This window comes from Methylobacterium sp. CB376, from assembly GCF_029714205.1.
In the GTDB taxonomy this organism is placed as follows: Bacteria; Pseudomonadota; Alphaproteobacteria; order Rhizobiales; family Beijerinckiaceae; genus Methylobacterium.
Genome location: NZ_CP121648.1, coordinates 5892501 through 5948146 on the forward strand (window position 1 = coordinate 5892501; position 55646 = coordinate 5948146).

The 55646-nt window shown below is 73.0% G+C and carries 50 protein-coding genes and 6 pseudogenes (1 of these 56 only partly in view); 22 read left to right on the plus strand and 34 right to left on the minus strand.

Annotated features, from left to right (window positions below; all coding sequences use genetic code 11):
* From QA634_RS27115 to QA634_RS27130, 4 genes and pseudogenes are all read right to left on the minus strand, one after another.
* Positions 1-570: the 5' portion of a hypothetical protein gene (locus tag QA634_RS27115; RefSeq protein ID WP_012335084.1), read on the minus strand. It extends 333 nt beyond the left edge of the window; 570 of the gene's 903 nt are visible here — the first part of the coding sequence; it begins with the start codon at positions 568-570; its stop codon lies beyond the left edge, outside the window.
* 55 nt (positions 571-625) lie between these two features.
* Entirely contained in the window at positions 626-970 is a 345-nt protein-coding gene (locus QA634_RS27120; protein ID WP_012335085.1) for a CsbD family protein, read from the minus strand.
* Positions 971-1163: 193 nt separating this feature from the next.
* Positions 1164-2635: pseudogene (locus tag QA634_RS27125) on the minus strand (helix-turn-helix transcriptional regulator).
* Positions 2636-3050: 415 nt separating this feature from the next.
* A complete protein-coding gene (locus QA634_RS27130; protein WP_012335086.1) occupies positions 3051-3572 on the minus strand; it encodes a Fur family transcriptional regulator in 522 nt (173 codons plus the stop codon).
* A 148-nt stretch (positions 3573-3720) separates the two neighbouring features.
* On the opposite strand from QA634_RS27130, the gene QA634_RS27135 reads away from it, so the two are divergent.
* Genes QA634_RS27135 through QA634_RS27145 form a run of 3 tightly spaced genes read left to right on the plus strand, consistent with a single transcriptional unit; the run spans position 3721 to position 5626 of the window.
* Complete coding sequence (locus QA634_RS27135) at positions 3721-3873, plus strand: hypothetical protein (RefSeq protein ID WP_012335087.1); 153 nt, start codon at positions 3721-3723, stop codon at positions 3871-3873.
* Complete coding sequence (locus tag QA634_RS27140) at positions 3870-4763, plus strand: metal ABC transporter ATP-binding protein (protein WP_012335088.1); 894 nt, start codon at positions 3870-3872, stop codon at positions 4761-4763. The genes QA634_RS27135 and QA634_RS27140 overlap by 4 nt, the downstream gene beginning before the upstream one ends.
* Positions 4760-5626, plus strand: a complete 867-nt coding sequence (locus QA634_RS27145; RefSeq protein ID WP_012335089.1) for a metal ABC transporter permease — start codon at positions 4760-4762, stop codon at positions 5624-5626. The genes QA634_RS27140 and QA634_RS27145 overlap by 4 nt, the downstream gene beginning before the upstream one ends.
* 112 nt (positions 5627-5738) lie before the next feature.
* Here the strand turns inward: QA634_RS27145 and QA634_RS27150 are convergent.
* Together QA634_RS27150 and QA634_RS27155 are read right to left on the minus strand one after the other, a co-directional pair.
* Positions 5739-9533, minus strand: a pseudogene (locus QA634_RS27150) (glycosyltransferase).
* Positions 9534-9672: 139 nt separating this feature from the next.
* The gene (locus tag QA634_RS27155; RefSeq protein WP_012335091.1) at positions 9673-10218 is read right to left on the minus strand and encodes a sigma-70 family RNA polymerase sigma factor; all 546 of its coding nucleotides are present in this window, start codon (positions 10216-10218) and stop codon (positions 9673-9675) included.
* Between the two features lie 423 nt (positions 10219-10641).
* On the opposite strand from QA634_RS27155, the gene QA634_RS27160 reads away from it, so the two are divergent.
* Entirely contained in the window at positions 10642-10905 is a 264-nt protein-coding gene (locus tag QA634_RS27160) for a hypothetical protein (RefSeq protein WP_012335092.1), read from the plus strand.
* A gap of 34 nt (positions 10906-10939) precedes the next feature.
* Here QA634_RS27160 and QA634_RS27165 read toward each other — a convergent pair whose 3' ends face one another.
* The 8 genes from QA634_RS27165 to QA634_RS27200 form a co-directional block, all read right to left on the minus strand.
* The gene (locus tag QA634_RS27165; RefSeq protein WP_012335093.1) at positions 10940-12163 is read right to left on the minus strand and encodes a molybdopterin molybdotransferase MoeA; all 1224 of its coding nucleotides are present in this window, start codon (positions 12161-12163) and stop codon (positions 10940-10942) included.
* Entirely contained in the window at positions 12160-12642 is a 483-nt protein-coding gene (gene moaC, locus QA634_RS27170; protein WP_012335094.1) for a cyclic pyranopterin monophosphate synthase MoaC, read from the minus strand. Before moaC ends, QA634_RS27165 begins: the two co-directional genes overlap by 4 nt.
* Before the next feature lie 100 nt (positions 12643-12742).
* Positions 12743-13600 carry an indole-3-glycerol phosphate synthase TrpC gene (gene trpC / locus QA634_RS27175; protein ID WP_012335095.1) on the minus strand — a complete coding sequence of 286 codons (858 nt, stop codon included), beginning with the start codon at positions 13598-13600 and terminating at the stop codon, positions 12743-12745.
* A gap of 21 nt (positions 13601-13621) precedes the next feature.
* Entirely contained in the window at positions 13622-14635 is a 1014-nt protein-coding gene (trpD, locus tag QA634_RS27180; RefSeq protein ID WP_012335096.1) for an anthranilate phosphoribosyltransferase, read from the minus strand.
* A gap of 41 nt (positions 14636-14676) precedes the next feature.
* Entirely contained in the window at positions 14677-15297 is a 621-nt protein-coding gene (locus QA634_RS27185) for an anthranilate synthase component II (RefSeq protein ID WP_012335097.1), read from the minus strand.
* A gap of 112 nt (positions 15298-15409) precedes the next feature.
* The gene (locus QA634_RS27190) at positions 15410-15634 is read right to left on the minus strand and encodes a type II toxin-antitoxin system HigB family toxin (RefSeq protein WP_012335098.1); all 225 of its coding nucleotides are present in this window, start codon (positions 15632-15634) and stop codon (positions 15410-15412) included.
* Between the two features lie 39 nt (positions 15635-15673).
* Positions 15674-17188: an anthranilate synthase component I gene (trpE, locus tag QA634_RS27195; RefSeq protein ID WP_012335099.1), complete on the minus strand. Its 1515-nt coding sequence runs from the start codon at positions 17186-17188 to the stop codon at positions 15674-15676.
* 70 nt (positions 17189-17258) lie between these two features.
* Positions 17259-19157: a peptidyl-prolyl cis-trans isomerase gene (locus QA634_RS27200; RefSeq protein ID WP_012335100.1), complete on the minus strand. Its 1899-nt coding sequence runs from the start codon at positions 19155-19157 to the stop codon at positions 17259-17261.
* Positions 19158-19318: 161 nt separating this feature from the next.
* On the opposite strand from QA634_RS27200, the gene tpiA reads away from it, so the two are divergent.
* The 11 genes and pseudogenes from tpiA to QA634_RS27255 all read left to right on the plus strand — a co-directional run bounded on the left by tpiA (position 19319) and on the right by QA634_RS27255 (position 29398).
* Entirely contained in the window at positions 19319-20080 is a 762-nt protein-coding gene (gene tpiA / locus QA634_RS27205; protein ID WP_012335101.1) for a triose-phosphate isomerase, read from the plus strand.
* 173 nt (positions 20081-20253) lie between these two features.
* Complete coding sequence (secG, locus tag QA634_RS27210; RefSeq protein ID WP_012335102.1) at positions 20254-20682, plus strand: preprotein translocase subunit SecG; 429 nt, start codon at positions 20254-20256, stop codon at positions 20680-20682.
* 155 nt (positions 20683-20837) lie between these two features.
* Positions 20838-22466, plus strand: coding sequence for a CTP synthase (locus tag QA634_RS27215; RefSeq protein WP_012335103.1), 1629 nt, complete (start codon positions 20838-20840; stop codon positions 22464-22466).
* A gap of 164 nt (positions 22467-22630) precedes the next feature.
* Positions 22631-23032, plus strand: a complete 402-nt coding sequence (locus tag QA634_RS27220; RefSeq protein ID WP_012335104.1) for a DUF350 domain-containing protein — start codon at positions 22631-22633, stop codon at positions 23030-23032.
* 1 nt (position 23033) lies between these two features.
* Positions 23034-23519 (plus strand): annotated as a pseudogene (locus tag QA634_RS27225) (DUF1190 domain-containing protein); the annotation flags it as partial.
* A gap of 126 nt (positions 23520-23645) precedes the next feature.
* A complete protein-coding gene (locus tag QA634_RS27230; RefSeq protein ID WP_012335106.1) occupies positions 23646-24800 on the plus strand; it encodes a glutathionylspermidine synthase family protein in 1155 nt (384 codons plus the stop codon).
* Positions 24801-24831: 31 nt separating this feature from the next.
* Positions 24832-25284: a DNA polymerase III subunit chi gene (locus QA634_RS27235; RefSeq protein WP_012335107.1), complete on the plus strand. Its 453-nt coding sequence runs from the start codon at positions 24832-24834 to the stop codon at positions 25282-25284.
* Between the two features lie 127 nt (positions 25285-25411).
* Positions 25412-26991, plus strand: a pseudogene (locus tag QA634_RS27240) (S10 family peptidase).
* On the plus strand, positions 26988-27371 hold the full coding sequence (locus QA634_RS27245) for a hypothetical protein (protein ID WP_012335109.1): 384 nt from the start codon (positions 26988-26990) through the stop codon (positions 27369-27371). Before QA634_RS27240 ends, QA634_RS27245 begins: the two are co-directional and overlap by 4 nt.
* Positions 27372-27470: 99 nt before the next feature.
* A complete protein-coding gene (locus QA634_RS27250) occupies positions 27471-28571 on the plus strand; it encodes an OpgC family protein (RefSeq protein ID WP_012335110.1) in 1101 nt (366 codons plus the stop codon).
* Positions 28532-29398 (plus strand): SGNH/GDSL hydrolase family protein, encoded by an 867-nt coding sequence (locus tag QA634_RS27255; protein ID WP_012335111.1) that lies wholly within the window; start codon positions 28532-28534, stop codon positions 29396-29398. Before QA634_RS27250 ends, QA634_RS27255 begins: the two co-directional genes overlap by 40 nt.
* Before the next feature lie 28 nt (positions 29399-29426).
* Here the strand turns inward: QA634_RS27255 and bioB are convergent, their stop codons facing one another.
* Positions 29427-30425, minus strand: a complete 999-nt coding sequence (gene bioB / locus QA634_RS27260) for a biotin synthase BioB (RefSeq protein ID WP_012335112.1) — start codon at positions 30423-30425, stop codon at positions 29427-29429.
* A gap of 208 nt (positions 30426-30633) precedes the next feature.
* Between bioB and QA634_RS27265 the strand changes: the two genes are divergently transcribed.
* Together QA634_RS27265 and QA634_RS27270 are read left to right on the plus strand one after the other, a co-directional pair.
* Complete coding sequence (locus tag QA634_RS27265; RefSeq protein ID WP_012335113.1) at positions 30634-31533, plus strand: LysR substrate-binding domain-containing protein; 900 nt, start codon at positions 30634-30636, stop codon at positions 31531-31533.
* A gap of 423 nt (positions 31534-31956) precedes the next feature.
* Positions 31957-32445: a hypothetical protein gene (locus tag QA634_RS27270; RefSeq protein ID WP_236728718.1), complete on the plus strand. Its 489-nt coding sequence runs from the start codon at positions 31957-31959 to the stop codon at positions 32443-32445.
* Positions 32446-32875: 430 nt separating this feature from the next.
* Here the strand turns inward: QA634_RS27270 and QA634_RS27275 are convergent, their stop codons facing one another.
* From QA634_RS27275 to QA634_RS27285, 3 genes and pseudogenes are all read right to left on the minus strand, one after another.
* A complete protein-coding gene (locus QA634_RS27275) occupies positions 32876-33451 on the minus strand; it encodes a helix-turn-helix transcriptional regulator (RefSeq protein ID WP_012335115.1) in 576 nt (191 codons plus the stop codon).
* A gap of 108 nt (positions 33452-33559) precedes the next feature.
* Positions 33560-33802, minus strand: coding sequence for a hypothetical protein (locus QA634_RS27280; protein WP_265576426.1), 243 nt, complete (start codon positions 33800-33802; stop codon positions 33560-33562).
* Positions 33803-33975: 173 nt separating this feature from the next.
* Positions 33976-35180: pseudogene (locus QA634_RS27285) on the minus strand (PA0069 family radical SAM protein).
* A gap of 41 nt (positions 35181-35221) precedes the next feature.
* Between QA634_RS27285 and QA634_RS27290 the strand changes: the two are divergent.
* Positions 35222-35740: a hypothetical protein gene (locus QA634_RS27290; RefSeq protein WP_012335118.1), complete on the plus strand. Its 519-nt coding sequence runs from the start codon at positions 35222-35224 to the stop codon at positions 35738-35740.
* A 190-nt stretch (positions 35741-35930) separates the two neighbouring features.
* On the opposite strand, the gene moaB is transcribed toward QA634_RS27290, so the two are convergent.
* The 3 genes and pseudogenes from moaB to QA634_RS27305 all read right to left on the minus strand — a co-directional run bounded on the left by moaB (position 35931) and on the right by QA634_RS27305 (position 38444).
* Positions 35931-36476 (minus strand): molybdenum cofactor biosynthesis protein B, encoded by a 546-nt coding sequence (gene moaB, locus QA634_RS27295; protein ID WP_012335119.1) that lies wholly within the window; start codon positions 36474-36476, stop codon positions 35931-35933.
* Positions 36477-36560: 84 nt separating this feature from the next.
* Positions 36561-37453, minus strand: a pseudogene (gene ypfJ, locus QA634_RS27300) (KPN_02809 family neutral zinc metallopeptidase).
* A gap of 88 nt (positions 37454-37541) precedes the next feature.
* Complete coding sequence (locus QA634_RS27305; protein ID WP_012335121.1) at positions 37542-38444, minus strand: uracil-DNA glycosylase; 903 nt, start codon at positions 38442-38444, stop codon at positions 37542-37544.
* Positions 38445-38655: 211 nt separating this feature from the next.
* On the opposite strand from QA634_RS27305, the gene QA634_RS27310 reads away from it, so the two are divergent.
* From QA634_RS27310 to QA634_RS27320, 3 genes are all read left to right on the plus strand, one after another.
* Entirely contained in the window at positions 38656-40320 is a 1665-nt protein-coding gene (locus QA634_RS27310; RefSeq protein ID WP_012335122.1) for an electron transfer flavoprotein-ubiquinone oxidoreductase, read from the plus strand.
* 226 nt (positions 40321-40546) lie between these two features.
* Positions 40547-41830 (plus strand): dicarboxylate/amino acid:cation symporter, encoded by a 1284-nt coding sequence (locus QA634_RS27315; protein WP_012335123.1) that lies wholly within the window; start codon positions 40547-40549, stop codon positions 41828-41830.
* A gap of 2 nt (positions 41831-41832) precedes the next feature.
* Positions 41833-42744, plus strand: a complete 912-nt coding sequence (locus QA634_RS27320; protein WP_198293015.1) for an amino acid ABC transporter substrate-binding protein — start codon at positions 41833-41835, stop codon at positions 42742-42744.
* 177 nt (positions 42745-42921) lie between these two features.
* Here QA634_RS27320 and aat read toward each other — a convergent pair whose 3' ends face one another.
* From aat to QA634_RS27340, 4 genes are all read right to left on the minus strand, one after another.
* Entirely contained in the window at positions 42922-43608 is a 687-nt protein-coding gene (aat, locus tag QA634_RS27325) for a leucyl/phenylalanyl-tRNA--protein transferase (protein WP_012335125.1), read from the minus strand.
* 139 nt (positions 43609-43747) lie between these two features.
* Positions 43748-45103 (minus strand): acetyl-CoA carboxylase biotin carboxylase subunit, encoded by a 1356-nt coding sequence (accC, locus tag QA634_RS27330; protein ID WP_012335126.1) that lies wholly within the window; start codon positions 45101-45103, stop codon positions 43748-43750.
* Positions 45104-45113: 10 nt separating this feature from the next.
* Positions 45114-45593, minus strand: a complete 480-nt coding sequence (accB, locus tag QA634_RS27335; RefSeq protein ID WP_012335127.1) for an acetyl-CoA carboxylase biotin carboxyl carrier protein — start codon at positions 45591-45593, stop codon at positions 45114-45116.
* A 140-nt stretch (positions 45594-45733) separates the two neighbouring features.
* Positions 45734-46507, minus strand: a complete 774-nt coding sequence (locus tag QA634_RS27340) for a DsbA family protein (RefSeq protein WP_012335128.1) — start codon at positions 46505-46507, stop codon at positions 45734-45736.
* A gap of 239 nt (positions 46508-46746) precedes the next feature.
* On the opposite strand from QA634_RS27340, the gene QA634_RS27345 reads away from it, so the two are divergent.
* Complete coding sequence (locus QA634_RS27345; protein WP_012335129.1) at positions 46747-47910, plus strand: pyridoxal phosphate-dependent aminotransferase; 1164 nt, start codon at positions 46747-46749, stop codon at positions 47908-47910.
* Positions 47911-47943: 33 nt separating this feature from the next.
* Here the strand turns inward: QA634_RS27345 and rpe are convergent, their stop codons facing one another.
* The 9 genes from rpe to QA634_RS27390 all read right to left on the minus strand — a co-directional run bounded on the left by rpe (position 47944) and on the right by QA634_RS27390 (position 55587).
* Positions 47944-48627, minus strand: coding sequence for a ribulose-phosphate 3-epimerase (rpe, locus tag QA634_RS27350; protein WP_012335130.1), 684 nt, complete (start codon positions 48625-48627; stop codon positions 47944-47946).
* 99 nt (positions 48628-48726) lie between these two features.
* Positions 48727-49005, minus strand: coding sequence for a translation initiation factor IF-1 (infA, locus tag QA634_RS27355; RefSeq protein WP_012335131.1), 279 nt, complete (start codon positions 49003-49005; stop codon positions 48727-48729).
* 256 nt (positions 49006-49261) lie between these two features.
* Entirely contained in the window at positions 49262-50389 is a 1128-nt protein-coding gene (locus tag QA634_RS27360) for a branched-chain amino acid ABC transporter substrate-binding protein (RefSeq protein ID WP_210161166.1), read from the minus strand.
* Positions 50390-50531: 142 nt separating this feature from the next.
* A complete protein-coding gene (locus tag QA634_RS27365; protein ID WP_012335133.1) occupies positions 50532-50891 on the minus strand; it encodes a DUF6867 family protein in 360 nt (119 codons plus the stop codon).
* Positions 50891-51667 carry an ABC transporter ATP-binding protein gene (locus QA634_RS27370; protein ID WP_012335134.1) on the minus strand — a complete coding sequence of 259 codons (777 nt, stop codon included), beginning with the start codon at positions 51665-51667 and terminating at the stop codon, positions 50891-50893. The genes QA634_RS27365 and QA634_RS27370 overlap by 1 nt, the downstream gene beginning before the upstream one ends.
* Positions 51664-52386, minus strand: a complete 723-nt coding sequence (locus QA634_RS27375) for a LysE family translocator (RefSeq protein WP_012335135.1) — start codon at positions 52384-52386, stop codon at positions 51664-51666. The genes QA634_RS27370 and QA634_RS27375 overlap by 4 nt, the downstream gene beginning before the upstream one ends.
* Positions 52383-53240 (minus strand): ABC transporter ATP-binding protein, encoded by an 858-nt coding sequence (locus tag QA634_RS27380; protein ID WP_012335136.1) that lies wholly within the window; start codon positions 53238-53240, stop codon positions 52383-52385. The genes QA634_RS27375 and QA634_RS27380 overlap by 4 nt, the downstream gene beginning before the upstream one ends.
* Positions 53240-54667: a high-affinity branched-chain amino acid ABC transporter permease LivM gene (gene livM / locus QA634_RS27385; RefSeq protein ID WP_012335137.1), complete on the minus strand. Its 1428-nt coding sequence runs from the start codon at positions 54665-54667 to the stop codon at positions 53240-53242. The genes QA634_RS27380 and livM overlap by 1 nt, the downstream gene beginning before the upstream one ends.
* On the minus strand, positions 54667-55587 hold the full coding sequence (locus QA634_RS27390) for a branched-chain amino acid ABC transporter permease (RefSeq protein ID WP_012335138.1): 921 nt from the start codon (positions 55585-55587) through the stop codon (positions 54667-54669). The genes livM and QA634_RS27390 overlap by 1 nt, the downstream gene beginning before the upstream one ends.
* Between the last annotated feature and the right edge of the window lie 59 nt (positions 55588-55646).

Here is a 55646-nt window from a genome sequence, read left to right on the forward strand (position 1 = left end):
GTCGCGCAGGGCCTGCGGGTCCTGCCCGTTCGCCTGCTGGCGCACCTTCTCCTCGATGCCCTCGAGGGGGTTCGCGGCCCGGGCGAGCGACGGCGCGGCGGCCTGGGCGGCCGTCTGCACGGTGCCGCCCACGAGGGTGCCGGCCCCGCCCAGCGTGGTCGCCACGCCCGTTAGGGCGCCGCCCACCAGGCTGCCGGCCGCGGAGGTCAGGAGGTAGAGCACCACGAGGGTCGTCACCGCCCAGGAGACGAGGCCGTGCAGCCCCGCCGCCCCGGCGAGCGGCTTGCCCGACAGGCGCCCGGCGATGAAGCCGCCCGCCAGCGAGGCGACGATCCCCGAGCCCACGAACCACAGCCCCGCCCCGAGGGAGAAGGTCGAGGCGGCCGGATTGTCGGCGGCGCTCGGTCCGAGGCTGGCGAGCCCGATGCCGAGGCCGACCATGTTGAGGATGATCTGCGCCACCAGCGCCGTCACGGCGCCCGCGATCACGGCGCCCCAGGACACTTGGTTGAGGGCGACGGCCCGCGTGTCGCTCGCGGCGAGGGACGGGAGGGTGGAGGAGGAAGCCACGATGATGCTCCGAGTCGTGGGGCGAGATTTGGGGGGCGAGATTTGGGGGGCGCCGTCAGCGGCGCCCGTGCACCAGGAGGGCGAGGCCGTAGCCGACCAGCCCGGCGATCAGCAGCGCGGCGACCGGGTACTCGGCGACCTGGGCTGCGACCTCGCGCCGGCCGTGGCGCAGGGCGCGGCTGCCCTGCGCGTAGGCGTCCTCGGCGTAATCCGCCGCCTCCTGGGCGACGTGGCGCACCGCGTCCTTGGCTTGGCCGTAGAGGTTCTCCGCCTGGCCCTGCGCCTCGCGGAAGCGGCCCTCGGCCGAGTCGCGGTGCGACCCGACGAGGTCGCCGACCGCGCCCTGCACCTTGCCGCCGAGCTCCCGGGCGGCCCCGGTGATGCGATCCGTATCGACCATGTCTCTCTCCTTCGCTTGCTGCAGGCGTCGCGCCGCGATCGGCGACACGCCGCGACCGACCGTGTCCAGGTCACTCCGCGACCTTGACCGGATGTCTTGATGGTCTGCCCAACAGTTATTCCGGATCACCGGCAAGAACTGCGCGCACTCATCATGTAGAAACGCCGCATCGATCTTCAATAGTAGAAATGTACTAGTATGAAGACGACTGCGTAGCGGTGCTTCCGAGCGGGAATCCGTTGTCGCGGCCCCACAGGATGACTTCCGTGCACTTGTGGACGCCGAGCTTGCGGTAGAGCGCGGCGGCGTGGTTGCGCACGGTGTTGCGGGAGCGGCCGAGCCGGCGGGCGATGGTCCCGTCGTCGAGGCCCGCGCAGATCAGCGACAGCATCTGGCGCTCGCGGGCGGTGAGCTTGGGCGCGCCGTCCTGCTGGCCGTCGCGCCCGGGCCGGCGCAGGCTGGCGAGCTTCTCGATCAGGCCGCGGCTGAACCAGGACGTGTCGGCCATCACGGTCTCGATCGCCTCGAACAGCTCGCGCTCGGTCGCCTTGCGCTCGGTATTGTCCTGCAGGACGAGGAGCGCGCAAGCTTCCTCGCCGATCTCGATCCGCTCCGCCGAGACGAGGCAGTCGAGCGCGGCGCCGGATTCGTGGCGCAGGCAGGCGTCGAGCCCCTGCACGAAGCCGGAGCGGCGGATCGCCTCCTCGACCCGGAGGCGGTCCGCCTCGGAGGCGAAGAGCCCGATCTCCGCCGGGGAGCGCCCGATCACCCGATCCTCGCCGAGACCGAAGACCCGCGTGAACGCCTCGTTGATCGCCGTGACGGCGAGGTCCGACGCCCGGGCCAGCACGGTCGGGACCGGCGTGAGCCGGAAGGCCTTCGCGAAGCGCTCCTCGCTCTGGCGCAGGGCCGTCTCGGCCTTGCGGCGCAGGTCGAGATCCGCGAACGAGAACAGCATGCAGGGCTCGTCCCCGAGTTCGATCGGCTGGCCCGCCACGATCACGAACCGCGTCGAGCCGTCCGGCAGGTCGAGGCAGGCCTCCATCTGCGGGATCGTCGCCCCCTCGTTGAGGCGCTGGATCGCGAGGTCGCGGTTCTGGGCACCCGCCAGCACGTCGACCTCGTAGACGCTGCGCCCGATCACCGCCTCGCGGGCGTAGCCGGTCATTTCCAGGAAGCCCGCATTCACCTTGACGTGGCGCAGGTCCGAGAGGCGGCAGATCACGGCGGCGGGTTGGCGTTGAAGGTCTTCTCGAAGCGCTCCTCGGCCTCGACCTCGCCGGACACGTCCTTGAGGATCAGGGCGAGGCAGCTCGGCCGGCCGGCCCGGTCGGTGGCGACGAGGCTGCGCAGGCTTTGCACGAAGCCGGTCTCGGGATCGTCGGCGCGCCGCACCTCCACCACGACGTCGCGGATGGTCTCGCCCGCCACCACCCGCTCGATCGGGTCGCGCTCGGGGGCGCGGTGGTTCCGGTCGCGGAGCGTGTAGCGCGCCCGGTAATCGGCGACGCTGCGCCCGAGCTCGTCGAGGCTCCCGGCCCCGTGCATGGCCAGGGCGGCCGCGTTCGCCCAGGTGATCCGCTCATCCGGCTCGACCAGGATCACGCCCTCGCTCAGTCCGGCGATGATCTGCCGCAAATCCGATCGCTCCACGCCCTCGGTCACGTTCCGCCTTCCGCCTCTTCCGCTGCGTTGGTCCGGCCCTCAACAGGAAGAAATCGCTTCGGTTCCGCGTCCTTCGGGCCCGGCGCTCTGGTATACCGTGATCATCGCGGCCGGCCGTGAGATCCGGGCGGCGGAAAGAAGGGCGAAAAGCGCCCACTCGGGAGACGGGCCGGACTCAACCCCAAGCCGTTGTCTTGCAACGCGTCTCGGGAGGCCGCGCGGGATCTCGCGGGGAGGGTGGAAGGCCCGTGACACTACTGGTGAGGAGTATTTCTGCGCTAGGAAACCGGGCCCGCGGGATTGCCGGGGCCGGGCGCGCATGCGCCCATCCGCCGCAGGTCTGCCGGGCGCGAAAGTTTGGCGTCCTCACGGTTGCGGGCTGGGCGGCCGGACCGGGCGGGCGCCCCGCGCGGGATCAGGCCTTGCCCGGCTCCGCCCCGGGCTCCGCGCCGCGCTCAGCGCCGCGTTCCTGGCAGGCGCCGCACTCGCCCTCGATCTCGACGATGCGGCTTGCCGGGCGGAAGCCCGCCTGGGCGAGGGTGCGGTCGAGGCCGCGCTCGATCTCCTCGGAACTGGTCTCGTCCACGGCCCCGCAGGCGCGGCAGATCAGGAACACCACCCCCTCGCCCTCGTGATGCGCGTGCTCGCAGGGCACGAAGGCGTTGCGGCTCGCGATCCGGTGCACGAGGCCGTTCTCGGTGAGGAAGTCGAGGGCGCGGTAGACTGAGACGGCCGCCACCCGCCGTCCGGGGGCGCTCAGGCGCTCGGCGATGTCGTAGGCCCCGAGCGGGCGCGCCTCGCCGGCGATCACCTCCAGCGTCCGCTGGCGCAGCGGCGTGAATTGCAGCCCACGCTCGCGGCAGAGGCGCTCGGCCCGCGCGCGCAGACCCGCCCGGCCCTCGCCGCAGCCATGGTCCGTCCCCGCAGGCTCGCTCATCTCCGCTCTCCGGTTGACACGCCCGATATGTTACAGTGTAACAGGTTCCGGCCGTCAAGGGCGCCCCGCCCGTCTAGCAGATGGGGGCCGGGACGGCACCTGCCCGGGCGACGAGCCCTCCGCCCCGATCGCACGAGGAGAGGCCGCGATGGAAGCCCTGCCGCACGGGTCACCCCACCGCAATCCGGGATCCGCCCCGCCCCGCTCCCTGCTCGGGGTCGCGCTCGCGCCGCGGCTCGCCCTGGCCGGGCTGCTCGCGGCGGGGGTCTGGGGGGTGATTGCCTGGGCGATCGGCGCATGACGGCATCCCTCGCCGCGGGCGCGCTGGCGTTCCGGAGCCTCACCCTCGGCTACGATCGGCACCCGGCCGTGCACCATCTCGACGGGGTGGTGCCGGCCGGGGCGGCGCTCGCCGTGATCGGCCCGAACGGGGCCGGCAAATCGACCCTGCTCAAGGGCATCATCGGCGAGGTCGCGCCCCTCGAAGGGCGCATCGAGCATCCGGGCCTGCGGCGGCGCGACATCGCCTACCTGCCCCAGGCGGCGGAGATCGATCGCGGCTTCCCCATCAGCGTGGACGATTTCGTGGCCATGGGGCTGTGGCGCCGCGTCGGGCCCTGGCGGAGCCTGCGGCCCTACCGCGCCGCGCGGGACGAGGCGCTGGCCGCGGTCGGCCTGACCGGCTTCGAGCGGCGGCCGATCGGCACCCTCTCGGGGGGCCAGCTGCGCCGGGCCATGTTCGCCCGCGTGCTGCTGCAGGATGCGCGCGCGGTCCTCCTCGACGAGCCCTTCGCGGCCGTCGACGGCCGGACCACCGCCGACCTCCTCGGGCTGGTGGAGCGCTGGCGGGCGGAGGGGCGCACGGTGATCGCGGTGCTGCACGACATGGAGCAGGTGCAGCGCCACTTCCCCTCTTCCCTGCTGCTCGCCCGCGAGGTCGTGGCCTGGGGCGCGACCGAGGCGGTGCTGACGGCGGCGAACCTGCGCCGGGCGCGCCAGCTCTGCGAGGCCTGGGACGAGGCCGCCCCTGTCTGCCGCGGCGGCGCCCCGCACGGCCCGCCCGCCCCGGGCCACGCACATGCCCACGGCGCGCACGACCATGCCCCTCCCGCGGCGGCCTCGCACGGGCAGGGAGCGCTAGCAAGCGGGCCGCAGGCAAGCGGGCCGCAGGACCGCGAGCACGCCGCGTGATCGACCTCCTCACCGCCCCCTTCACCGACTTCGCCTTCATGCGCCGGGCGCTCGCGGGCTGCGTGGCGCTGTCGGTGAGCGCGGCCCCGGTCGGCGTCTTCCTCACCCTACGCCGCATGAGCCTGATGAGCGAGGCGATGAGCCACGCCATCCTGCCCGGCGCCGCGGCGGGCTTCCTGCTGGCCGGGCTGTCGCTGCCGGCGATGACGCTCGGCGGCCTCGCGGCAGGGCTCGCGGTGGCGTTCCTGGCCGGCGCCGTCTCGCGGGCGACCGAGCTGCGCGAGGATGCCAGCCTGGGTGCCCTCTACCTGCTGGCGCTCGCCGCCGGCGTGCTGATGATCTCGCTGCGCGGCACCTCGGTCGATCTCCTGCACATCCTGTTCGGCACGGTGCTGGCCCTCGACGACGCGGCGCTGCTGCTCCTCGGCACGATCGCGGCGGTCACGCTGCTCGGGCTCGCCGCCGCCTACCGGCCCCTCGTGCTCGAATGCGTCGATCCGCTCTTCCTGCGCTCGGTGAGCCGGGCGAGCGCGCCGGTCCACTACGCCTTCCTGGGCCTCGTCGTGCTCAACCTCGTCGGCGGGTTCGCGGCGCTCGGCACGCTGCTCGCCGTCGGGCTGATGCTGCTGCCGGCCGTGAGCGCGCGGTTCTGGGCCGCCGATCTCTCCGGGCTGATCCCGGTCGCCATGAGCATCGGCCTCGCGGCGAGCTTCGCCGGCCTCCTGGTCTCCTATTACGGCGACCTGCCGAGCGGGCCCGCGATCGTGCTCACGGCGGGGGGCTTCTACGTCGCCTCGATGCTGCTCGGCCTCAGGGGCGGACTGCTCTGGCGGCTCCTGCCCGGCCGCCACCTCGAGGCCTGACGCCGACGGCGAAGGACGCTGACGCTTCGGGCCGTCGGTCCGAAATCCGACGGAGCGCGGAACCCGCGGTCATGAGCCGTGACCGTCGGCATGACGCGGCCGGTCCGGCGGCCTATTCGGCCGCCGGGCGCCCCGCGGCCGGCCGCTTCGTACCCAGGATCTCGTCGTAGAGCCGCAGCAGGTCGTCGCCCTGGTCGGCCGCACGGCGCAGCGGCGGGCCGGGCGGCGGCGGCGCCTGGAACCGCGCCGGATCCGCGTCGATCGCCCCCAGCACCTCCCGCAGCGGGCCCGGCGTCGAGACGTCGATCACGAACCCGTCCACCCCCGGCCGCACCTCCTCCCCCACCGCGCCCCGGTCGCTCGCCACGACCCACAGACCGAACGCCCGCGCCTCCCGCGACACGAGACCGAAGCTCTCCGGCCACAGCGACGGCACCAGCAGCACGTCAAGCTCCCCGTACAACCCCCGATCTCCTCCTGCGCCACGGGGCCCACGATCCGCACCGGCGTCGTCCCCCACACCTCCTCGCTCGCGGAGCCCGGCTCCCGCGACAGGTCGACCAGCGTCAGGCCCAGGCACCGGAACGGCGTCGTGCGCAGCACCACCTCAAGCAGCGGCGCCCCTTGTGCGCCTCCAGACCCCCCACGTGGCCCAGCCGCACCCGCGGACCCCGCCCCGCCCGCCGCGCCGGTACCCGCCCCAGCGACAGACCGTTCGGCACGCTCCGCACCTCCGGGAACCCCGCCGCCCGGTACAGGCCCGCGAAGCTCTCCGACACCGCCAGCACCCGGTCCGCCCCACACAGAAGCCGCCCCAGCCGCCGCCGCCGCAGGAGCTGCGCCCCCGCCCCGTGCGGCGCGTCCGAGGCCGCCTCCAGCAGGTCCGGCGAGGGACGCACCACCTGCCCGTCCCGGTCGAGCAGGAACTGGTGGTCCGAGATCCACCAGCCGTCGTGCACCGTCACCACGTGCCGCAGGCCCCGCGCCTGCGCCGCCTCCACCACCGACCCGCTCAGCCGCTGCACGCAGTGGAAGTGCACCAGGTCCGGGCACAGCCGGTCCAGGAACTCCCCGAACAGCGCCCCCAGCGCCGGGTTGAACGGGCGCCAGTCCATCCCGGGCTCCAGCGGCGTCGACAGCCGCAGCACCGGAACCCCCCGGTAGCCGTCCAGCCGCGCCCGGCCCGCCGGCTGCACCCCCTCGTCGCTCGCCGCCACCGCGAAGGCGTAGCGCTCCCCCGCCGCCGCCAGGAAGTGGTCGAGGTTGTCGCGCACCACCCGCGTCGCCCCGCCGATCGTCTGGGGCGGGAAGAACACGTTCACCAGCAGGATCCGCGGCCGCGCCGCCGCCACGGCGGGCGCCGCCGGCCGCGCCAGCACGGACGCCACCCGCCCCGCCCCCGCCGCCAGCCCGTAATCCCGCCGCGCCTTGCGCCGCGCCGCCAGGCCGATCCGCCGCCGCAGCCCGGCATCCCCACCAGCCGCTCCAGCGCCGAGGCCCACTCCTCGGGCGTGTCGGCAAACAGCACGTCCTCGCCCTCGACCAGGATCTCCCGGTAGGTGCGCGTCCCGCTCACCACCGAGGGCACCCCGGCCACCGCCGCCTCCAGCCACTTGATCTCGCTCTTGGCGTCCGCCGCCGCGCCGGGGGCGAGCACCGCCAGGTTCACGTCGACCCCCGACAGGATCTCCCAGTAATCCTCCACCTGCGCGGTGAAGCCGAGGCGGCGGATCCGGTCCCGGTGGGCCGCGAAGGCGGGATCGAGGGTGAGGTGGCCGGCGATCAGCAGGCGCAGCTGCGGGTGGCGCTCCAGCAGGCGCAGCAGGGCCGGGCCGGCCAGGGCGTTGAAGTCGCGGTTATGCGCCTTGGTGCCCGAGCCGTAGAACAGCGTCACGGGCGCCTCCGGGCGGGCGGGGGCGGGGTCCGGCCGGTCGAGGAAGGGGGCGTTGCGCTGGTCGAGGCCGTTGCGCAGGACGTGGCAGCGGCCCGTGCGCAGGAGCGGGCGCATGGCCTCGGCGAGAGCCGGGGTGGAGGCGAGGCCCTCGTCGCACTGGGCGAGGGCGAAGCGGAACAGGGGCACGCCGAACTGCAGCCCGACGTAGTCCTCGGGGGAGATCTGGCCCTCGAAGCTGTCGAAGGGGTCGGGGTAGCAGCGCGCGTCGAAGATGAGGTCGTCGACGTCGTAGAAGGTGGGCAGGCCGAGGGCGCGGGCGTAGAGGATGCTGTGGAGGATGTCGGGGAAGGCGGGGAGGCGGTAGAAGAGGGCGGCGCGGGCGGTGTGCAGGGCCTGGCGGAAGGCCCGGGCCTGGTCGGGGGGGAAGACGCGGACGGTCCATCCGGCGTGCTCGAGCTGGCGGCGGCGCTGCTCGACGCGGTAGTGGACGCACTGGGGCAGGTCGAGGTTGGCCAGGATGGCGACGGTCGGCCGCGGCGAGGGGACGGGCGAGGGGACGGGCAAGGGGACGGGCAAGGGAGCGGCGAGGGGGAGGTCGGCGGCGAGCCGGTTCAGGGCCTCGTCCAGGAGGGCGTCGGCCTCGGCGCGGCGGCCCTGGCGGTACTCCGCGCGGGCGGCCTCGCAGGCGGCGTCGAAGGCCCGGCCGAGGATGCCGAGCCCCGCCTCGCGCCAGCGCGCATCCTTGATCCAGCGCGGCGACGACGCCCGGACCTGCGCGCAGGCGGCCGGCAGATCTCCGGTGGCGGCCAGGCACTCGGCGGCGTGGATGTGGCTCCAGAGGCTCGACCGCGGGTCGGCCGCGGCGGCCGCGTAATCGGCGGCCGCGGAAGCGAGGTCGCCCAGGGCCCGCGCGGCCTCGCCGCGGCCGTGCAGCCGGCGGGCGGTCGGGCCGCCGCGCGCGATCGCCTCGTCGTAGGCCCGGCGGGCGAGCGCGAAGCGCTGGCGCAGCAGGCAGCGCAGGCCCACCAGGGTGAGGAAGGCCGCGGCCTCCGGCCCCGTCACCACGTCCAGGCGGCCCTCCGGGAAGCCGTGGTCGAGCCAGTGCTCCAAGAGGTCGGTGCGGCTCATCGCGCCGCGGGGCAGGGACGCCCGATAGGTCTCCACCGCGAAGGCGGCCGGGAAGGCGCTCTCGCCGATCAGCAGGGCGATGCGGGCCGCCTCGTTCGGCGCGAAGTCCTGCTCGATGCCCTGCCGCAGCCAGTGCCGGTAGAGCGCCGCGTCGTCGGCCGCTCCCTCCGCCCGGTAGGTCGCCCGGTAGAAGGCCGGATCGAAGATCGCGTCGGTGCGGATCGGGGCGAGGCGGTCGATGCCCTGCTCGACGAAGAGGCGGATGCCCTCCGCCCGGGTCCGCGGCGGCGCGGGGAGCCAGTCGGCGTTCAGGTGGATGAACTGGGCAAGGTCGAAGCGCCGCAGCCAGCGGCCCGGCGCCAGGCCGTGCGCGGCGAGGAAGCCCGTGAACAGCGCCAAGCCCTCGCGCGGCTCGGCCCCGGCGAGCCGCGCGAAGGTCTCGGCCTCCGCCGCGATGTCGAGGGCGTAGAGCCGCTTCTCCTCACGCCCGTGCTTGAGGAAATGCGCGGTGAACTGCCAGTCCCGCGTGAAGCGCCGGGCGAGGTCGGGATTCAGGTCGCCGTAGAGGCCGGGGTTGAAATCCTCCGGCAGCGCGCCGTGGCGCGCCGTCAGGTCCGCCAGGTAGGCGTCGCGCGTCGGGAAGCGGCCCTCGGCGCGGCCGTGCCGGACGTAGTGCTCCCGGAGGGCGTGCCGGTTCAGGCCGGAGAGGTCCGGATAGAGCTGCGCGTAGAAGTCGGGGTCGAAGGCGTCCCTCCCGAACCGCCAGGACACCGACCGGATCTTCCGGCCGAGCTTGGCGAGGAGCTTGATCCGGCGCTTCGGCACGTGGCTGACCCCTGCGAGGACGTCCGTGGGGCCGGCGCGGGTGAGGCGCCGGCGCATCATCCACGGCCGCGGATGTCGGTCGGACGCAGAAAATGCGCTAAGAAAACAAAGATCTAGCGCGAAACCCGGTCGACCCGGAACGGACGTCGCTCTAGCACGGCGGAAGGGGCGGCGGCAACGCCGGGCCGGCTCGGTCCGCTCAGGGCTCGCCGAGCGCCGCCCGCGTGGCCGCGTCCGGGCCGAGCTCCTCCGGCCCTTCGAGGCCGAGCGCCTCGGCGAGCCGCTCCCGCGCCCGGCTCACCCGGCTCTTCATCGTCCCGACCGCCACGCCGCAGATGGCGGCCGCCTCCTCGTAGGTGAAGCTCTGGGCGCCCACCAGGACCAGGGCCTCCCGCTGCTGCGGCGGCAGGGCGGCGAGGGCGGCCCGGAACGCGCCGAACTCCAGATGCGCCTCCTGGGCCGGCAGCACCGAGAGCCGCGCCGCCCGCGCCCCGTCCACGTCCTCGACCTCGCGCCGCCGCTTGCGCTGCTCCGAGTAGAAGACGTTGCGCAGGATCGTGAACAGCCACGCCGTTAGGTTGGTGCCGCGCGCGAAGGTGTGGGCCTTGGTCCAGGCCCGCACCAGCGTCTCCTGCACGAGGTCGTCGCTGCGGTCGAGGTCGTGCGTGAGGGAGTAGGCGAAGGCGCGCAGGGCCGGGATGGCCCCGAGCAGGAGCCCGCGCATCTCGGGGTCGACGCCGGTCATCGGGCTTCCTCCTCCGCACCGCTCCCCGGTCCCGCCGCGGCCGCGGCGCGCGGCAGCGGGATCCCCGAGGGACGGGCCGGGGATCCTCACCCGGCCGACCCCGTCCCCTCGCCGCTTCCCTCGTGTTCCGTCATGAATGCGTCGATGGCCGCATTCGGTCTCCGATGCCGCACTAAAGACCCCGGCTTTAATGAGATCTGAAAAAGATATTCAGCCAATCTTAATCGAGAAACTTTGCCTTTAGCTTCGCCGTCGAGGAGGATTTCTGCCGGCGGACGGGCGCGCGAGCGAGGCGTCGGAGCCGCGCGCGCCGCGGCGGGCTCGGACGAGGCAGAGACGCCGCGGCGCTGTGGCGCGGATGCGCTTGCCCGGGCCGGTCCCCCTCCTAACCTTAGGACCCGACCTGCAATCGGGGATTCTCTCTTGGTTTCGTCGCTTCGTGCCTCGGCCGCCCTCGCGGCCTTCCTCACCTTCACGATCACGCCGGCCCTCGCGCAGCGCGACGATCCGGGCCTGCAGATGAACTGCGCGAGCGATTACTTCCGGCTCTGCGCGGGGGCCGACCCGGACAGTCCCGAGGTCGAGCGCTGCTTCGAGCGCAACCGCGGACGCCTGTCGGCCCAGTGCCGGGCCGCGATCACCGCCTTCGACAAGGGGGAACCGACGAGCGCGATCCGGCGGCAATAGGGGCGGAGCCGGGCGGCGCCCGCCGGCCCGCCGCTCAGCCGGCCCGGTCGAGCCGCAGGATCCGGCAGGGCTCGCCCGCCTTCGCGGCGGGGGCGTGGGGCGGGCGCACCAGCAGCGCCTCCGCGGTGGCCAGCACCGAGAGCATCGAGGAATCCTGGCGCGGCGCCGGGTGGACGCGGGGCAGCCCGTCGCCGCCCGGTTCGAGCCGCGCCCGCATGTAGTCCTGCCGGGCGTCGTTCTCCGGCAGGTCGCGGCCGAGGATCGCCGGCTCGCTGCGGTCGGCCCCCGCCTCGGGATCGCCGAGGAGCGCCCGGACCAGGGGGCGCACGAAGACGAGGCCGCAGACCACCGACGAGACCGGGTTGCCGGGCAGGCCGAGCACCGCCATCGGGCCGAGCCGCCCGTGCATCAGCGGCTTGCCGGGCCGGATCGCCACCCGCCAGAAGCCGAGCGCGAGGCCCTGGCGCACCAGCGCCGACTGGACGAGGTCGTGGTCGCCGACCGAGGCGCCCCCGAGGGTGACGAGGAGGTCGGCCCGCTCCTCCCGGGCGCGGCCGATCGCGGCTTCGAGGTCGGCGAAGCGGTCGCCCGCGATGCCGAGATCGACCGCCTCCGCCCCGGCCTCCTCGGCCATCGCCGCGAGCGCGAGGCCGTTCGAGGCGACGATCTGGTCCCAGGCGGCGGGCTCGCCGGGCCGCACCAGCTCGTCGCCCGTCGCCAGGATCGCCACCCGCGGGCGGCGGCGCAGGCGCAGCGTCGGGTGTCCGCCCGCGGCGGCGAGCGCGAGGCGCTGCCCGTCGAGGCGGGTGCCGGCGGGCAGGAGCAGGTCGCCCTGCCGGAAGTCGAGGCCGCTGCCGCGCAGGTGCCGCCCCGGCGGGTTCGCGACGAGGAGGCGCACGCTCTCGCCCCGCGCCTCCGCATCCTCCTGGATGACGACCGTGTCGGCGCCCTCCGGCATCGGCGCGCCGGTGAGGATGCGCACCGCCTCGCCGGGGCCGACCGGACCGCGCAGGCCTTGCCCGGCGGCGCTGGTGCCGATGAGCCGGAGCGTGACCGGCGCCCCGGCGAGGTCGGCGCTGCGCACGGCGTAGCCGTCCATGGCCGAGGTGACGAAGGGCGGCTGCGTGCGCAGGGCCCGCACCTCCTCGGCGAGGGTGCGGCCGGCGGCCCGCCCGATCGGCACCGTCTCGGCCGCGACCGGGGCGGCGCCGGCGAGGATGCGCGCGAGCGCCTCCGCGACGGGCAGGAGCGCGCTCACGCGGGATCCGCCGCGTAGGAGCCCGAGCGGCCGCCGCTCTTCTCGAGGAGCCGGATCCCCTCGATCCGCATGCCCCGGTCGGCGGCCTTGACCATGTCGTAGACGGTGAGGCAGGCGACCGAGACGGCGGTGAGCGCCTCCATCTCGACCCCGGTCGGCCCCTGGACCCTCACCTCGGCGGTGATGCGGATGCCGGGCAGGGCCGCGTCGGGCTCGCACTCGACCCGCACCTTGGACAGCAGGAGCGGGTGGCAAAGGGGGATGAGGTCGTGGGTGCGCTTGGCCGCCATGATCCCGGCGAGCCGGGCGGTGCCGAGCACGTCGCCCTTCTTGGCATCGCCCTCGCGGATGAGGCGCAGGGTCTCGGGCCGCATCACGATCGCGCCCTCCGCCCGGGCGGTGCGGGCCGTCGCGGCCTTGTCGGAGACGTCCACCATGTTGGCAGCGCCGGTCGCGTCGAGGTGGGTCAGGCTCGCCATGGGGTACCGCTCCGTGGATCGACCGCGTGCCGTCGGAGAGATGGGGCGCGGCGCCGGCCGAGGGAGGGCCGGATCGGCCGCGGGCCGATCGGCGCGACGGTCACGAACCCGCCGGCTCCCCGAACAGCAGCCGCCGCGTCGCCGCCGTCACGTCCGCCTCGCGCATCAGGCTCTCGCCGACCAGGAGGGTGCGGATGCCCGCCCGGGCGAGCCGCTGCGCGTCGGCATGGCCGGCGATGCCGCTCTCGCCCACCACGATGCGGTCCTCCGGCACCAGGGGCCGCAGGGCGAGCGCGGTCTCCAGCGAGACCTCGAAGGTGCGCAGGTCGCGGTTGTTGATGCCGATCATCCGGGTCCCGAGGGGGAGCGCCCGCTCCAGCTCGGCGCGGTCGTGCACCTCGACCAGCACGTCCATGCCGAGGTCGTGGGCCGTCGCGACGAGCGCGGCCGCCTCCTCGTCGTCGAGGCTCGCCATGATGACCAGGATGCAATCCGCCCCCCAGGCCCGGGCCTCCACCACCTGGTAGGGCTCGAACAGGAAGTCCTTGCGCAGGACCGGCAGCGGGCAGGCCTGCCGGGCCGCCGTCAGGTATTCGGGCCGGCCCTTGAAGGAGGGCTCGTCGGTGAGGACCGACAGGCAGGTGGCCCCGCCCTCCGCGTAGGCGCGGGCCAGCGCCGGCGGGTCGAAATCCGCGCGGATCAGCCCCCTGGAGGGGGAGGCCTTCTTGATCTCGGCGATGAGGGCGGGGCGGCCCGCCGCGAGATCGGCCCGGATCGCCTCCGCGAAGCCGCGGGGCGGGTCGGCCTTCTCGGCGCGGCGCTCCAGCTCGGCGAGGGGCACGCGCAGCTTCGCCTCGGCGATCTCGCGGCGCTTGTAGGCCTCGATATGGGCCAGCACGTCCGGGCGGGCGGCGGAGGCCGGCCGGTCGGCGGGCGCAGGGCTCTTCGGCTCGAACACGGGCAACCCCCTCTTGACCGGTCAGGCGTTGGAGACGGCGACGAGGCGCGCCAGCACGGCGCGGGCCGCCCCGGTCTCGATCGCCTGGGCGGCCCGCGCCACGCCCTCGCCGAGGCCCGCGCAGGCGCCCGCCACCACCAGGGCCGCGCCCGCGTTGAGCACCGCGATGTCGCGATAGGGGGTGCGCGCCCCGTCGAGCACGGCCCGCAGCGCCGCCGCGTTGTGCTCCGGATCCGCCCCGCGCAGGTCCTCCGGGCTCGCCAGCGCCAGGCCGACCTCGCGCGGGTCGATGGTGAAGTGGCGGATCGCGCCGTCCTCCAGGGCCACGACGGCGGTCGGGCCCGTGGTGGTGATCTCGTCGAGCCCGTCCGAGCCGTGCACGGTCCAGACCCGGCGGCTGCCGAGATCGGCGAGCACCCGGGTCAGGGGCTCGGCCAGCGAGCCCGCGTAGACGCCGAGCAGCTGGCCCGCCACGCCGGCCGGGTTGCACAGCGGCCCGAGCAGGTTGAACAGGGTGCGGGTGCCGAGTTCGACCCGCACCGGCGCCACGTGCCGCATCGAGGCGTGGTGGGCCTGGGCGAACATGAAGCAGAGGCCCGCCTCCTCCAGGCAACGCGCCAGCCCCTCCGGATCGAGCCCGAGCCTGACGCCGAGCGCCGCCAGCACGTCGGCCGCCCCGGAGCGCGACGAGGCGGCGCGGTTGCCGTGCTTGGCCACCGGCACGCCGCAGGCGGCGGTGAGGATGGAGGCCAGCGTCGAGACGTTGTAGCTGCCCGAATGGTCGCCGCCGGTGCCGACGATGTCGATGGCGCCCGCGGGCGCGACCACCCGCACCATGCGCTCGCGCAGGGCGCCCGCCGCGCCCACGATCTCGTCCTGCGCCTCGCCGCGCACCCGCAGGGCCATCAGGAAGGCGCCCGCCTGGGCGTGGGTCACCTCGCCGGAGAGCAGGTGGTCGAAGGCGGTGCGGGCCTCCTCGCGCGTGAGCGCCGCACCCGTGGCGACCTTCGCCAGGTAGGGCTTGAACGAATCCATGACGGGCCTTGATGTCTCGGCGCGGCTTTCCTGTCGGGGCGTCAATGCACCGCGGCGGCGCGCTTGTCACCCCGCCGGGCGGCGTTCCAGGCCGCGGCGAGATCGAGGAAGTTCCGCACCATGCGCGCCCCGTGCTGGGACAGGATGCTCTCGGGGTGGAACTGCACGCCGTGGACCGGCCGGCTCGCATGTTCGAGCGCCATGATGAGCCCGTCCGCCTCCGCCGTGACCACGAGGTCCGGCGGGCAGCTCGCCCGCGCGACGATGAGCGAGTGGTAGCGGGTGGCCGCGAAGGGGCCGTTGATGCCGCGGAAGAGCCCGGTGGCGCGGTGCTCCACCGTCGAGACCTTGCCGTGCATCGGCGCGGGCGCGCGGACCACCTCGCCCCCGAAGGCCTGACCGATCGCCTGGAGGCCGAGGCAGACGCCGAAGAGCGGGATCTCGTCGCTGAGCTCCCGCACCACGTCGAGGCAGATGCCGGCCTCGCTCGGCGTGCAGGGTCCGGGCGACAGCACCAGGGCGTCCGGGGCGCGGGCGCGGATCTCCGGCACGGTGATCTCGTCGTTGCGCAGGACCGTGATGCCCGAGACCAGCGGCCCGATCAGGTGCACGAGGTTCCAGGTGAAGGAGTCGTAATTGTCGATGACGAGGATGTCGGCCATGGCTCGCGCTCGCGGTCCGGGCCGGTTTGGGCGGTGGGCCGGGCGCGGTCAAGGGGCAGCCGGGGGCCGCGATGCCGCGAAGCGGGCGGGCCGGCGCGCGAGGGGGCCGGTTTCAGAAATTGTCGTGAACCGTCGCAATGAGCCGGAACTTGTTTCCACCTATGTCGAAGATGTGGAATTTTCCGAGGCGGTCAACGGCGTTGAAGCTGCGTTTCAGGTCGGCAAAGGTGCCGAAATCGCCGGCCTCGATGATCCTGCGCCATGCCTGCAGCGGAGCGCCGGCACCCGGGTGACGGGCCGCGAACGCGACCAGGGCCTTGTTCGACACGACGCGCATGGGTCCCGACGTCTCGCCCTGGGATGACCGGCATTCGGTTCACTGCCCCCGCCGCGCCTGGGCGGCGAAGCGCACGGCCTCCTCGGCGGCCCGGAACTGGGCCTTCGCCTTGTTGACGCATTCCTGCTGCTCGGAGGCCGGATCGGAATCGTGCACGATCCCGGCGCCCGCCTGGACGTGCATGCGGCCGTCCTTCACCACGGCCGTGCGCAGGACGATGCAGGTGTCCATCTGCCCGTCCGCGCCGAAATAGCCGATGCAGCCCGCGTAGGGACCGCGCTTCTCGCGCTCCAGCTCGTCGATGATCTGCATCGCCCGCACCTTCGGGGCGCCCGAGACGGTGCCGGCCGGGAAACCCGCCACCAGGGCGCCGAGCGCGTCGTGGCGCGGGTCGAGCCGGCCCTCCACGTTCGAGACGATGTGCATCACCTGGCTGTAATATTCCAGGAAGAACGACTCGGTGACCGACACGCTGCCGATCTCGGCCACCCGCCCGACGTCGTTGCGGCCGAGATCGAGGAGCATCAGGTGCTCGGCCCGCTCCTTGGGGTCGGCCAGGAGGTCCTCGGCGAGCGCCCGATCCTCCTCGGGCGTGGCGCCGCGGCGGCGGGTGCCGGCGATCGGGCGGATCGTGACCTTGCCGTCGCGCACCCGCACCAGGATCTCGGGCGAGGAGCAGACGATCTGGAAGGCGCCGAAATCGAGGTAGCACAGGAAGGGGGCCGGGTTCACCCGGCGCAGCGCGCGGTAGAGCGCGAAGGCCGGCAGCGCGAAGGGCGCCTCGAAGCGCTGCGAGAGCACGACCTGGAAGATGTCCCCGGCCGCGATGTACTCCTTGGCCCGCGCCACCATGGCGTGGAACGCCTCCGGCGCGGTGTTCGAGACCGGGGAGGGGGCCGGGATCTCGGCCGGGTTGGCGCGGGCCTCGACGGGGAGCGGCCCTTCGAGCGCCTCGGCGACCGCCTCCAGCCGGGCGAGGGCGGCCTCGCAGGCGGCGCGGGGCGCGACGCCCGCCGCGGGGCGGACCGGGGTGACCACCGCGATCTCGTCGCGCACGGCGTCGAACACCACCATCACGGTCGGGCGGACCAGGATGGCGTCCGGCACGCCGATCGGGTCGGGCTTCGGCGGGGCGAGCCGCTCCATCTCCCGCACCATGTCGTAGCCGAGATAGCCGAACAGGCCCGCGGCCATCGGCGGCAGGGCGGGGTCCCGCGGCAGGGCGGACTCGGCGATGAGGGCGCGCAGGCTCTCGAGCGGCGGGCGGTCGTCGGGGACGAAGCGGTCGAGGGCGGGCGCGTCGGCCCGCTCGGCCCGGCCGCCGCCGCAGCGCCAGACGAGGTCGGGGTCGAGGCCGATCATCGAGTAGCGCCCGCGCACGGCGCCGCCCTCGACGGATTCGAGCAGGAAGGCCGCGCCCTCGCGCCCCGCCCTCAGCTTGAGGAAGGCCGCGACCGGGGTCTCCAGGTCGCCGACGAGCGTGGCGCGCAGGAGCACGGGCGTGCCGGCCGCGAGGGCGGCTTGCGCGGCGTCGAGCGGGGGCGTGACGAGCATGGGTCGAGCCGGGGAAGGGGCTGAGGGCGCCGGGCCCTGCGCCGGAGGTTCGGGGCCTGAGCCCGCGGGATCAGTATTCTCCGCCGATCGCGCGCCGGAACGCGGCCTCGTTCACCGAGACGCCGGCCTGCCTCTGGGCGTCGGCGATGTACTCGGCGAGGACGTCGTCGGCCAGCGCCTGGCGGTACTGCTGCTCGACGCCGCCCTGCGGCCCCGACGGGAGCGGCGGCACGGTGGCGGAGGTGACCTTGAAGGCGGCCCTGACCTTGTCCCCGGCGCTGGCCGAGCCGGTCTTGCCGACCGCGGTCGCGAAGATGCGCCCGACGCTCTCCGGGGTGAGGCCGTCCTTGGCCCGGCCGCGGGCGAGGTCGCTCGCATGCCGCGCCTCCACCCCGTAGGCGGCGGCCACGGCCTCGATCGTCTCGCCCTTGTCGAGCCGCTCGGCCGCCTCGCGGGCCTTGGCGGCGAGGCGCTTCTCGACCTCATCGGCCTTCCACTGGGCGGCGACCTGGTCGCGCACCTCGTCGAGGGGGCGGTCATGGGCGGGGTCGATCCGGGTGACGTCGTACCAGAGATAGCCCCCGGCGCGGGTGCGCAGGGCCTCGCTGTCGGCGCCCATCTCGGAGCGGAAGATCGCGGGCAGCACGGCGTCCTTGTCGGGCAGGCCCTCGACGGGCTGGCCCTTCGGGTCGCGCCCCTGCGCGTCCGTCGCCGGGACGGTGACCAGGGGCAGGTCGCGCTCGCGGGCGATCTCGGTCAGGGGCTTGGCCCCGGCCCGCTGGTCCTCGATGGCGTCGTGCACCTTCTCCAGGCCGTCCCGGGCGCGCTCGCGGGCGATCTCGGTGCGGATCTGGTCGGCCACCTCCTCGAAGGGCTTGATGCTGCCGGGCTCGATCGCGGTCACGCGCAGCAGCACGGTGCCGAAGCGCCCCTTGACCGGCTCGCTCACCGTGCCCTGCGGCAGGGCGAAGGCGGCGTCGGCCACGGCCGGGTCGAACAGCTCCGCGCGGGTGAAGGTGCCGAGATCGAGGCTCTTGGGGTCGAGGCCGCGCTCGCCCGCGATCGACTCGAAGGGCGCCTCGCCGTCGCGGATGCGCTTGAGCGCCGCGGCGGCGTCCGCCTCGTTGGGGAAGACGATCTGCTGGATCGTGCGCTTCTCCGGCGTGCCGTAGCGGCCCCTGTCGGCGTCGTAGCGGGCGCGCGCCTCCTCCGCCGTCACGGCATCGGGCTTGGCGAGGGTGGTCGGGTCGAGGACCAGGATGGTCACGCCCCGGATCTCCGGGGCCCGGAAGCCGCCCTTGTGCTCCTCGTAATAGGTCCTCGCCTCCTCCTCGGTGGGCGCCGGGATCTCGCCCGCCGCGCTCTCGGGCAGCAGGATGAAGGCGGCGGAGCGCCGCTCGGTGGTGTAGCGGTGGATCGCGTCGCGCACCGCGAGCGGCACCGTCAGGTCGGCGGTGAGCGATTCGGCGAGCTGGAGGCGGGCCGCGACGGCGCGCTGCTCCTGCACGAAGGCCGCCTCGCTGAGGCCGGCCTGCCGCAGGGTGTCGTTGAAGACGCCGATGTCGAAGGCGCCGTTCGCCCCCTTGAAGGCCGGCTCCTCCTTGATGAGGCGGATCACCGCGTCGTCGCCGACGCGCAGCCCGAGCTCGCGGGTCTTCTGGTCGAGGGTCGCCTCGGTGACGAGGGCGCTCAGCACCTCGCGGTCGAGGCCGAGCGCCCGGGCCTGGTCCGGGGTGATCGGCCGGCGGGCCTGCCGGGCGAGGCGCTGGATCTGGTTCTGGTAGGCGCTGCGCACGGCCTCGGCCGAGATCTTGGTGCTCCCCACCGTGGCGACCGCGGCGGTGCCGCCGCCCCGGAAGATGTCGCCGATGCCGAAGATCGCGAGGCCCGCAATCAGGAGGCCGAACACGACCGTGATGACGATCTTGCCGAGCCAGCTCTCGCTGGCGGCGCGGAACCCCTGAAGCATCGACGTCCTCGACGAGCCGGCGGCCGCTTGCGCGCGGGCGCCTCTTATCCGAAGGGCACGCGATAGCCGATCCGCGCCACGGCGGAAAGGCCGGGCGCCGTCGCGGTTTGCGCACGCTGAGGGTGTCTGTTACCGGCTACGCACGGGATCGGAGGGACGGCATGGCAGGCGAGCGACCGCGTCCGCTTGTGGCGGGGAACTGGAAGATGAACGGCACCCGGGCCTCGCGCGCGGTCCTGGAGGCGGTGATCGCCGGGCTGTCGCCGGCGCTGGCCTCGCGCGCCGACGTGCTGGTCTGCCCGCCCGCGACGCTGATCGGCGCCTTCGCGGAGGCGGCGGCGGGCTCGCCCGTGCGGATCGGCGGCCAGGACGTGCACGCGGCGGCGAGCGGCGCCCATACGGGCTGCATCTCGGCCGAGATGCTGGCGGATCTCGGCGCCAGCCACGTGATCGTGGGCCATTCGGAGCGGCGCGCCGACCAGCACGAGACGGATGCCGAGGTGCGCGCCAAGGCGCTCGGCGCCCACCGGGCGGGGCTCGTGGCGATCATCTGCGTCGGCGAGACCCGGGCGGAGCGCGAGGCCGGCCGCACCCTCGAGGTGGTGCGCGGCCAGCTCGCCGGCTCGCTGCCGGAGGGCGCGCGGGCCGCCGACACGGTGATCGCCTACGAGCCGGTCTGGGCGATCGGCACCGGGCTCACGCCCACCCCTGCCGACGTGGCGCAGGTGCACGGGCTGATCCGCCGCGACCTCACGGAGCGGCTCGGGGCCGAGGGGCAGGGGCTGCGCATCCTCTACGGCGGCTCGGTGAAGCCGTCGAACGCCGCCGAGCTGATGGCGGTGCCGAACGTCGACGGAGCGCTGGTGGGCGGCGCCAGCCTCAAGGCGGAGGATTTCCTGGGGATCGCGGCGGCCTACGCCTGAGCGGGACGGGTCGGCGCCGCGGCAGGGCATCCCGCCCCACGACACCGCGCCGCGCTTGGCCTGCCGGGCGTTCTCGTGTACGGACCCCCCGAATTCGAGGCCCGGGCGCCCTGGCGGCGCGCCGGCCATAGGCACGTTGGCGCTCCCTCGGCGGTGCCGCCCCTGGAAACCCGATGCAGACCGTCCTGATCGTCGTCCACCTGATCATCGTGCTCGCGCTGATCGCCGTCGTGCTGCTGCAGCGCTCCGAGGGCGGTCTCGGCCTCGGCGGCGGGGGCAGCGGCACGCAGGGGTTCCTCACCGGCCGCGGCCAGGCCAACGCGCTCACCCGCGCCACCGCGATCCTGGCGGCCCTGTTCTTCACCACCAGCATGGTGCTGGCGATCCTGTCGCACCGCACCGCCGCGCCGCGCTCGATCTTCGAGGGCGCCGGCCAGACCCGCGCCCCGGCGGGGCAGCCGGCGGCCCCGCCCTCGGGCAACCTCCTCGACCAGCTGCGCCAGCAGCAGGGCGACGCGCCCGCGGCCCCGGCCGCCCCGGCGCCCGCCGCGCCCGCGGCCCCGGCCGCGCCCGCCGCCCCGGCGGCGCCCCAGTCGCGCTGAGCCGGACGGAGTCCCCGCTTCGCCGAGACGAGCGGCGGGCCCCGCGCCCGCCCCGATCCCGCACGTGGATCCGGCCGGCCCCGCCGCCCGGATCCGGTCCCGTTTGAGCCCCGGCGGTTGGCGTTTCGGCCCCGCCGTTGTATGGAGCAGGCCCCATGACGCGGTTCGTCTTCATCACCGGCGGCGTGGTGTCCTCCCTCGGCAAGGGCCTCGCTTCGGCGGCCCTCGCGGCCCTCCTGCAGGAGCGCGGCTACAAGGTCCGCCTGCGCAAGCTCGACCCCTACCTCAACGTCGATCCGGGCACGATGAGCCCGACCCAGCACGGCGAGGTCTTCGTCACCGACGACGGCGCCGAGACCGACCTCGACCTCGGCCATTACGAGCGCTTCACCGGCGTGCCGGCGACCCGGGCCGACAACATCACCACCGGCCGCATCTACCTCGACATCATCACCAAGGAGCGGCGCGGCGACTATCTCGGCGCCACGATCCAGGTGATCCCGCACGTCACCAACGCCATCAAGGAATTCGTCCTCGACGGGAACGAGGCCTACGATTTCGTGCTGGTGGAGATCGGCGGCACGGTCGGCGACATCGAGGGCCTGCCGTTCTTCGAGGCGATCCGCCAGCTCGGCCAGGAGCTGCCGCGCGGCCAGTGCGCCTACATCCACCTGACCCTGCTGCCCTACATTCCCTCGGCGGGCGAGCTGAAGACCAAGCCGACCCAGCACTCGGTGGCGGAGCTGCGCTCGATCGGCATCCAGCCCGACATCCTGCTCTGCCGCTGCGACCGGCCGATCCCGCGCGAGGAGCGCCGCAAGCTCGCCCAGTTCTGCAACGTGCGCGAATCGGCGGTGATCGAGGCCCGGGACGTCGAGTCGATCTACGACGTGCCGCTCTCCTACGGCGAGGAGGGGCTCGACCGCGAGGTGCTGGCCCTGTTCGGCATCGAGGCCGCGAACGCGCCCAAGCTCGCGCGCTGGCGCACCATCTCGGAGCGGGTGAAGAACCCCGAGGGCGAGGTCTCGATCGCCATCGTGGGCAAGTACACGGGCCTCAAGGACGCCTACAAGTCGCTGATCGAGGCGCTCACCCACGGCGGCATCGCCAACCGGGTCAAGGTCAACCTGGAATGGATCGAGGCCGAGATCTTCGAGCGGGAGGATCCGGCGCCGTTCCTGGAGGGACTGAACGGCATCCTGGTGCCGGGCGGCTTCGGCCAGCGCGGCGCCGAGGGCAAGATCCGCGCGGCCCGCTACGCCCGCGAGAAGAAGATCCCGTATTTCGGCATCTGCTTCGGCATGCAGATGGCGGTCGTCGAGGCGGCGCGCTCCCTCGCCGGGATCGAGGCGGCGAACTCGACCGAGTTCGGCCCGACCCCCGAGCCGGTGGTGGGCCTGCTCACCGAGTGGATGCGCGGCAACGAGCTGGAGAAGCGCGCGGCCGAGGGCGATCTCGGCGGCACGATGCGGCTCGGCGCCTACACGGCGGCGCTCGCCCCGGATTCGCGCATCGCGCGGATCTACGGCGACACGGTCATCCAGGAGCGCCACCGCCACCGCTACGAGGTCAACATGGCCTATCGCGAGCGGCTGGAGGCGAAGGGGATGCGCTTCTCCGGCACCTCGCCGGACGGGCTCCTGCCGGAGACCGTCGAGGTCGAGGGCCATCCCTGGTTCATCGGGGTGCAGTTCCACCCGGAGCTGAAGTCGCGGCCCTTCGAACCGCACCCGCTGTTCAAGTCCTTCATCGAGGCGGCGGTGGTGCAGAGCCGGCTGGTCTGATCCGGGATCCGGTCGATCCAAGCGGATCCCGGATCACGCGCCCGCGCGGCGCCTGAGCGAAAGCCCACATCCGCCGTCCCGAAGGGATCAAGCGGATGTGGCAAGAGGCCGCCGGCCGGTGTACCCAGTATCCCCGAGGTCGCAGGCGGCCGAGGGGAGCCGGGATGCTGGCGTCGATTTCCGGGCTGGGGGCCTTCCTGGCCTACGCGGCTGTGGCCGCCGGGCTGGTGGCGGCCTACCTCGTCGTCTACATGCTGGCGACGGCGCATGACGAGCTGGCGCTGATCCGCGCCGGGGTGACGGCGGCGGCGATCGCGCTCGGCGGCAGCCTCGTGGCCTTCACGCTGCCGCTCGCGGTCGCGATCTACAACGCGCAGGGCCTGCTCGACTGCGCGGTCTGGGGCCTCGTCGCGCTCATCGTGCAGATGGCGGTCTACTGGGTGGTCCGGCTCGTCCTGCCGGGCCTGTCGCGCCAGATCGCGGCGGGCGAGACCGCGCCCGCGACCTTCCTCGCCGCGGCCTCGCTCGCGGCGGGCATCGTCAACGCCGCCGCGATGACCTACTGAGATGCCGGACCTCAAGCGCTCCCAGGTCGTCTCGCTGGCCCTGCTGCTGGGCGCCGGCGCCACCGCCTACGGGCTCGCCCGCCGCGACCCGTCGCAGCGGGAGGAGGACACCCTCGTCTACCGGGACGTCGCGACCTGCCTGGGCCAGGGCCTGCGCAGCCGGGACGATTGCGAGGCCGCCGACCGCGAGGCCCGCGCCCTCTACCCGCGCGTGGCGCCCCGCTACGACACGAACGCGGCCTGCGAGGCGCATCACGGCTGCGGCGGCTGCACGGCCGGGGGCTTCGTGGCGACCGAGGCCGCGGGCCACTTCATCCCGCTGCTCTCGGGCTTCATGATCGGCCGCACGGCCGAGCAGGCCATCCCGGTCCAGCCCCTCTTCCGCCACGAGACGCGGCCCTGCGGCGGGGGCGGGGGCTTCGCGGGCAGCTACTGCACCAGCAGCGGCGGGCGGATCTGGACCTCGGGCAGCGGGTCGAGCAGCGCGCGGGTCTCCTCCGCGGTCGCCCGCACCGCCGCGACGACGCCCCGGGTGGTGGCGAGCGGGGATTCGGCGGCACCGGCCGCGCGGTGGCCGGGGGCACGGGGGAGGATCCGGCGGGGGAGGGGCCTGATGCGCCGCCTCGACCTCGGCGAGCGGCCGGATTGGCGCGACAGGGCCGCGGCGGCGGGCTTCGCCTTCCACACCTTCGCGGACGAGCCCTACTGGGACGAGAGCCACGCCTACGCCTTCACCCTCGACCAGATCGAGCGCGACATCGAGGCGCCGAGCGCGGAGCTCCACGCGCTCTGCCTCGACTTCGTCGCCCGCGCGGTCGCGGACGAGGCAATCCTCGCCTCCCTGGGCCTGCCCGAAGCGGCCTTCGACGCGGTGCGCGAGAGCTGGCGGCGGGGCGACCCCTCCCTCTACGGCCGCCTCGACCTCGCCTATGACGGCACCGGCCCGGCGAAGCTCCTGGAATACAACGCCGACACGCCGACCGCCCTCTACGAGACGGGCGTCTTCCAGTGGCTGTGGCTGGAGGATCTGCTGGCGCGGGGCCTGCTGCCGCCCGGCAGCGATCAATTCAACGCGGTCCACGAGCGGCTGATCGCCCGCTTCTCGGCGATCGGGGGGCCGGTCGCCTTCACCTGCATGCCCGACGCGCCCGAGGACCGCGGCACCGTCGCCTACCTGCAGGATTGCGCCCATCAGGCGGGGCTCGCCACCCGCTTCGTGCCCCTCGCCTCGGTGTCGCTGCGCGAGGACGGCGCCTTCTCGGACGGGCTCGGCGAGGCGCTCGGCACCCTGTTCAAGCTCTATCCCTGGGAATGGGCCTTCCGGGACGCCTTCGGGGCGGCGCTGCCGGGCACGCCGACCCGCTTCCTGGAGCCGCCCTGGAAGGCCGTGCTCTCGACGAAGGGCCTGCTGCCCCATCTCTGGCGCCTCGCGCCCGGCCACCCGAACCTGCTCCCGTGCTACTTCGAGGACGATCCCGCCAAGGCGTCCCTCGGCCGGACTTTCGTGAAGAAGCCGATCCTGTCGCGGGAGGGGGCGAACGTGCTGATGGTGCGCGACGGCGCCGTGCTGGCCCGCGAGGAGGGACCCTACGGGGCGGAGGGCCACGTCCGCCAGGCGCTGGTCGACCTGCCGGCCTTCGCGGGCGAGCGGGTGCTCGCCGGGAGCTGGATCATCGGCGAGGCGCCGTCGGGCCTGTGCCTGCGCGCGAGCCGCGACCTCATCACCGGCAACCGGGCGCGCTTCGTGCCGCACGTGATCGCGCCCTGACCCCGCCACGCCCGCACCCTATCTTGCCGGCGTGACCGAGATTCTCTTCTACCACATGCAGCGCCAGCCCCTCGAATCGGTGCTGCCGAACCTCCTGGAGAAATCCCTGGAGCGGCGCTGGCGCGTCGTCGTGCAGGCGGCGAGCGAGGAGCGGCTGGCCGCCCTCGACGACCACCTCTGGACCTTCTCGGAGGAGAGCTTCCTGCCCCACGGCACCGACCGCGAACCCGACGCCGGCACGCAGCCCGTCGTGCTCACCCTGCGCGACGCGAACCCGAACGGCGCCACGATCCGCTTCCTGGTCGAGGGCGCCGCCCTGCCCGCCGATGCGGGACGCTACGAGCGCATCTGCGTCCTGTTCGACGGCAGCGACCAGGAGGCGCTGCTCCTGGCCCGCGAGCAGTGGCGCGCCGCCAAGGAGGCCGGGCACAGCGTCGCCTACTGGCAGCAGGACGAGACCGGCCGCTGGCAGAAGAAGGCCTGATCCGGGATCCGCTCGATCGAAGCGGATCCCGGATCCCGCGCCCGCCCGGCGCGTGAGCGAAGCCCCGATCCGCCATCCCGAGGGGGTCTATCGGATCGGGTATGAGGACCGCCCCGGAGGACACCCGATGATCCGCATCCTGATGCTGCTCGCCGCGCTCGCCGCGGCAGCGCCCGGCCCCTCGCTCGCGCAGCAGCCGCGGCCGCAGGACCCGCGCGCGCAGGAATCGCGCGCGCCCGAGTCCCGCCCGTCCGAGTCCCGCCCGTCCGAGTCCCGCCCGCCCGAGGGGCGCAGGCTGCCCCCGACGCGGTGACGCAGCACAGCCTCGCCCTCTCGGACGGGCGCAGCCTCGCCTTCACGGCCACGGCCGGCAGCCTCGCCCTCGTCGACGAGGCCGGCAAGCTCCAGGCCGAGATCGCCTTCACGGCCTTCACCCTGCCGGAGCGCCCGCGGGCGACGCGGCCCGTCACCTTCGCGCTCAACGGCGGTCCCGGCGCGGCCTCCGCCTATCTCAATCTCGGGGCGGTCGGCCCCTGGCGCCTGCCCCTCGACGGGCCGAGCATCAGCCCCTCGGCGGCGCCGGTGCCGCTGCCCAACGACGAGACCTGGCTCGACTTCACCGACCTCGTCTTCCTCGATCCGGTCGGCACCGGCTACAGCCGGGCGGCCGGGGACGACGCCAAGCGCTACTTCTCGGTCGATGCGGACGCCTCGGTCCTCGCCGCGGCGATCGCCCGCTGGCTGCGCACCAACGACCGCCTGACCTCGCCGAAATTCTACCTCGGGGAGAGCTACGGCGGCTTCCGCGGCCCGCTCATCGCCCGCAAGCTCCAGGACGACGTCGGGGTCGGCCTCTCGGGCCTCGTTCTGCTCTCGCCCGTGCTCGATTTCGGCTGGCTTCAGCCGCCGCGGCACAATCCCCTCGGCGACGTCACCCGGCTGCCCTCCCTGGCCGCCGCCGCCATCGAGCGCCGCGGCGGCAGCCCGGACCCGGGGGCGCTGGCGGAGGCCGAATCCTACGCCACCGGCGAGTACCTGAGCGACCTACTGCGCGGGCCGCGGGACGGCGCGGCGCGCGACCGGCTCGCCCGCCGGGTCGCGGCGCTCACCGGGCTCGACCCGGACCTGGTGCGGCGGCAGGCCGGGCGGATCTCGACCGGCAGCTACCAGCGCGAGAGCGGCCGGGCGGAGGGGCGCGTCGCCAGCGCCTACGACACCGGCGTCACCGGCTGGGACCCGGAGCCGAACGCGGCCCATGCGGGCTTCGAGGACCCGCTCCTCTCCGCCATGCAGGCGCCCCTCTCGAGCGCGATCGTCGACCTCACCGCCCGCACCCTGAACTGGCGGGTGACGAATCTGCGCTACGAGCTGCTCAGCACCGGCGTGAACCGCCAGTGGAACTGGGGCTCCGGCCGCACCCCGCCGGAGGTGGTGAGCGACCTCAGGCAGGCCCTCGCCCTCGACGGGTCGCTGCGGGTGCTGGTCGCGCACGGCTACACGGACCTCGTCACGCCCTACTTCGCCTCGCGGCTCATCCTCGACCAGATCCCCGCCTACGGTCCGGGCCAACGGCTCAGCTTGGCGGTTTTCCCGGGCGGCCACATGTTCTATTCCCGCCAGGCCTCGCGGGCGGCGCTCCGGGGCGAGGCGCTGCGCCTCTACGAGGCGGCGCTGGCGGCGCGGCAGGGAAGCGGCGAGGGACGATGACGAGGATCCGGGGACGAAGCCGCCGGGGACGGGGCCGGGCGCTGGCCGCGATCGGCGCGGCCCTGCTCTCTGGCTGCGGCGGCAACCCCGACCGGGCGGCCCCCGCGGCGGCGATCGCGCCGCCCGCCCCGCCCGCCTATGCGGGGCCGGTGCTGGCTCCGGACGGCACCTGCACGGGACCGGTGCCGGCGGGCGCCGCCGCGATCGCGCCGGGCATCGGCGAGTGCGAGCTGGTCCGGCTCAAGGGCGCGCCCCCGACCGACGTGCTCGTCGGCGAGAGCGGGCGGGGCCAGCGCGAGGTGCAGGTGCTCTACGCGGAGCCCGGCGGAAAGGAGCTGTATTTCTTCGTCAACAACCGGCTCGACCGAATCGTCAAGTGAGGAAGCGCACCGCGCCGGCCTGCGGCGCGGGCTCCGGTCGCCCCGCCGGCCCGGGCGGGGCCGGACGCGGCGACGCGAGAGGGCGAGGACTGGACCGGCATGGCGCGCGACCCGAACGCAATCGACTTCTGGCGCGGCCTCGCCCTGATCACCATCTTCATCAACCACATCCCCGGCAACGTCTTCGAGAGCTTCACCTACTCGCAGTACGGGACCTCGGACGCGGCCGAGCTGTTCGTGTTCCTTGCGGGCTGGTCGATCGGGATCGCGATCCGGGGCCGCAGCGGCGCGCTGGAGCCGGCCGGCCGCACGCTGCTGCGCCTGCTCTCGCGCATGGTCGAGGTCTACCGGGCGCAGATCGTCATCACGGCCCTCGCCCTCGCCATGCTGGCGGCGGCGGCCCTCCTCCTCGACAACCCGCTCCTGCTCGAGTGGCACAATGCCGGGCCGGTCTTCACCGACCCGGTCCAGACCACCCTCGGCTGGGTCACCCTCCTGCACCAGCTCGGGTTCTTCAACATCCTGCCGCTCTACGTGGTGCTGCTCGGGCTCGCGCCGCTCTTCGTGCTCGCGGCGCGGCTGAGCCGGCCGCTGGCGCTCGCCGCCTCCCTCGCCCTCTACCTCGCGGCGCTGGTCTGGGAGATCAACCTGCCGTCCTGGCCGGGGGAGGGGCACTGGTTCTTCAACCCCCTGTGCTGGCAGCTGCTGCTGGTGCTCGGCTTCCTGGCCCACGAGTGGCGGCGCGAATCGGAGAGCTTCCAGGTCTGGCGCCGCCGCCTGCGCCCGCTCGGGATCGCGGTCGTGGTGATCGGGGCGGTGCTGGCGTGGTTCCACATCCGGCCCGACCCGCTCCTCGTGCCCGAGCCGCGGCTCCTCTTCACCTTCGACAAGTCCTACCAGCCGCCGGCCCGACTCATCCACTTCATCGGCGTGCTGCTGACCTTCCAGGGCGCATTCGAGTGGATCTACGCCCGGCTCCCCTGGCTCGGGCGCCAGCTCGCCGCCCTGGGCCGCAACTCCCTCGCGGTGTTCTCGGTCGGGTCGATCTGCAGCCTCGCGGCGCAACTCGTCAGGTTCTGGACCGGAGGCGGTTTCGCCGTCGATGTTCTTGTCGTAGGATCGGGGCTGTTTGTACTCGCGTTCACTGCATGGTTCGTGGAATGGCGCTCGCGCTCCCCTCGGTCGCCCGCATCGGCCTGACCTGCTGGTTCGGGCTCGTCGGGCTCGGCACGGCCGCCGCCCAGGCCCAGCAGCCCCCGCGGCCGGGATCGGCCGCGACCGTGGTGGCGCCCGGCCCCGACGTGCCGGACCCGAGCCTGTCGCCCGAGTGCCGGGTCCCCGGCTCCAAGCTCTACACCCTGGCCAAGCTCCGGGCCGTCAAGAAGGCCCTGCGGGAGCAGCGGGCGATCCACGTCCTCTCGCTCGGCTCGACCTCGGGCGGGCTCGGGGCCGTCACCTACCCGGTGAAGCTCGAATCGGCCCTGGAGCAATCCCTGCCGGACGTGACCGTCGACGTGGACAGCCGCGGCCTGCCGGGCGAGATCACCTACGGCGCCACCGAGCGGGTGCGCAACATCGTGGCGGAGATCGAGCCCGACCTCGTGGTCTGGCAGGTCGGCAGCAACGACGCGCTCGCCCGGGTCGACGTCGAGGCCTTCGCGTCCTCCCTGGCGGACACGATCGACTGGATCAAGTCGCACGACATCGACGTCGTGCTGGTGGATCCGCAATACACCGCGAGCTTGGCGCAGGACGACTACTACAACAGCTTCGTGCGCGCGATCCAGCGCGTGGCCGCCGAGAAGCAGGTGCCGCTCGTCCTGCGCTTCGAGGCGATGCGCTACCTCGCGCTGCACGCCAAGGGCGACGGGCTGCTCGGCAGCGGCTTCCGGCTCGCGGATCTCGGCCAGCGCTGCATGGCCGAGCACGTCACCCGGGCGATCACCGTCTCGCTGCTCCAGCCCGACGTGACCGGGACCACGCCCCCGCCCGCGGCCTCGGTCGCCGCCGGCAAGCCGAGCCCCTGAGCCGGGCGGCCCCGGGGCGCCGCCCGGGCTACTCCGCCGCCTCGAGCGCCGAGATCGCCGGCACCGGCACGCCGATGTCGCGCAGGAGCTGCGCGTCCGCGTCCGCGTCGGTATTGGCGGTGGTGAGCAGGCGCTCGCCGTAGAAGATCGAGTTCGCGCCCGCCAGGAAGCAGAGCACCTGCGCCTCCCGGGACAGCGCCCGGCGCCCGGCGCTGAGCCGCACCCGGGCGCGGGGCATCACGATGCGGGCGGTCGCGCACATCCGCACCATCTCGAAGGGATCGACCGGCGGGCGCTCGCCGAGCGGCGTCCCCGGCACCGCCGCGAGCGCGTTGATCGGCACGCTCTCCGGGTGCGGCGCGTGGTTGGCGAGCACCTGCAGCATCGCCACCCGGTCGGTCACGCCCTCGCCCATCCCGATGATGCCGCCGCAGCAGACGCCGATCCCGGCATCCCGCACCGCCTGGAGCGTCGCGAGCCGGTCCTCGTAGCTGCGGGTCGAGACGATCTTGTCGTAGTAGTCCGGGCCGGTATCGAGGTTGTGGTTGTAGGCGGTGAGCCCCGCCTCGGCGAGGCGCTCGGCCTGGGAGGGCGTCAGCATGCCGAGGGTGACGCAGGCCTCCATCCCGAGGCCGCGCACGCCCCGCACCATGGCGAGCACCGCGTCGAAATCCGGGCCGTCCTTCGGGCTGCGCCACGCCGCGCCCATGCAGAAGCGGGTGGCGCCCGCCGCCTTGGCCGCCGCGGCCTCGCGCAGCACGGCCTCGACCGGCATCAGGCGCTGGCGGGCGACGCCGGTCTCCTTGTGGTGGGCCGATTGCGAGCAGTAGCCGCAATCCTCCGGGCAGCCGCCGGTCTTGATCGAGAGCAGGCTCGCCCGCTGGATGTCCGAAGGGTCGTGATGCGCCCGGTGGACGAGGGAGGCCCGGTGCACGAGGTCGAGGAGCGGCATGTCGTGGATCGCCTGCACCTGCGCGACGGTCCAGTCGTGCCGGATGGCGGGGTCGGAGCGCTCGGTCGTCGTCATCGGGTCCCTCGCGTCGCGGGAGAAGCGGCCGCAGCCGCCGCACCCGGCCGCGCCTCCCCCGTCACTGATGTCTCGCGCGCCCCGTCGCCGCACCGGCATCCCCTTCGGGGAGCGTTCTCGCCCCGCATACCCCGATCCGCCGCGCTTGTCACAACCTCCATGGGGCGGAGCCGTTGTCAGCGCGCGGGCGCGGGCCCATCGTCGCCGCATGACGCTCCCGGTGCCCCTCTCCGCCGTCCGGTCCTTCGAGGCCGCCGCGCGGCGCCGCTCCTTCAAGGCCGCGGCGGCTGAACTGAACCTGACGGCGAGCGCGGTCAGCCACGCGATCCGCAAGATGGAGGAGGCGCTCGGCGTCGCGCTGTTCGAGCGGGCGGGGCAGGGGGTCTCGCTGACGCCGGCGGGCGAGGCCCTGCTGGAGCATGTCGGCCGCGCCTTCGAGGAACTGCACCGGGGCCTCGACCTCGTGGCGACGAGGGGGCCGCAGCTCCTGCGCCTGCACTGCGCCCCGAGCTTCGCCGCGCAGTGGCTGACGCCGCGCCTCGCCCGCTTCCTCGCCGACCATCCGGGCTTCGAGGTGCGCCTCGCCGCGGGCATGGACTACGCCCGCTTCACCACCGACGAGTTCGACGCCGACATCGTCTACGGCCCCCCGCGCGGGGAGGGGCTGGTGGTCGTCCCCCTCTGCACCGAGACGGTGATGCCCCTCTGCGACCCCGTCCGGGCGGCCCGCATCCGCGAGCCCGCCGACCTCCTCGGCGAGGTGCTGATCCAAAGCGACAACAAGCTCGTGCGCTGGCCGTTCTGGTTCGCCCGCAACGACCTGCCGGCGCCGCGGCCCCTCGGCGTGCGCTTCGACCGCAGCTTCCTGGCCATCGCGGCGGCGGCGGACGGGCTCGGCGTCGCCCTCGAATCGACCCTGCTCGCCGAGCGCGAGCTCGCGAGCGGGCGGCTCGTCGCCCCGCTCCGGGACCGCGCCCGGGACGTCACCTATGTGGGCCACCACCTCGTCTTCCCGGCCGCCACCCGGCGGCGCGCGCCGCTGCGCACCTTCGCGCGCTGGCTCGCGGCCGAGCTCGGCATCGATCGGGGATTCACCGAACTCGGCTGAGCCGCGCCCGCCCCGCATCCGACGCTGGTGTCGTCACCGCTGCCAGCTGCGCATCCGTCAGGCACCTGTCATCGGCAAATCGTTTCCGTCCCTCATCCAAATGGATGACGCTCCCGTATTTCATTCGAGGGCGGACACGAGGCAACCGCTGCCAATATGGCGCTGCGGCGACTGGACGCTTTACTTCGTTCGATTTCGGTGCCATCCCAATGAGCATTCCCACGGCCGGACCGCACCGTTGCGCGAGGCCGGGGACCGGGCGGGTGAGACGGTCGCCGAGCGCGACCGGAGCGCGGCGGGGACCGCGCCCGCTCACCCGCCGCCGATCCGCAGCCGCGACCACCACCGGTCCGCCCCGTCCCGCGGGGCCGGCCCCCTCCGGGCGGGATCGTGGCGGCGGACCTGATCGAGGGAGGACGCGCGGTGCAGACGCCCATCTTCCACCGTCATCGCGACGGCTCGTCCCACATCTCCCACTGCTACCCGGAGCGCGGCCCGGTGCCGGTTCGGCTCGCCTGGCAGCCGCCCTGCCCGGTCACCCCGGAGGAGCGCCGCGGGCGAACCGTCCTGAGCGTGTCCGGGTCGGCCCTCGCGCTCGCCACCGCCGCCTTCTGGGCCACGATGCTGCTCGCTCCGCCGGTCTCCGAGGCCACCGCCGGGCTCCGGTTCCCGGAGCCCTGCGCGGCGATGGAGCACCACGTGCGGCCCTGGTTCGAGCGCGAGATCGCCCGCCGCGCCCGCGTCGCCGCGGCACCGGGCCAGTCGGACTTCAACGCCCTGCTGCTCGACTATCGGGCCGCGCAGGCGCAGTGCCGGGCGGGGCGGGGCCGGGCGGCGGATCAGGCCATCGCCTCCCTCGACCGGCGCATCGTGGCGCTGTCCGACGCGGCGGTCCTGCCGGAGGACGAGTGATCCGACGCCCGGCCGGCCGGGGGGCGGGCGCTCCGGGAGGGGGCGCGGAGGCCGAGAACGATGCATCCGTCCCCCTCATGCAGGGCGCGCCGCGCAGCGGTCCGGCAACGGCGCCGGATTCCGTCCGTGAACGCGATCGCGCACCGCCTTCGGAACTCTGATCACCAGGGGGGATGTGGCTGCCACGCCTGTCCCGCCCCACGCTCTCGCCTTCGGGACAGAGCCGAGCCGGACGGGGGCGCCGGGCGTCGAGCGATCGTCGCCCTCTCATCCCACATCCGCTTGATCCCTTCGGGATGGCGGATGTGGGCTTCGCTCAGGCGCCGCGCGGGCTGGTGATCCGCTTGATCCCTTCGGGATGGCGGATGTGGGCCTCGCTCAAGCGCCGCGCGCGTGATCCGGGATCCGCCTGGATCGACCGGATCCCGGATCAGGGCAGGATCGACAGGCGCAGGGCCAGCGCGACCAGCTCGGCCTGCCGGCTGGTATTCGTCTTGCTGAAGACGGCGGCGAGCTGGGTGCGCACCGTGTGGACGCTCAGGCCGTGCTGCTCGGCGATCTCGGCCAGCGTGTCGCCGCGCGTGAGCTTCACCGCGAGGCGCGCCTCGGCGGGCGTGAGTCCGAAGATCCGCTCCAGGGCCGCCGTGCTCGGGCGGGTGCTGTCGTCGAGGTCCACCAGGATCAGCACCGAGTGCGGCCCATCCTCCCCGAGCACCGGAACGGGCGTCGCGTGCATGATCAGCGGACGCTGGCCTGGGCGATCAATCAGCACCCAGCTCTCACTTTCAAGTTGCACCCGTGTCTTGCCGCGCGACAGCAGCTGCTTTATGGCGTCGCGCCCGCTGATATCGCAGTCGAAATGCAGTCCGATGACGCTGCGCGTCTCCTGATCCAATATCTTCCGGGCGACCTCATTGACGGCCAGAACCTTACCGCTCGTCGAAATGACGACGCCACCGCAGCATATACGGTCAAGCGCCTTCAGAAGAGGCGTCCCGACTAGCACTTGAGTCCCCCAAGTCTCATCAGGACAACAGCTAGTCGCTTGGCTTGAAAAGTCGACTGACCGCCTGTGCGATTTCGCACCGCCCAGGGCGGGGGTCCGGGCTTCCGCTCAATTGGCAGTTCTGATTGCACCGCCGTCGAGGCAGGATTGGACCCAGTCCCTGGCCGCCTCGAGCGTGTCGAACAGAAGACCTTCCCGGTCGCAAGGTCCGAGACCCATCTGCAGGTACCACCGCATTCCTGCCGGAACCAGCAGGGCGACCAGGGCACGATCGGCCCAGACCAGCTGCGAGTCTTCCGTCGTGCCGCAGGACGCGCTCTTGATTGCTTCAAATATGATGGTGCTGGGCATGGCCGCATCCGTCATGCTGCTGCATCATGGCAAGCCCCAGCCAAAGAACGTTGGAATTCACTCCGATACAGAAAGTTAGTTCGGGTTACGAAACGCTACCATACGCCAAATAGGTTAGGCTCGCGGCCACCGTGGCGTCGGTGCGGCCCCGCGGGCCGGCGCCGCCCGCCGACTCAGAACAGCCGGTACTGCCCGCCCTCGGGCGCGGGCACGGCGAAGAGGTCCGTGCGCAGGGGCGCGCGGCCCTCGCCGTAGCCGAGGCGGCGGGCCGCCCGGCGCACCCGCTCGGCCAGCAGCTCCGCGTAGGGACCGGTGCCGGTGAAGCGCCGGCCGAAGGTCGCGTCGTAGGCCCGCCCGCCCCGCGCCTCGCCGAGGAGCGCGAAGCTCCGCGCCGCCCGTCCCGGGTAATGCGCGGCGAACCAGTCGCGGACGAGGTCGGCGAGTTCGTGCGGCAGCCGCAGGAGCACGCCGGCGCATTCCGTGGCCCCGGCCTCGCGGGCGCGGGCGAGCACCGCCTCGATCTCGTGGTCGTTGAGGGCCGGGATCAGGGGCGCCATCAGCACCGCCACCGGGATGCCGGCCGCCGCGAGCGCCCGGATCGCGGCGAGCCGCTTCCCGGGGCGGGGCGCGCGGGGCTCCATGCGCCGCGCGAGATCGCCGTCGAGCGTCGTCACCGAGACGGCGACCCGGACGAGGCCCCTCGCCGCCATCGCCCGCAGCAGGTCGAGGTCGCGCAGCACGAGGTCGGATTTGGTGACGATCCCGACCGGGTGGTTGAACCGGTCGAGCACCTCCAGCACCGCCCGGGTGATGCGGTGGCGCCGCTCGATCGGCTGGTAGGGATCCGTGGCGGTGCCGAGGGCGATCACGCGCGGGCGGTAGCCCTTGGCCGAGAGCTCCCGCGCGAGCAGGTCGGCCGCGTTCGGCTTGGCGAAGAGCTTCGTCTCGAAGTCGAGCCCCGGCGAGAGCCCCGCATAGGCGTGGTTCGGCCGGGCGAAGCAGTAGACGCAGCCGTGCTCGCAGCCCCGGTAGGGGTTGATCGAGCGGTCGAACCCGATGTCGGGCGAATCGTTGCGGGTGATGATCGTGCGCGCCCGCTCGAGCATCACCTCGGTGCGCAGGGGCGGCAGGTCCTCGTCGGGCTCCCAGCCATCCGCGAAGGCCTCGCGGCGCGCCGGCTCGAAGCGGCCGGTCGGGTTGGCGGTGGCCCCCGGCCGCGGCGGCGCGCGGCCGCCGGGGTCGACGCGGCGAGGCGCAGCTCCTCCCGCGCGCGCGGGTCGCCCCGATCACCCCCTCCGTCCCGGCCACGGCCCTCTCCCCGCCCGTTTCCGACCGCTCCCTCTAGAACAAACAGCGAACACGCGCAAATGCCGCGCATCGAGGCAGGACGCCGGACGTCGCGTAGGTTAAGGGCGCGCCATGATCACGGCCGTCATCCACGTCGTCGAATCGGGGCGGCCCGGCGCCATCGAGGCGCTGGCCGACACCCTGTCGGCGCTGGTGGAGGGGGTGGCGGCCGGCGTGGTCGGCGACGCGGTGATCGTGGCGGCCGACGCGGCGGACCACGACCTCGCCCTGGTGGCCGACCGCACCGGCGCCACCCTGGTGGCGCGGGGCGCCGACCCCTGGGCCGCGGCGGCCGCGGTGGCGCGCCGGACCTGGCTGCTCTGCCTGGAGGCGGGCGACCTGCCGGCGGAGGGCTGGATCCGCACCCTCGACCGCTTCACCGGGACGGCGGCGCCCGACCTCCTGGTCGGGCGGATGCGGCGCGCCCACGCGCCGCTACCCCAGCGCCTCGCCGCCCGGATCGAGGCGCTGGCGGGCACCCGGCGGGTGCGGGCCGGGGACGTGGTGCGGCGCGGCGCGCTCGCGGCCGGGCTGCCCTTCGCGGGCCGCAGGCCGGTGCGGCGCCTCGGCGGCGCGCTGGTGCGCGACTAGAGCATTTTCCGACGAAGTGGATGCCGGTTCGTCGCAGAAAATGCGGCAAGATCAAAGATCGAGAGCAGCACCTGATTGCAACGTGATCGGGTGCTGCTCTCGGGGAGGATCGGCTCGCGCCGCCGCCGGGTCCTGCTCCGGGTTCCTGATCGCGACGCGAGGCTCCGGCGCCGGGGCGGAGCGCCGCGGGTCAGCCGGCGCCGCGCCGCAGGTGCTCGTCCAGGCGCGGCATGATCTCGACGAAGTTGCAGGGACGGTGGCGGTAGTCGAGCTGGGCGGCCAGGATGCCGTCCCAGGCGTCCCGGCAGGCCCCGGGCGAGCCCGGCAGCACGAAGATGTAGGTGGCGCCCGCCACCCCCGCGGTCGCCCGCGACTGCAGGGTCGAGGTGCCGATCTTGTCGTAGGAGATGCGGTGGAAGATCGCCGAGAAGCCGTCCATGCGCTTCTCGAACAGGGGCTCCAGGGCCTCGGGCGTCACGTCCCGGCCGGTGAAGCCGGTGCCGCCGGTGGTGATGACCGCGTCCACGGCGGGATCGGCGATCCAGGCCCGCACCTGCGCCCGGATGGCCTCGACCTCGTCCGGCACGATCGCGCGGGCCGCGAGGCCGTGGCCGGCCTCGGTCAGGCGGCCGACCAGGGTGTCGCCCGAGCGGTCCTCGGCGAGGCTGCGGCTGTCCGAGACGGTGAGGACGGCGATCCGCAGCGGGATGAAGGGACGGCCGGTGTCGAGGGCCATGGCGGTGATCCTTGGGGATGATCCGTGTCGCCGACGCGCGCCGGGTCCGGGCGAGGCTCCCGCGCCCTCCCGGCGACCGCGTCCTCAGAGCTGCGCCGCGCGGAACGTGTCGCAGGATTGCGTCTGGCCGCTGCGGAAGCCGGTCTGGAACCAGCGCATGCGCTGGGCCGAGGAGCCGTGCGTGAAGGAATCCGGCACCACGTAGCCCTGGCTCTGCTTCTGCAGGCGGTCGTCGCCGATGGCGTTGGCGGCCGCCATCGCCTCCTCGATGTCGCCCTCCTGCAGGGCGTTGAAGCGCTCGTCCGAGTTCTTGGCCCAGACGCCCGCGAGGCAATCGGCCATCAGCTCGACCCGCACCGAGAGCTGGTTGGCGCTCCGCTCGTCGAGCTGCTGCTGGCGCTTCTGCACCTTCGGCAGGATGCCGAGCACGTCCTGCACGTGGTGGCCGACTTCGTGCGCGATCACGTAGGCGTAGGCGAAGTCGCCCTTGACCCGGAACTTCGTCTCCATCTCCTTGAAGAAGGTGGTGTCGAGATAGACCTTCTTGTCGAGGGGACAGTAGAACGGCCCCATGGCGGCCCGGGCCTGGCCGCAGCCGCTGCGCGTGCCGCCCTGGTAGAGCACCATCGTGGTCGGCGTGTAGGGGCGCCCGGTCTGGTTCGGCAGCACCTCCTTCCAGACATCCTCGGTGTTGCCGAGGATGTTGGCGGCGAAGCGGCCGGTCTGGTCGGTGGGCGCGCCGGTGCGGCGCTGCGCGTCCGAGCGCTGCTCCTGCGGCGCGCGCGGCCGGTTCATCATCTCGGCCCCGCCGATCAGGATCGACGGGTTGATGCCCGTGACCCAGCCGATGATGCACAGGATCACGATGGTGCCGATGCCGAGGCCGCCCGCCCCGCCGCCGGGGAAGCCGAAGCCGCCCCTCCCTCGCCGCGGCGGTCCTCGACGTTCTCGGAGGTCCGAAAATCTTCCCAGCGCATGATCCGTCACCCGTCGGTTCCGGCAGGACGGCTACGCGGGCCGGCCCCCGGGCTCAAGAGTAATCGACGCCGCCCAACACGGTTCCGCTTAGGCCCGGGCGTCGAGCGCGGCGCGCAGGACCCGGAAGTCGCGCCAGGCGAGGCGCTTCTGCAGGGGCTGGCGCAGCAGGTAGGCCGGGTGCAGCGTCGCGAGCAGCCGGATCTCGCGCCGCTCCGTGCGGTAGGGGAACCAGCGCCCGCGGGACTTGAGGATCCCGTCCTTGGTGGCGGCGAGCGTCTGGGTCGCCACGCCGCCCAGGCAGACCAGGATGTCCGGGTCGGCCAGGGCGATCTGCCGCTCGATGAAGGGCTTGCAGGTGGCGATCTCCTGCGGGGTCGGGTTGCGGTTGCCCGGCGGGCGCCAGGGCACGACGTTGCCCACATAGGCGTTCGTGCGGTCGAGCCCGATCGCCGCCATCATCCGGTCGAGGAGCTGGCCCGAGCGCCCCATGAAGGGCTTGCCGACCCGGTCCTCGTCGGCCCCGGGCGCCTCGCCGACGAACATCACCCGCGCGGTGGGCTCCCCGTCCGCGAAGACGAGGTTCTTGGCCGTGAAGCGCAGCGGGCAGCTCTCGAAGCGGGCGAGCAGCTGCTCCAGCTCCTCCAGGGTGGCGGCCGTGCGGGCGAGCTCCCGGGCGTCCCCGGCCGCCTCCCCGGGCTCGGCCGCGGCCGAGCGGCCGAAGGTGCTGGCCCGGGCGGGCGGGCGCGGCGCGGCGGCCGGCGCCGGGACGGGCTCGGCCGCCGGGCGAGGCTCGGGGGTCGGACGAGACTCGGGGGTCGGACGAGGCTCGGGGGCCGGACGAGACTCGGGCGCCGGGCGAGACTCGGAGGCCGGCCGGCCGCGGGAGGCGCTCTCCGCGAAGCGGTCGTGCGGCGCCTCGTCCAGCGCCGCGTCGACGCCCGCCGCGACGTGGAAATCCAGGTAGGCGAGGAGGTCGCGGTCGTCCGTCATGGGAGAGATGTGGCGAGCCGCCCGCCTGTGGACAACGGTCTTCGCGACGCGGCCGCCTGCGGCACGGCGCGCGCCACGTCCTTGGTCGGCTTGCGCCGGAGGGCGCGGCGTCGCACGGTCCGGCCAGTGCGGACCGCTTGAGCCCGACCTATCTGGTTTATATGTGAACCATCTCGCTCCCGCGGGATGAGGGGCGCGAAGGAGGACGGGGATGGACTTGCCGGAACGCGAGGCGATGGACTTCGACGTGGTCGTCGTGGGGGCAGGCCCGGCGGGGCTCGCGACGGCGATCCACCTGAAGCAGCTCGCCGCCGAGGCCGGCACCGACGTGTCGGTGGTCGTGGTGGAGAAGGGCGGCGAGGTCGGCGCGCACATCCTCTCGGGCGCGGTGATCGACCCGATCGGACTCGACCGGCTGCTGCCGGATTGGCGCCAGGATCCCGACCGGCCGCTCAGGACCGAGGTCGTCAAGGACGAGTTCATGTTCCTGGGGCCGGCGGGCGGCATCAGCCTGCCGAACATCGCCTTCCCGCGGCTGATGTCCAACCACGGCAACTTCGTCGGGTCGCTCTCGAACGTCGCCAAGTATCTCGGCCGCAAGGCGGAGGAGCTCGGCGTCGAGATCTATCCGGGCTTCCCGGCCGCCGAGGTGCTGTTCGACGAGGCGGGCGCCGTGGTGGGGGTGGCGACCGGCGACCTCGGCGTCGCCAGGAGCGGCGAGCCGCGCGACGACTTCACCCGCGGCATGGAGCTGCGCGCCCGCTACACGGTCCTGGCCGAGGGCGCCCGCGGCTCGCTGACCAAGCGCGTCATCGACCGCTACAAGCTCAACCAGCACTCCGACCACCAGAAGTACGGGCTCGGGGTGAAGGAGCTCTGGCAGGTCAAGCCTGAGAAGTTCCGGCCCGGCCTCGTCCAGCACACGATGGGCTGGCCGCTGCCGAACCGGGCGGGCGGCGGCTCCTGGCTGTACCACTTCGACGACCACCTCGTCTCGGTGGGCTTCGTCACGCACCTGAACTACGAGAACCCGACCCTGTCGCCGTTCGAGGAGTTCCAGCGCTTCAAGACCCACCCGATGATCCGCGAGGTGTTCGAGGGCGCCAAGCGCATCGGCTACGGCGCCCGCGCGATCATGGAGGGCGGCTGGCAATCGGTGCCGAAGCTCGTCTTCCCGGGCGGCTGCCTCGTCGGCGACTCGGCGGGGTTCGTGAACGTGCCGCGCATCAAGGGCTCGCACAACGCGCTGCTGTCGGGGATCCTGGCCGCCAGGGCCCTGCACGAGGCCGTGGCGGCGGAGCGGCGCCAGGACGAGATCACCGCCTACGATCGGGGCTGGCGCGACAGCGAGATCGGCTACGACCTCAAGCGGGTGCGCAACGTCAAGCCGCTCTGGTCGAAGTACGGCACGCTGGTCGGGGTCGGGCTCGGCGGGATCGACATGTGGCTCAACGAGCTCGCCGGCCTGTCGCTGTTCGGCACGCTCGGCCACGGCAAGCCGGACTACGCCTGCACCAAGCCGCTCAAGGACGTCAAGCCGATCACCTATCCGCGCCCGGACGGGGTCCTGACCTTCGACCGGCTCTCCTCGGTCTACCTGTCGAACACCAACCACGAGGAGGACCAGCCGGTCCACCTCCAGGTCAAGGATCCTGAGCTGCAGAAGCGCTCGGAGCACGACGTCTTCGGCGGCCCCTCGGCCCGCTACTGCCCGGCCGGCGTCTACGAGTGGATCGAGGAGGGCGGCGCGCCACGCTACCAGATCAACGCGCAGAACTGCGTCCATTGCAAGACCTGCGATATCAAGGACCCGAACCAGAACATCGACTGGGTGACGCCGGAAGGTCCGGGCGGGCCGAACTACGTCAACATGTGACGGCGCGGCAGGCCGGCGCCGCGCGCCGGCCTTCCTCCGGCATCCCCGTCCCGGGCGCCTGCCGCCGACGCCGCGCCCGGGGACCGGCGGGCGCTCCGAGACCGCGCCCCTCCCGGCTCAGGAACTCCGCAGCACAGCCGCGATTACCGTCTGGTGCGCGCCTTGCTGGAACTCTGGGTTGAAGTCACGCTCCGCACCCCGCGCGGCCGTGTCCGGGAGGGACCCGATGCGATCCTCACGCCTGACCACCTACATCTTCATCGGCATGCTGCTCGGCATCGCGGTCGGCTACGCGTGCAGCATCACCTGGCCGGATCCGCAGACGTCGAAGGAGATATCGGGCTACATCTCCCTGATCAGTGACGTCTTCCTGCGGCTGATCAAGATGATCATCGCCCCGCTGGTGTTCTCGACGCTGGTGGTCGGCATCGCCCACATGGGCGATACGGCAGCGGTGGGCCGGGTCGGCGGCAAGGCGCTGCTGTGGTTCGTGGGCGCCTCGCTCTGCTCGCTGCTCCTCGGCCTCGTGATGGTGAACCTGCTGCGCCCCGGCGAGGCGCTCAACCTTCCGCTGCCGGATGCCGGGGCCTCGACCAACCTCAAGGCCGCCTCGCTCTCCCTGAAGGAATTCGTCACCCACCTGGTGCCGAAGAGCGCCGTCGAGGCGATGGCCAACAACGAGATCCTGCAGATCGTGGTCTTCTCGGTCTTCTTCGGGGTGGCGCTCGCGGCCCTCGGCGAGAAGGGCCACGCGCTCGCCCACGGGATCGAGGGCCTCGCCGACGTGATGCTGAAGATCACCGGCTACGTGATGATGTTCGCGCCGGTGGCGGTGTTCGCGGCCATCGCCGCCACCATCACCACCCAGGGCCTCGGCGTGCTCGTCACCTACGGCAAGTTCATGGTCGAGTTCTACCTCAGCCTCGCGGTGCTCTGGGGCCTGCTGGTGCTGGCCGGCTTCGCCCTGGTCGGCGGGGGCGGCATCCGGCGCCTGCTCGACCTGATCAAGGAGCCCTTCGTGCTCGCCTTCTCGACCGCGTCGAGCGAGGCGGCCTACCCCAAGACCCTCTCGAACCTCGAGCGCTTCGGGGTGCCCAACCGCATCACCAGCTTCGTGCTGCCGATGGGCTACTCGTTCAACCTCGACGGCTCGATGATGTACTGCACCTTCGCGGTCATGTTCATCGCGCAGGCCTACAACATCCCGCTCACGCTGAGCCAGCAGCTGACCATGCTGCTCCTGCTGATGGTGACCTCGAAGGGCATGGCGGGCGTGCCGCGCGCGTCGCTGGTGGTGATCTCGGCGACCCTCTCGACCTTCCAGATCCCGGAGGCGGGCCTGCTCCTGATCATCGGCATCGACCAGTTCCTCGACATGGGCCGCTCGGCCACCAACGTGCTCGGCAACAGCGTCGCCACGGTCGCGGTGGCCAAGTGGGAAGGCCAGCTCAGCCGGAGCGACCAGCGCCTCGACCGCGACGTCAGCCCGCTGCCCGAGCCGGCCGAGTGATCATGAGGAGGCTTCGCGCCCTCGCGCTGACGGCCCTCCTGGCCGGGGCGCTCGCCGCCGCGGCGCCGGCCCGCGCCGTCGAGGTGCTGACCGGGACCCTGCGGAAGGCGGCGACGAGCGGCGTCGTCGCGATCGGCTACCGCACGAGCTCGATCCCCTTCTCGTTCGTCGAGGAGGGGCGGGGCGAGGGGCGCCCGGTCGGCTACGCCATCGACCTCTGCCAGGAGATCGTCGACGAGATCGGCCGGGCGATCGGCCGCGACGACCTGCGGATCCGCTTCGTCCCGGTCACCTCGGAGAGCCGCATCCCGGCCCTGCTCTCGGGGGAGATCGACCTCGAATGCGGCTCGACCACCGCCAATGCCGAGCGGCGGCGCAGCGTCGCCTTCTCGCCCGTCACCTTCGTGAGCGCGACGACGCTCCTGGTGCCGCGGGGCTCGGCCATCGCCTCCTACCGCGACCTCGCCGGCAAGCGCGTCGTCGTCACGGCCGGGACCACCAACGAGACGGCGCTGCGCGCGCTCCTGGCGCGGCTCAGGCTCGACGCGCAGGTCCTGACCGGGCGCGACCACGCCGAGTCCTTCGCCCTGCTGCGGGAGGGGCGCGCCGACGCCTTCGCGCTCGACGACGTGCTCCTCTCCGGGCTGATCGCGGCGGCGGGCGAGGCGGGCCGGGGCTTCACGGTGCTGCCCGACAAGCTCTCCTTCGAGCCCTACGGCATCATGTTCCGGAAGGACGACCCGGCGCTCGCGGGCGTGGTCGACGCCGCCTTCGCGCGCCTCGCCGGCACCCGCGAGCTGCGCTGGCTCTACGAGCGGTGGTTCCTCAAGCGGCTGCCGAACGGCGCGCGGCTCAACCTGCCCATGTCGGAGGAACTGCGCACCAGCTTCCAGCTGCTCGGTCTCGAAGAGTGAGCGATCCGATCCCGCCCCGGTCGCCGCTCCCCCACGGTCATCCCTGTACAAGCGCGGGATCGCGTGCCACTCTTGTCGGGCCGGGTCCGCTCTCGGCACAGTCGATGACCTGCTCCGCCGATGTCTCACCGCCGGCGGAGCTTTTTTTGGGATGATTTGTTCGGCCGAATTGCCGGATTATCCCGGCCCGGACCGTCCCGGCTCGCGGCGCGCCAGCCAGGCCACCGCCTCGGCCCCGGCGAGCGGGGCCGGGTCCCAGCGCGCCGGGTGCTCGACCGCCTCGCGCAGCAGGCGCTTGTAGACCTGCCGCGGCACCTCGACGGCGCCGAACTGCGCGAGGTGGCTGGTCACGAATTGCGCGTCGAGGAGGCGGTAGCCGTCGCGCCTGAGCCGCGCGGCGAGGTGGACGAGGGCGATCTTCGAGGCGTCCCGGGCGAAGTGGAACATGCTCTCGCCGAAGAAGGCGCCCCCGAGCGCCACCCCGTAGAGCCCCCCGACGAGGCTGCGCGGCGTGCCGGCATAGACCTCGACCGTGTGGCAGTAGCCGAGGTCGAACAACTCGCCGTAGAGGGCGCGGATGCGGCCGTTGATCCAGGTGCGGGCGCTGTCGCGCCGCGGCGCCGCGCAGGCGGCGATCACCGCGTCGAAGTCGCGGTCGACCGCGACCTCGACGGCGTCGGAGCGCACCGTGCGGGCGAGCCGGCTCGACACGTGGAACCGGTCGAGGGGCATGATGCCCCGCTCGCGCGGCTCCACCCAGTAGATCGCCGGGTCGTCGGCGTCCTCGGCCATCGGGAAGATGCCCGCCGCGTAGGCCTTGAGCAGGATCTCGGGCGTGATCTCGACGAAGACGCTGCCGTGCATCGTGGGCTTCCGGTCGAGAGGAGGGGGCATTCTCCACGGGCCGGGCGGCCCTTGCAAATGGCCGCGGGCTCCGGCCCCGCAAGCGGGGCTCCGGCCCCGCCAGCGGGGGCTCCGGCCCCGCCAGCGGGGTCCCGCCCCGTCAGGCCACGTCGAGTCCGCCGGTCCTCAGGAATTCCTCCAGCCAGTGGATGTCGTACAACCCGTTCTGGATGTCGGGGTTGCGCACCAGGGTGCGGAACAGCGGCAGGGTGGTGTCGATCCCGTCCACCACGAACTCGTCGAGCGCCCGGCGCAGGCGCATCAGGCACTCGGTGCGGGTGCGGCCGTGGACGATGAGCTTGCCGACGAGGGAATCGTAGTGGGGCGGGATCCGGTAGCCCTGGAAGGCGGCGGAATCGACCCGCACGCCGAGCCCGCCCGGCGGGTGGAAATACGTGATCGTGCCGGGGGAGGGCCGGAAGGTCGCCGGGTGCTCCGCGTTGATGCGGCACTCGATGGCGTGGCCCTCGACCCGCACGTCCTCCTGGCGCAGGGACAGGGGCGCCCCGGCGGCGACCCGGATCTGCTCGTTCACGAGGTCGATCCCGGTGATCATCTCGGTGACCGGATGCTCGACCTGGATCCGGGTGTTCATCTCGATGAAGTAGAAGGCGCCGTCCTCGTACAGGAACTCGATCGTGCCGGCGCCCGTGTAGCCGAGCTCCTGCATGGCGCGGGCGCAGATGCTGCCGATCTGCTCGCGCATCTCGGGGTTGAGGGCCGGGGAGGGGCCCTCCTCCCAGACCTTCTGGTGCCGGCGCTGCAGGGAGCAGTCGCGCTCGGCGAGGTGGATCGCGCCGCCGCGCCCGTCGCCCAGCACCTGCACCTCGATGTGGCGCGGCTTCTCCAGGTACTTCTCGATGTAGACCGCGTCGTCGCCGAAGGCGGCCTTGGCCTCGATGCGGGCGGTGGCGAGGGCCGTCTCGAGGTCCTCCTCGCTGCGCGCCACCTTCATGCCGCGCCCGCCGCCCCCGGAGGCGGCCTTGATCAGGACCGGGTAGCCGATCTCGGCCGCGACGCGCCGCGCCTCGTCGGGGTCGGACACGCCGCCCTCGGAGCCCGGCACGCAGGGGATGCCGAGCCGGGTCGCCGTGCGCTTGGCCTCGATCTTGTCGCCCATCACCCGGATGTGCTCCGCCTTCGGGCCGATGAAGGCGATGCGGTGATGGCCGAGCACCTCGGCGAAGCGGGCATTCTCGGACAGGAAGCCGTAGCCCGGATGGACCGCGTCCGCCCCGGTGATCTCGCAGGCCGCGATGATCGACGGGATGTTGAGGTAGCTGTCGCGGGCGGGCGGCGGCCCGATGCAGACGCTCTCGTCGGCGAGCCGCACGTGCATGGCGTCCGCGTCGGCGGTGGAGTGCACGGCCACGGTCGCGATGCCGAGCTCCTTGGCGGCGCGCAGGACCCGCAGTGCGATCTCGCCCCGGTTCGCGATCAGGATCTTGTCGAACATCGGGGCGCCGTCACTCGATCACCAGCAGGGGCTCGCCGAACTCCACCGGCTGGCCGTCCTCGATGAAGACCGCCGTCACGGTGCCGGCCCGCGGCGCCACGATGTCGTTGAAGGTCTTCATGGCCTCGACCAGGAGGAGGCGCGCGCCGCTCTCCACCCGGGTTCCCACCTCCACGAAGGGCTTGGCCTCCGGCGAGGGCCGCCGGTAGGCGGTGCCGACCATCGGCGAGAGCACCGCGCCCGGATGGGCCGCGAGGGCCTTCGGGTCGGGCTCCGCGGCGGCCGGGACGGAGGCGGCCGGAAGGGGCGGCGCCGCGACGGGGGCGGGCGCGACCGCGACCGGCAGGTGGGCGGTCACCGCGGCGCGCTCGCGGGCGACGCGGATGCGCAGGTCGCCCTTCTCGACCTCGATCTCGGTCAGGTCGGTCTCGGCGATCAGGGTCGCGAGCTGGCGCACCAGGTCGGGATCGAACGGATCGTGCTTGGACATGCGCTGCAATCAATGGGTTGGCGAAAGGGCGCGCGGCGACCTCGCGCGGGCTGGCCGCGCGCCGCACCGGCGGCGGCCATGGCCGCCGCGAGCGCGCTCTTAGCCGATCGGGGGGGGACGGGATAGAGCGGAAGCGCGCCTCAGCAGGTCGCGTGGCCGCACTGGCGCACGCCCGCGATGGTCTTGCGGATCGGCTCGGCGCCGACCGCGCCCGGGATGATCTCCTCGCCGATGATGAAGGCCGGCGTGCCCGAGAGCCCGAGCTTGTCGCCGAGCCCGACATTCTCCTGCAGCGCGGCCTGCACCGCGGGGGCCTGCATGTCCTTCTGCAGGCGGGCGACGTCGAGGCCCATCTCCTTGGCCAGCGCGATGGCGCGGTCGCCGTTCACGCGGCCGGGGCTCTCCAGCAGCCTGGTGTGGTACTCGAACAGCTTGTCGCCCTTGAGCTGCTGCTTGACGGCCAGCGCCACCTTGCTCGCCTCGACCGAGTCGGGACCCAGCACCGGGAAGTCCTTCAGCACCACCCTCAGCTTCGGGTCGGCCTTCATCAGGGTCTGGATGTCGCCGAGCGCCCGCTTGCAGTAGCCGCAATTGTAATCGAAGAACTCGACCAGGGTGACGTCGCCGTTCGGGTTGCCGGCGACGTAGCTCGACGCGGCATCGTGCAGGACGTCGCGGGTCTCCTTGAGGGCGCTGGCCTGGGCCTGGCGCTGCGCCTCCTGCTGGCGCTTCTCCAGCTCGGTCATCGCCTCCTGCAGGATCTCGGGATTCTTCAGCAGGTAGTCGCGGATCACGCCCTCGATGGCCTGGCGCTGCGCGTCCGTCATCGGCGCCTCGGCGCGGGACGGGGCTGCGGCGATCGCGAGCGCCCCCGTGAGGGCGAGGGCGGGCAGGAGGCGGGGGAGGGGCAGCATCATCGTCCTCGTTGGGGTCTTCGTCCTTGGGCGCCCAGCGTCCTGCGTCGGACGGCTCCGTCGCGGACTCGCTCTACTGGCGTGGTTAGGCGGTTTCGCGGCGTGCGGCAAATCACGGTCGCGTCGCCGGGCCGGCGGGCGGAGTTGCGCGGCCGCGCGCCAACGCCCTATCTGCCCGGATCGCCTCCCCGGCGCGCCCCCGGCGGCCGGTGCGGGGCGCCCCACCACCCGGACCGCCCATGCCCAGCGATTCCCTCCTCTCCCGCCGCGCCGCGCGGGTCGCCCCGTTCCTGGCCATGGACGTGCTCGCCGCCGCCGCCGTGAAGGAGCGGCGCGGCGAGGCGGTGGTGCACATGGAGGTCGGCCAGCCCTCCGCGCCCGCGCCGCGTCCCGCGATCCTGGCCGCGCAGGCCGCCCTCGCGCAGGGCCGCATCCCCTACACGGAGGCGCTCGGCATCGCCCCCCTGCGCGAGCGCATCGCCCGCCACTACGCGGAGACCTACGGGGTGTCGGTGCCGCCCGAGCGGGTCGTGGTGACCACGGGCTCCTCGGCGGGCTTCGTCCTCGCCTTCCTGGCGCTGTTCGACGCGGGCGGGCGCGTCGCCATCACGGCGCCGGGCTACCCGGCCTATCGCAGCATCCTGGAGGCCCTCGACCTCGCGCCGGTGGCGCTGCGCCTGCGGGCGGAGGACGGGTTCGTGCCGACGGCCGCCATGGTGCGGGAGGCCCACGCGGCGCAGCCCCTCTCCGGCCTCCTGGTGATGAGCCCGGCCAATCCGTCGGGCACCATGATCGACCCGGTCCACCTCGCCGAACTCGGCCGCACCTGCCGGGCGCTCGGCCTCGCCTTCGTGTCCGACGAGATCTACCACGGCCTCACCTACGGGGTCCCGGCCGCGACCGCGCTCCGGAGCGACCCGGACGCGGTGATCATCAATTCCTTCTCGAAGTATTATTGCATGACCGGCTGGCGGATCGGCTGGATGGTGGTGCCGGACGCCCTGGTGCGGCCGATCGAGCGGCTGGCGCAGAACCTCTACATCTCGGCGCCCTACCTGTCGCAGGTGGCGGCGCTCGCGGCCTTCGACGCCACCGAGGAGCTGGAGGCGGTCAAGGCCGACTACGCCCGGGCGCGGGCGCTCCTCCTCAACGAGCTGCCCGGCCTCGGCCTCGGCGACGCGCATCCGGCGGACGGCGCCTTCTACCTCTACGCGGACGTGGCGCGGCTCACCAACGATGCCGGCGCCTTCTGCCGCCGCATGCTCGACCAAGCGGGCGTCGCCGCCACCCCGGGGCTCGACTTCGATCCCGCCGAGGGCCACCACTACCTGCGCTTCTCCTTCGCGGGCGGGGAGCGGGAGGCGCACGAGGCGGTGCGGCGGCTGCGGGCCTGGCTCGCCTGAGGGGCCCGGAGGCCCTCCCGCCCGGGACCGCCCTCAGACCCAGGCGCCGCGCGCGTCCTCCGCCGCCCCGCGGATGGCCGCGATGTTGGCCGCGTAGGCGTCGCGCCCGCCCCGGAAGGTGGCGGACCCCGCCACCAGGGCGTTGGCGCCCGCCCGCACGACGGCCGGCGCCGTCTCGGCCGTGACCCCGCCGTCGACCTCGATGTCGATCGCCCGCCCGCCCGCCATGGCGCGCACCCGCGCCACGGTCTCGCAGACCGAGCCGATGAAGCTCTGGCCGCCGAAGCCCGGATTGACGGTCATGCACAGGACGAGGTCGGCCAAGTCGAGGAGCGGCTCGACCAGGCTCGCCGGCGAGCCGGGGTTGATCGCCACGCCCGCCCGCTTGCCGAGCGCGCGGATCGTCTGGAGGGAGCGGTGAATGTGCGGCCCCGCCTCGGCATGGACCGTGATCGTGTCGGCGCCGGCCCCGGCGAAGGCTTCGAGGTAGGGATCGGCCGGGGCGATCATCAGGTGGACGTCGAAGGGCGCCCGCGTGTGCGGGCGCAGGGCCCGGACCACGTCCGGGCCGATCGTGATGTTGGGCACGAAGTGGCCGTCCATCACGTCGACGTGGATCCAGTCGGCCCCGGCCGCGACGACGTCGCGGATCTCCTCGCCGAGCCGGGCGAAATCGGCCGAGAGGATCGACGGGGCGATCACGAGGGGGCGGGTCATGGCGGAACCTCCGGCAGGGCCTCCCGAACGCCGAAAGGCCAGGGTCTCGGACAACCCCGGCTCGGCCGATCGCGGTGGAGGGGAACGGGCGTCGGCGCCTCAGCGCCGGCGGAACTGGCTGCCGCCGCGGAAGGGCGGGCGCGGGCCGGAGGAGCGCTCGTCCTTGTGGCGGAACACGAGGCGGCCCTTCTCCAGGTCGTAGGGCGACATCTCGACGGTGACGCGGTCGCCGGCCAGAGTCTTGATGCGGTTCTTCTTCATCTTGCCGGCCGTGTAGGCCACGATCTCGTGACCCTGGTCGAGCTGCACGCGGTAGCGCGCGTCCGGCAGGATCTCCAGCACGAGACCCTCGAACTGCATCAACTCTTCCTTCGCCATCCACACTCTCCGCCCGGCAGCCGTCGCGGGCGGCGTCCCGGGATGCGTATCGATCCAATCCAGCGCGAGCGGTCGAGGCTTAAGGAGCACGGCGGGAGGGCCCGGGGGCTTTGAGTCCGTCGAACGCGAGAGTGCATGTAAGGTCGGCCGGAGGACGGCGCAAGCCGCACCGGTGGCGAAGTCCACCGATCGTGAGAAAATGGAGCCCGGCGCCGCGGGGCGCCGGGCTCGCTGGCCGGGCCGGAGCCGCCCCTGCTTACTGGGTCAGCTCGTTGCCGGTGTAGTCGATCCGGCCGTCGGCGGCCTTCTTCCAGACGTACATGACGTAGTCGGGACGGGTGATGTCGCCCTTCTTGTCGTAGGCGATGTCGCCGATCACGGTCTTGAACGGCTTGCCGGAATGCATGATCTCGGCGACCTTCTTGCTGTCGGTCGACTTCGCCTCCTCCATGGCGGCCTTCAGGATCTGGAAGGCGGCGTAGGAGTAGAGGGTGTAGGCCTCCGGATCGATGTTCTTGGCCTTGAAGGCCGCGACCACGTCCTTGGCGTTGGGGTTCTTGCGCGCGTCGGGCGAGAAGGTCATCAGGGTGCCGTCCGCGCCGGGCCCGGCGATCTGGGCGAATTCCTTGTCGGTGATGCCGTCACCGCTCATCAGCGGGACGTTGAGGCCTTGGTCGTGCATCTGGCGCACGATCAGGCCGGCCTCGGGATGCAGGCCGCCGAAATAGACCACGTCGGTCTTGGCCTGCTTCAACTTCGACACCAGGGCCGAGTAGTCCTTCTCGCCCGGGTTGATGCCCTCGAACAGCACGTCCTTGCCGCCCTTGGCCTTGAGGGCCTTGAGGGTCTCGTCGGCGAGCCCGCGGCCGTAGGGCGTCTTGTCGTGCACGAAGGCGACGTTCTTGCCCTTGAAGTGGCTGGCCAGGTAGGCGCCCGCCACCGCGCCCTGCTGGTCGTCGCGGCCGCAGGTCCGGAACGTGTTCCAGAGCTTGCGATCGGTGAATTTCGGGTTGGTCGAGGCCGGGGTGATCTGGACGATGCCGGATTCCGCGTAGACCTCCGAGGCCGGGATCGAGACGCCGGAGTTGAAGTGGCCCACGACCGCCTTCACGCCCTCGGCGGCGAACTTGTTGGCGACCGAGACGCCCTGCTTGGGATCGGAGGCGTCGTCGCCGTCGACCAGCACGATCTTCTGGCCCAGGATGCCGCCCGCCTTGTTGATGTCCTCCACGGCCTGGACGGCGCCGTTCTTGAGCTGGGCCCCGAAGGCCGCGTTGGCGCCCGTGATGGGACCCGCGACCGCGATCTTGATCTGCGCCTGGGCCGAGCCCGCGAAGGCGAGACCGGCGGCCACAACGAGGCCGGGCAACAGCATGCGTTTCATCGTGGACTCCTCTGGATCGGACCTGTCCGCGTCTTGGGCCGTCTCGGCTTGGGCCGTTTCGGCGCGAGCCGAGCCGGTTCGGGCCGTCTCGGCCGGTGAACCGGGGGCGATCCCCGGACCTCGTGCGCGCGGGCGGGGCGGCTCATGCCCCCGCGCCCGGCTTCTCGCGCCAGCTCAGGGGGCCGGTGCGCTCGTAGAGCCAGCGATACTGGGTCGTCATCTGCCGGGCGCGGGTGGCGCGGTAGCCGGCCGAGCCGACGACCAGCAGCACGAGCGTGTCCACCGCGTAGTAGTGCGGCGACAGGAGCGTGCCCTCGAACAGGGCGAAGTGGATGAAGCGCACCGCGGCGCCGAGGAGCAGGAGCCCCAGCACCGCCTGCCAGTAGGGCCGCCAGCCGAGGGCGATGCCCCGCGCCAGCATCCAGGCGGCCCAGCCGCCCATCAGCACCGTGACGAGCAGGAAGAGCCAGACCGTGCTCTCCTCGTAGAGGATGCCCTGCATCAGTGCCGGCCCCCCTCGAGATAGGCCGCCTTCACGGAAGGATCGTTCAGGAGGTCCTGGCCGGTGCCGCTCATCGTGATGGTCCCGGTCACCATGACGTAGCCGCGATGGGCGAGCTTCAGCGCGTGGTAGGCGTTCTGCTCGACCAGGAACACGGTCATGCCGTCGCGCTCGTTGAGATCCTTGATGACCGAGAAGATCTGCTTGACGATGAGCGGGGCCAGCCCGAGCGAGGGCTCGTCGAGCAGCAGCAGCCGCGGCCGGCTCATCAGCGCGCGGGCGATGGCGAGCATCTGCTGCTCGCCCCCCGACATGGTGCCGCCGCGCTGGTGCAGGCGCTCCTTCAGGCGCGGGAAGAGGGCGCAGACCCGCTCCAGGTCCTGCGCGAAATGGGCGCCGCCATTCACCGCCGCGCCCATCTGCAGGTTCTCGTAGACGGTCATGCGCGGGAAGATGCGCCGGCCCTCGGGCGATTGCGCGAGGTTGAGGCGGGCGATCTCGTGGGTCGGCATCCGCGTGATGTCCTGGCCCGCATAGGTGATCGTGCCCTCGCGCGCCCGCGGATTGCCGAAGATCGTCATCATCAGGGTGGACTTGCCGGCCCCGTTCGCCCCGATCAGCGTGACGATCTCGCCCTCGGCGACGTCGAGGTCGACGCCCTTGAGCGCGATGATGTTGCCGTAATAGGTCTTCACGCCCCGCACGCTGAGCAGGGTCGGGCGGGCGCCGGCCACCCGGGCGCGCAGGTCGTGCTTGCGCAGGGGCTCGGCGGTCATGGCGTCGCCCTCGCGGCGGCGAGCCCCGCACCGATGAGCAGGCCGCCGCCGACCCGGTGGAACAGGCGCACCCGCGCGGGGGCGGCGAAGAGCCCGCGCGCCCGCGCCGCCAGCAGGGCGTAGCCGAGCGCGTTGAGGAAGGCGAGGACGACGAAGATCGTCTCGAAGGCCGCCATCTGGGTCAAGAGGTCCCCTCGCGGATCGAGGAACTGGGGCAGGAAGGCGATGAAGAAGGTCAGGCTCTTCGGGTTGAGCGCGGTCACCAGCCAGGCATGGGCCGCCATCCTGGCGGGCGGCACCGCCGCCCGCCCCGGCGACACCGCCGCCCGCACCGGCGGCACCGCCGCCCGCCCCGGCGACACCGCCGCCCGCACCGGCGGCACCGCCGCCCGCACCGGCGACACCGCCGCCCGCACCGGCGGCGCGTCGAGGCGCCCGCCGGCCCGCCACAGCCGCACCCCGAGCCAGATCAGGTAGGCGGCCCCGAGCCACTTCAGCGCCGTGAACAGGGTCGCGGAGGCGGCCAGCAGGGCGCCGAGGCCCAGCATCGACAGGGTCATGGCGGTGAGGTCGCCGAGGGCGACCCCGGTCGCGGCCGGCAGGGCCACCCGCATCCCCCCGCCGAGCGCGTAGGAGACGACGAGCAGGATGGTCGGGCCGGGGATCGCCAGCAGGATCGCGGAGGCCGCCGCGAAGCCCGCCAGGGTCTCGAGCGTCATACGCCCACCTCCGCCTCGACCGCCTCGACCTCCTCGTCCTCGACGCCCAGATAGGCGGCGATGACGCTCTGGTCGCTCTGCACCTCGGCCGGGGTGCCGTCCGCGATCTTGGTGCCGTAATCGAGCACCACGACGTGGTCGGAGATCTCCATCACCACCGACATGTCGTGCTCGATCAGGAGCACCGAGGTGTCGTACTCGTCCCGGATCGCCCGCAGGAGGCCGTTGAGCTCGAGCGACTCGCGCGGGTTGAGCCCGGCGGCGGGCTCGTCGAGGCAGAGCAGGACCGGGTCCGTGCACATCGCCCGGGCGATCTCCAGCCGGCGCTGGTCGCCGTAGGGGAGGTCGCCCGCCGGGTCGTCCGCCCGGTGCAGGAGGTTGATGCGGGTCAGCCACTCCACCGCCCGCGCCACCGCCGCCGCCTGGGCCGCGCGGTAGACCGGCAGCCCGAGCAGGCCCGCGATCGAGAAGCCCGAGGCCCGCATCAGCCGGTTGTGCTGGGCGACGAGCAGGTTCTCCAGCACCGTCATGCCGGTGAACAGGCGGATGTTCTGGAAGGTGCGGGCGACCCGCGCCCGGCGGTTGACCGCGTAGCCGGGCAGGCGCTCCAGCAGGTCCTTCGACCCGTCCCGGTGGCGCAGGGTGATCATGCCCTCGGTCGGCTTGTAGAAGCCGGTGATGCAGTTGAACACGGTGGTCTTGCCGGCGCCGTTCGGGCCGATCAGGCCGGTGATGTCGCCGCGCCCGACCACGAAGGAGAGGTCGTTGACGGCGACGAGGCCGCCGAAGCGCATGGTCAGGTGCTCGACCGTGAGCACCGGGTCGGCGAGGCGGGGGGAGGCGAGGGCGGACATCAGCCGTGCCCCTCCTTCACGAGGGAGCCCGCGATGGCCTTTCGCTCCTTCAGCACCACGGAGGGCGCCCGCTCCGAGATCAGGCCGCGCGGCCGCCAGATCATCATCAGCACCATGGCGAGGCCGAACAGCAGCAGGCGGTACTCGCTCGGGTCGAAGCCCTCGCCGAACACGGCCTTGAGGAAGCCGAGGTTGCGCAGCAATTCGGGCCCCGCCACCATCGCCACGGCCGCGATGGCCACGCCGATCTGCGAGCCCATCCCGCCCAGCACCACGATGGCGAGGATGATGGCGCTCTCCAGGAAGTTGAAGCTCTCGGGGCTCACGAAGCCCTGCCGCACCGCGAAGAACGAGCCCGCGAAGCCGCCGAACATCGCCCCGAGCGCGAAGGCGGTGAGCTTGGTGTTGGTGGTGTTGATGCCCAGCGAGCGGCAGGCGATCTCGTCCTCCCGCAGGGCCTCCCAGGCCCGGCCGAGGGGCAGGCGGCGCATGCGCAGCGTCACCCCGTTGGTGAGGAGCGCGAGCGCCAGGATCAGGTAGTAGAGGAACACCACCCGGTGCATCGGGCTGAAGGCGATCCCGAGCGTCGCGGCGAAGCCGTCCTCGTCCGCCGAGAAGGGCAGCCCGAAGAACGTGACCCGCGGGATCGACGAGATGCCGGCGGCGCCGCCCGAAAAGTCCGTCCAGTTGATCAGGACGAGGCGGATAATCTCCCCGAAGGCGAGGGTCACGATGGCGAGGTAGTCGCCGCGCAGCCGCAGCACCGGGAAGCCGAGCAGCATGCCCCAGCAGGCGGCGAGCAGGCCGGCCAGCGGCAGGCAGATCCAGAAGGAGAAGCCGAAGGTCGTCGAGAGCAGGGCGTAGGTGTAGGCGCCCACCGCGTAGAAGGCGACGTAGCCGAGGTCGAGCAGCCCGGCGAGCCCCACCACGATGTTGAGCCCCCAGCCCAGCATCACGTAGGTGAGCACCAGGATGGCGAGGTCGATCCAGTAGCGCGATTCGTTGAGCCCGCCGGTGCCGAGCACCGCCAGGAGCGGCAGCGCCAGGGCGACGCCCAGGAAGGCCGGCAGGGCGAGGCCCCTGATCCTCTGGGCGGCGTTCGGGGCCGCGCCGACCGCCTCGGTCGCCTGCCGGGGCGAGGGCGTGAGCGCCCGGCGGGCCTCGCGGTTGGCGAGCACGACCCGCTGGGCGATGCGCCCGACGAAGACGAGGCCGCACAGGAGCGCCACCAGGCCCCAGCGGGGCGTCAGGTAGAGGCCGCCGGTCTCGCCGCCGAGCGCGGTGCGGTAGCTGACCACCGGCACGCAGAGGCCGAGGGTCACGAGGGCGAACAGGGCCGCATCCTTGACGATGCCGGCCACGTCGAGGCCGGGGCGGGCGGCGCCGGAGCCGGCCGCCAGGGCGGGAGCGGGGGCGGGGGCGCTCATCAGACCTTCTCGACCTCGGGCCGTCCGAGGATGCCGGAGGGCATGAAGATGAGCACGATGGCGAGGATCGAGAAAGCCGCCACGTCCTTGTACTCGATCGAGAAGTAGGCCGACCAGAAGGTCTCGATGAGCCCGATGATCAGCCCGCCCAGAACCGCCCCCGGCAGGCTGCCGATGCCGCCGAGCACCGCGGCCGTGAAGGCCTTCACGCCGGGCACGAACCCGTCCGAGAAGGACAGGACCCCGTAATAGAGCAGGTACATGGTCCCGGCGACCGCCGCGAGCGCCGCCCCGAGCACGAAGGTGAGCGAGATGGTGCGGTCGACGTCGATGCCGAGGAGCGAGGCCATCTTGCGGTCCTGCTCGCAGGCGCGCTGGGCGCGCCCGAGGGACGTGTGCTGCACGAGGTACCAGAAGCCGGCGAGCAGGATCGCGGTCACCGCCATGATCAGGATCTGCTTGTAGGAGAGGGCGACCGCGTAGCCGTTCTCGCCCGTCCACAGCACGATCACGTCGCGCAGCATCGGGGGGGTCGGCTTGTTGCGCGCACCCTGCACCACCTGCACGAAGTTCGACAGGAAGATCGAGACGCCGATGGCCGAGATCAGGGGGGCGAGGCGGAACGAGCCGCGCAGGGGCTGGTAGGCGATCCGCTCGATCGCCCAGCCCCACAGGGCGGTGAGCGCCATCGCGACGATCATCACCAGGATGAGGGCCACCACCACCGACCCGATGCCGAGCACCGTGGTCAGGAGCAGGAAGGCGATCAGCGCGATGAAGGCCGAGAGCATGAACACGTCGCCGTGCGCGAAGTTGATCATGCCGATGATGCCGAAGACCATCGTGTAGCCGATGGCGATGAGGCCGTAGATGGACCCCAGCGTCAGCCCGTTGATGAGCTGCTGCGCGAACACCTCCATGCGGATGCGATCTCCAACCCGGACCCGCGGACCTTGCGCGTCGCGGCCCTGCCTTCCGA

Excerpts from the sequence above, each read along its gene's own strand:
- secG (WP_012335102.1), top strand. The coding sequence starts at position 20,254 with ATGCAGACCGTCCTGATCGTCGTCCACCTGATCATCGTGCTCGCGCTG.
- QA634_RS27315 (WP_012335123.1), top strand. The coding sequence starts at position 40,547 with ATGCGATCCTCACGCCTGACCACCTACATCTTCATCGGCATGCTGCTC.
- QA634_RS27340 (WP_012335128.1), bottom strand. The coding sequence starts at position 46,507 with ATGCTGCCCCTCCCCCGCCTCCTGCCCGCCCTCGCCCTCACGGGGGCG.
- infA (WP_012335131.1), bottom strand. The coding sequence starts at position 49,005 with ATGGCGAAGGAAGAGTTGATGCAGTTCGAGGGTCTCGTGCTGGAGATC.
- moaC (WP_012335094.1), bottom strand. The coding sequence starts at position 12,642 with ATGGCGAGCCTGACCCACCTCGACGCGACCGGCGCTGCCAACATGGTG.
- QA634_RS27120 (WP_012335085.1), bottom strand. The coding sequence starts at position 970 with ATGGTCGATACGGATCGCATCACCGGGGCCGCCCGGGAGCTCGGCGGC.
- QA634_RS27365 (WP_012335133.1), bottom strand. The coding sequence starts at position 50,891 with ATGCAGGGCATCCTCTACGAGGAGAGCACGGTCTGGCTCTTCCTGCTC.
- QA634_RS27190 (WP_012335098.1), bottom strand. The coding sequence starts at position 15,634 with ATGCGCGTCGTGTCGAACAAGGCCCTGGTCGCGTTCGCGGCCCGTCAC.
- bioB (WP_012335112.1), bottom strand. The coding sequence starts at position 30,425 with ATGACGACGACCGAGCGCTCCGACCCCGCCATCCGGCACGACTGGACC.
- QA634_RS27200 (WP_012335100.1), bottom strand. The coding sequence starts at position 19,157 with ATGCTTCAGGGGTTCCGCGCCGCCAGCGAGAGCTGGCTCGGCAAGATC.
- accB (WP_012335127.1), bottom strand. The coding sequence starts at position 45,593 with ATGTCCAAGCACGATCCGTTCGATCCCGACCTGGTGCGCCAGCTCGCG.
- QA634_RS27245 (WP_012335109.1), top strand. The coding sequence starts at position 26,988 with ATGACGAGGATCCGGGGACGAAGCCGCCGGGGACGGGGCCGGGCGCTG.
- trpE (WP_012335099.1), bottom strand. The coding sequence starts at position 17,188 with ATGCTCGTCACGCCCCCGCTCGACGCCGCGCAAGCCGCCCTCGCGGCC.
- QA634_RS27265 (WP_012335113.1), top strand. The coding sequence starts at position 30,634 with ATGACGCTCCCGGTGCCCCTCTCCGCCGTCCGGTCCTTCGAGGCCGCC.
- QA634_RS27140 (WP_012335088.1), top strand. The coding sequence starts at position 3,870 with ATGACGGCATCCCTCGCCGCGGGCGCGCTGGCGTTCCGGAGCCTCACC.
- tpiA (WP_012335101.1), top strand. The coding sequence starts at position 19,319 with ATGGCAGGCGAGCGACCGCGTCCGCTTGTGGCGGGGAACTGGAAGATG.
- QA634_RS27310 (WP_012335122.1), top strand. The coding sequence starts at position 38,656 with ATGGACTTGCCGGAACGCGAGGCGATGGACTTCGACGTGGTCGTCGTG.
- rpe (WP_012335130.1), bottom strand. The coding sequence starts at position 48,627 with ATGACCCGCCCCCTCGTGATCGCCCCGTCGATCCTCTCGGCCGATTTC.
- livM (WP_012335137.1), bottom strand. The coding sequence starts at position 54,667 with ATGAGCGCCCCCGCCCCCGCTCCCGCCCTGGCGGCCGGCTCCGGCGCC.
- trpD (WP_012335096.1), bottom strand. The coding sequence starts at position 14,635 with ATGGATTCGTTCAAGCCCTACCTGGCGAAGGTCGCCACGGGTGCGGCG.
- QA634_RS27215 (WP_012335103.1), top strand. The coding sequence starts at position 20,838 with ATGACGCGGTTCGTCTTCATCACCGGCGGCGTGGTGTCCTCCCTCGGC.
- aat (WP_012335125.1), bottom strand. The coding sequence starts at position 43,608 with ATGCACGGCAGCGTCTTCGTCGAGATCACGCCCGAGATCCTGCTCAAG.
- moaB (WP_012335119.1), bottom strand. The coding sequence starts at position 36,476 with ATGGCCCTCGACACCGGCCGTCCCTTCATCCCGCTGCGGATCGCCGTC.
- QA634_RS27155 (WP_012335091.1), bottom strand. The coding sequence starts at position 10,218 with ATGACCGGCGTCGACCCCGAGATGCGCGGGCTCCTGCTCGGGGCCATC.
- QA634_RS27360 (WP_210161166.1), bottom strand. The coding sequence starts at position 50,389 with ATGAAACGCATGCTGTTGCCCGGCCTCGTTGTGGCCGCCGGTCTCGCC.
- QA634_RS27375 (WP_012335135.1), bottom strand. The coding sequence starts at position 52,386 with ATGACGCTCGAGACCCTGGCGGGCTTCGCGGCGGCCTCCGCGATCCTG.
- QA634_RS27280 (WP_265576426.1), bottom strand. The coding sequence starts at position 33,802 with ATGCCCAGCACCATCATATTTGAAGCAATCAAGAGCGCGTCCTGCGGC.
- QA634_RS27290 (WP_012335118.1), top strand. The coding sequence starts at position 35,222 with ATGATCACGGCCGTCATCCACGTCGTCGAATCGGGGCGGCCCGGCGCC.
- QA634_RS27185 (WP_012335097.1), bottom strand. The coding sequence starts at position 15,297 with ATGGCCGACATCCTCGTCATCGACAATTACGACTCCTTCACCTGGAAC.
- QA634_RS27305 (WP_012335121.1), bottom strand. The coding sequence starts at position 38,444 with ATGACGGACGACCGCGACCTCCTCGCCTACCTGGATTTCCACGTCGCG.
- QA634_RS27135 (WP_012335087.1), top strand. The coding sequence starts at position 3,721 with ATGGAAGCCCTGCCGCACGGGTCACCCCACCGCAATCCGGGATCCGCC.
- QA634_RS27380 (WP_012335136.1), bottom strand. The coding sequence starts at position 53,240 with ATGTCCGCCCTCGCCTCCCCCCGCCTCGCCGACCCGGTGCTCACGGTC.
- QA634_RS27255 (WP_012335111.1), top strand. The coding sequence starts at position 28,532 with ATGGCGCTCGCGCTCCCCTCGGTCGCCCGCATCGGCCTGACCTGCTGG.
- QA634_RS27320 (WP_198293015.1), top strand. The coding sequence starts at position 41,833 with ATGAGGAGGCTTCGCGCCCTCGCGCTGACGGCCCTCCTGGCCGGGGCG.
- accC (WP_012335126.1), bottom strand. The coding sequence starts at position 45,103 with ATGTTCGACAAGATCCTGATCGCGAACCGGGGCGAGATCGCACTGCGG.
- QA634_RS27370 (WP_012335134.1), bottom strand. The coding sequence starts at position 51,667 with ATGACCGCCGAGCCCCTGCGCAAGCACGACCTGCGCGCCCGGGTGGCC.
- QA634_RS27130 (WP_012335086.1), bottom strand. The coding sequence starts at position 3,572 with ATGAGCGAGCCTGCGGGGACGGACCATGGCTGCGGCGAGGGCCGGGCG.
- QA634_RS27230 (WP_012335106.1), top strand. The coding sequence starts at position 23,646 with ATGCGCCGCCTCGACCTCGGCGAGCGGCCGGATTGGCGCGACAGGGCC.
- QA634_RS27345 (WP_012335129.1), top strand. The coding sequence starts at position 46,747 with ATGCCCAGCGATTCCCTCCTCTCCCGCCGCGCCGCGCGGGTCGCCCCG.
- QA634_RS27220 (WP_012335104.1), top strand. The coding sequence starts at position 22,631 with ATGCTGGCGTCGATTTCCGGGCTGGGGGCCTTCCTGGCCTACGCGGCT.
- QA634_RS27250 (WP_012335110.1), top strand. The coding sequence starts at position 27,471 with ATGGCGCGCGACCCGAACGCAATCGACTTCTGGCGCGGCCTCGCCCTG.
- QA634_RS27390 (WP_012335138.1), bottom strand. The coding sequence starts at position 55,587 with ATGGAGGTGTTCGCGCAGCAGCTCATCAACGGGCTGACGCTGGGGTCC.